The organism is Mammaliicoccus sp. P-M58 (genome assembly GCF_022386165.1).
Lineage (GTDB): Bacteria > Bacillota > Bacilli > Staphylococcales > Staphylococcaceae > Mammaliicoccus > Mammaliicoccus sciuri.
The window spans coordinates 230,686-277,200 of the sequence record NZ_JAJNJI010000003.1 but is presented as its reverse complement, the minus strand read 5'-3'; the positions used below and the strand labels follow the sequence as shown (position 1 = coordinate 277,200).

Genomic DNA, 46,515 nt, shown 5'->3' with positions numbered 1-46,515 from the left:
GATTGGTTAAGCCAATCACTCTGAAGTACTTTCAGTACTCAATTATTGGAATTAACGTTGACATATTGTCATTCAGTTTTCAATGTTCATTATAAAATAATTTGGAGCGGGTGATCGGAATCGAACCGACAACATCAGCTTGGAAGGCTGAGGTTTTACCACTAAACTACACCCGCTTAGCTATATTAAAATTGATGAATGGTGCGGCCGAGAGGACTTGAACCTCCACGGGATTTCTCCCACTAGGCCCTCAACCTAGCGCGTCTGCCATTCCGCCACGACCGCGCATGGTTTGCAGTACTCAATCAATTTGTTATTTAAGTGACTGTCATTAAGTATATTACATTAAGTTTACAAAGTCAATACAAATGATTAACTTTTTAATGTAATTTTACATTGAATAACTTGTCTTATTATTTGTTACGTTTCGTTCAAGCAACATTAACTATAATACGCCGGATCTATTACTTCGTCAATGCTTTTTCATTAAAAATTTAAATAAAAAGTACTACACTCGCATATTTTTAGTGTAGTACTTTCCCAATTATTCTTTATGTTATATTTTTTAACTTTCCACCACATCGTCCACATCTATATTTACGTGTATTAACACGTTTAATACGTTTGAATTCTGTTTTACATTGCCCACATTGATATAAATAGTTAGCACGTTCTTCATAACTTTGAACGGCTTTACAAAATCGTGGTGCCCCTACTTCGATACTTAAATCTTTAAATGCTTTGTCTTTATGCTGGTATCCTTTACCTTCTATATGTAAATGATAATGACAAAGTTCATGTTTAATAATATCTATAAGTGCTTCAACACCAAAATGTTCATATTGTTTCGGATTAATTTCTATATCATGACTATTTAATAAATACCTTCCACCAGTTGTTCTTAACCTTTTGTTAAATACTGCATTGTGTTTAAAAGGCTTATTAAAATATTCCATTGATATATTAGACACAAGTTCTTGAAGTGCCTTATTGTCCATTAGGGTCTATCATAGTTAATGATACTTTTTGTTTTTCTTGGTTTACATCTAATACCCAAACATCAACTATATCTCCTACACTTACAACATTCATAGGATGCTTAACATATCCTTTAGATAATTTAGAAATATGAACAAGACCATCTTGTTTGACACCTATATCTACGAACGCACCAAAGTCTACAACATTTCGTACTGTACCACTTAAAGCCATATTTGGTTTCAAGTCTTCCATAGAAAGAACATCTGATTTTAAAATTGGTGTTTCAAATTCATCCCTTGGGTCTCTTAAAGGTGCTATTAACGAAGCAATAATATCTTCTAGCGTTGGTATACCTATATTTAATGTTTCACTTGTATCTTGTATACCTAATTTATTCAGTTTTTCTTTTAATACTTCAGAACCAATATCTTCTTTTTGTAAACCAACATATTGAATCAGCGCATAAGCCCCTTCATAACTTTCAGGGTGAATAGCTGTTTTATCAAGTGGTTCGCTTCCATCTAGTATTCTTAAAAATCCAATACTTTGTTCAAATGTTTTATTACCTAATCTAGGAACTTTAGCTATTTCTGAATGATGTGTAATAACACCTTTTTCTTCTCTAAATTTAATAATGTTATTTGCAACTGTATTGCTAAGACCAGAAACATAACTTAGTAACGATGGAGATGCTGTATTCACATCAACACCAACTTGGTTAACGGCAGTTTCCACGACGAATTTTAAAGTTTCGTTTAATGCTTTTTGATTTACATCATGTTGATATTGACCAACACCGATTGATTTAGGATCTATTTTAACAAGTTCACTTAATGGATCTTGTACGCGTCTACCTATAGATACAGCACTTCTCTCTTCAACTTTAAAATCAGGAAATTCTTCTCTAGCAATATCTGAAGCTGAATAAACTGAAGCACCAGCCTCGTTGACGATAACAAATTGGCAAGTTAAGTTATGCTTTTTAATCATTTCAGCTACAAATTGTTCTGATTCTCTACTTGCTGTTCCGTTACCAATCGCAACTAATTCAATGTCATGTTTCTTTATCATATCTACAAATATCTTTTCCGCTTGATCAGTTTTAGAAACTGGTGGATGAGGATATATCACATTTTTATCAACAAATGAACCATATTCATTAATAACTGCTAACTTACAACCCGTTCTGTAAGCTGGATCTAGTCCTAGAATTTTTTTACCTTTTAATGGTGCTTGTAATAAGAGGTTTTTTAAATTCTCAGAGAAAATCTCTATTGCATGTTCTTCAGCTTTTTGTGTTAATTCACTTCTAATCTCTCTTTCAATAGAAGGTAAGATTAATCTTTTCAAGCTATCTTGAATAGCTTCTTTAATCACTTCAATATGTTTATGTTCTTTTTTAACAAATTGAGTCGTTAAATAACTTTCTAATGACGCTGTATCTATTTCAAATCCAACTTTTAATATACCTTCTGATTCTCCACGGTTAATTGCTAGTACTCTGTGAGGTACTATTTTCTTAATCGGTTCTTCATATGTATAGTACATTTCAAAGATATTTTTCTCATCTTCAGCTTTCTTTTTCTTCTCAGTCACTAATTTACCTTGTCTTTCAACACTGTTTAAAATGTATTTACGGTATTTAGGCTCATCTGAAATCATTTCAGCTATAATATCTTGTGCACCTTTAATGGCATCTTCATGCGATGTAACTTCTTCAGTAATATATTTAGAAGCTTCTTCTACTAAATCAATATTAGAAGTACCTTCAAGTATCCATTTAGCTAAAGGTTCTAACCCTTTACGTTTTGCTTCTGTAGCTCTTGTTTTTTTCTTTTTCTTAAATGGTCGATATAAATCTTCTATTCTTTGTAATTTAGTTTGTTTTAAAATATCATTCTTTAAGTCTTCTGTTAATAAACCTTGTTCATCAATTAATCTAATGACTTCTTCTTTTCTATTATGCAAGTTAAGTGCATATGTATATTCATTTTCAATTTGTTTAATTTCAACTTCATCAAGTCCACCAGTTAATTCTTTTCTATATCTTGCTATAAAAGGCACTGTATTCTTATCTTCTAGTAATTCTAGTACAGTTTTAATTTGTTTTTCTGTATAAGGATGATTTTTCTTTATGATTTCTATTAGTTCTTGATTCATAATTGCCTCCTAAAAATGGTTATATTCTATTTTAACATAAATAGAATATAACCATTTTTGATTTTAAAAAGAGACAGAAACATTTCAAATATTTCTGTCTCTCCTAATATATGAATTATTTCATTGCAGCTTCTTTTAATTTTTTTATTGCTGTTCTTTGAAGTCTTGAAACATGCATTTGACTGAGACCTATTTTTTCTCCGGTCTCTTTTTGACTTAAGCCCGTAATAAAGGTGTATTGAATTATTTCTCTTTCTCTATCCGTTAAAATAGGCAGAATTTTTTCTAATATCATTCTTTTTTCAGTTAAATCATAACCTTCTTCTGATTCTCCCATAATATCTAGCAATGTAACGGTAGATCCGTCTTTATCCGCTTCGATAGAATGGTCAACACTTAAGGCATTATAACTTTGACCCATTTCCATTGCTTCTAGAACATCTTCTTCGGTTACTTCTAGTCTATTTGCAATTTCAATAATTTTAGGTGACCTTCCTAATTCATTGGTCAATTCTTCATTTGCCTTTTTTATTTTAGGGCCAATTTCTTTAATTCGTCTAGGTACATGTACACTCCAAGTTTTATCTCTTAAATATCTCTTTATCTCACCAATTACAGTTGGAACTAAAAATGCTTCAAACTTTCTTTCAAATGAAACATCAAATCTTTTTATAGCACCTAATAAACCAACCATACCAACTTGAACAAGATCTTCATGATGTGCTTGGCCTTTAGAATATTTATATGCTAAAGATTCTACTAATTTTTGATAATGTAATACTAGCTTTTCTTGAGCTTCGCTATTATCATTTTCTTGGTAATCTGCTATCCAAGCATTAATGTCTTCTGGAGAAACTTCATTATAAACTTTGGACTCTTCCGTCATGTGTTTGCACCTGCTCTTTAGATAAATACTTTGTCATACTTATTGTAACACCAGCATCTTTTTGGACACTTACTTCATCCATTAATGATTCAATAAGAAATAGTCCTAATCCACCTTGTCTCAAGAAATTGATATTATCACTTTCTTGGTATGGTCCAAGCACTTTTTTAGCTTCTTCATAATTAAAGCTTTTACCTGAATCTGATACAATGATTTCTATTTTATCTTCAAACACAAGATAACCTATTAATATTTCGCCTTCAACTTTATCACTATATGCGTGTTTTACTGCATTAGTTACCGCTTCTGACACTGCAATTTTTGAATCTTCAATATCTTCATATGAAGCACCAGCTCTATTAAACACGCCAGATAATGTCAATCTGACTAGACCAACATATTCTGGAGCTGCTGGGAATCTCATCTCTATATAATCATAGTTAGATGTCATCACGTTATACCTCCGTTCCTTTGTTGACATGCATTAATTCTTTAAGACCCGTAATATCAAATAATCTCTCAATTCTATCAGATACACCAAGCACATATAGTGATTTATCATGTTCATTGAGTGATTTTAATGTGCCAACAAATAAACCTAAACCAGTAGAATCCATATAACTTACATTCTCCAAATTAACATGTATATCATGCGTTCCTTTTTGTCTAATCGGTTGTAATACGTCTTGAAGTTGAGGCGCAGTGTACACATCCAATTCTCCGCCAACTTTAATTTCATAGTAATTTTCATGTTCTGTAGTTTCAATGTTAAGATTCATTCCTTGTTACACCCCTAAATTTATTAGACTTTCATCATTTATTTTTACCCGTTTTTAAAATATTTAATCTTATTTAACACATCTTAAATATTTTTACCTTACAACTATTTAACACGTTTAACAATTAATATCGTTAAATCATCTCTTTTATTTGGATTCTGTAGTTTGACAAGTTCTTCATATAAAATTTGAACGATGTCTTGCGGATGAAGTTGTTTGTATTCATCAATCATACTTAATAAATCTGTCGTTTTGATAAATTCATTTTGTTGATTACGTAATTCCGTGACACCATCAGTAAAGACGATAATCATATCTTGTAATTCTATTTTTATTTCACTTTGTTTATAACGTGTATGTTTATTAACGCCGAGCACAATACCTCGTTCAGACATTTCTTCAAATTCTCCAGTCTGACTTCTATATATGTATCCAGGCTCATGTCCTGCAGAACTATAATAAAGCATGTTATTAATTTCTTCATATAGTCCATAGAACATTGTCACAAACATATTTTGATTAACGTTCTTTTCCACAACTCGATTCAAACGTTTTAAACCGTCACTCGGCAATTGCGAATGGCCGTATGAATCCATGCCAAATTTAATCATACTCATCGCTAATGCTGCAGGTATCCCTTTACCGATAACATCTGCTACTGCAAAACTCATAGTTCCGTCATTATGATCAATTAAATTAAAATAATCTCCACTCACTTTTTGTGCTGGAACAGAAATTGCCCCAATTTGAATACTATCAAATTGAGGGATTTGAGGCTTTAGCATCGTTTGTTGCAAACTAGACGCAACTTCCATTTCTTTATCATGAATTTTAATCTTATTTAATAACTTCTTATAATCACGGTATGTAAAGCCATAACCTATCATGACTTCTAAAAGAACATCAAATGAACGAATGATTTGTTCTTTAGTCAAGTCTTGTTCCTGATCCATAATATTTACATGTAATTGTACTATCTCCTCTGGTGAAACATTATCTTCTATGGCTTCAGTTGAAAATGTTTGGCATGATGATAAAATTTCATCATCATTTGTTTGAACATAATCAAGTAATAATTGAAGATACTGTTGTTTCTTTTGTTCTGACACGAAGTCACCTCGTTTCAAATATACTAAAAAAGCTTTAGGTTAATCCTAAAGCGGAAGACGTTTTAAAGTAATATTGATTCTTTTAAAACTATTTCATTATGTATTACCTAATGTATCAAATTTTTGTTGCAAAGTTAGATTGAGGCTGATGGCAATAGCGATATCAACCTCTTTCATCTTTGCATCAGATAAATATGTTAATTTTTCTTTTAAGCGTTTTTTATCAATTGTCCTGATTTGTTCAAGCAAAATTACGGAATCTCTGTCTAATTTATATTTCGCTGCCTCAATTTCTACATGAGTGGGAATTTTGGCTTTATTTATCTTACCAGTAATTGCTGCAACAATCACAGTCGGGCTGTATCGATTACCTGTATCATTCTGGATAATAACGACTGGTCTTGTCCCCCCTTGTTCAGAACCTGTAACTGGTGAAAGATCTGTGAGATATACATCTCCTCTTCTCATTTATTCACCTTGCTGAGAGGCTATATGCGATTCATTTGAATCACAAGCTTCACATTCACAATAGTATGCTTCAGATGCAAGGGAGAGATTTAAATCGGCCATTGAACGATAGCCTTCTTTCAGTGTTTGTTCTAAACTTTGTGTACGATTTTGCGTTAAAGATGTCATAACAAATACCTCCAGATAAAATAAATGTAAATTTTGTTGATTAAGTTATTAATATCATAACAAATGTAACTCTAATTGACTATGCTATTTTAATAATTCGTTCGTAATTTCAACATTTTCACCATCATGATAGATACGTGGTAATCTCTTTTTCAAGTTACAAAGTACTTCATAATTAATGGTATCTTGTGCTTCAGCAATTTTTTCTGCTGATTGTTCCGAATCAACATCATTATCCATGAGAATGACTTTGTCACCTGTTTGAACATCATCTGGCACTTTAATCATTGTTTGATCCATACATACTCTACCTATGACAGGACAATTCACACCATTTACATTCACGAGCGTATCTTGCATCTTTCTTAAGTAACCATCTGCATAACCTATTGGTAATGTAGCCACTTTAATACGTTCATCAGCAGTAAATGTTGCACCATAACTCACTGTTTCGCCTGGTTCTATATACTTTGTTTGAACGACTTCCGTTATTAATTGTGCAGAAGGTTTTAATTTTAAATTAGAAATTTCTTGAATATATTTTGATGGATAATATCCATATAATGAAATACCAAATCTAACAGCTGTGCAAATGGACGCATCATATCTTAAGGCTCCTGCTGAATTTTGAGCATGTATATATTCAGGTGTTTGAGAAGACTCTACAAATTCTTCAAATAATTCATATTGCTTTTTAGAGAAATCATTTGGTTCATCTGCAGAAGCAAAGTGCGTATACACACCTTCAAATATAAGGCGTTCATGCTGATCTATTTTATGAACGACATGTTGGTAAGTTTCAATATCCTTCAATCCAATTCTACCCATGCCTGTATCTATTTTTACGTGCATCCATAAAGGTTTATCAGAATCATCATCTATTGATTCTATTGCATCATCTAACCATTGTTCTGATGGAACGGTTAATGCAACTCTATGTTGAACAGCTTTATTAATATCTTTAGTATTAATAACGCCGAGTACTAATATTTTGGCTTTAATTCCATGCATTCTTAATTCAATTGCTTCATCTAATGTGGCAACTGCAAAGAAGTCTACACCTTCATTCATTAAATATGTTGCAATTGGTACACTTCCTAATCCGTACCCATTTGCTTTAACGACTGCCATAATTTTCTTATTTGGATGAAGTCTTCCTACTGCTTGATAATTTTCTAGTATTGCCTTTAAATCGACGTTGATATAAGTTGGCCTATAATATTTTTCGGACAACAGCAAGGCACCTCCTCTTATAATATTTGTATTTTATCATATAGAAATCAATCTTGCTTAATATTTTCTATAATCACAATGGCTTCTGCATAATGTTTCGTGTGTGTAATGGAAGGATGAACACGATAGCCTTCACAAATGATTTCTGGTTTCCCATTTTCATCTGGTAAACAATTAATCGAGTGAAAACCGTACTTTTTACCGATCCCTGTACCCATAGCTTTGCTAAATGCTTCCTTCACAGCAAATCTTCCGGAAATGAATTCGATTTTTCTCGATTCTAATTTAATTTTGTTAAAAATATTTAATTCATCTTTTGTTAAAATTTTATTGACCATTTCTGGTCGTTTCGTATACCAATCTTGTATACGTTCTATTTCGACTAAATCTATGCCGACACCTTGAATCATCGTTAACACCTTCATTTTCACTGATTAAAAATCATTTTTCAATTCTATTTTGTATCGCGTGTTTAATACGGTTTGCCTTATCTTTATTTAAATATTGAATCATACGATTTCCTCCAGCTGTAGACAACGTAATATTAGCCAGGTTATACTTTCTCATTATGAATCCTTCATATAAATCAACATTTTGAATTCTACCCATAGGTATCGTTGTCTCTCTAATCATAAAAATACCTGATTTAATGTTTATTTCATCGTCATTTATTTCATATCTGAAATTTCGATACATATAATAAGGCTGGATGATTAAACCATATATAGCTATTACTACGATAAGCGCTACTGGAATAAGAAGAAACCATTTTGAAGCTGTCGTCCACCATAGATTAAAAATAACTGCCATAACGATTAATATGATGATAAGTATTGAAATTGTAATGAGCGATTCAATACGTTCAACTACCATTCCTTTTTTATCCATTCTATATCTAGGAAGCATCTATGTGACCTCCTTTATCTTTATACCATTTATAAATATTTAACGTATCTTGTTTATTGATAAATCTTAATCCTTTAGACAACATACCATTTCCATATGCTATTTGAATTGAGAAATGTGCAATATCTTTACGTTTAATAATTGGATTTTCATGTAATTCAAAAGTTAAAATCTTATTTCTATTCGCCCAAATTGTTGTATATTCAAACGGTGTTGCATTCAATATGACAATTGAGTCGTCATAAATTTTATATCCAGATTTCAACGTAATAATACTTGCGTAAAATAGCATAACCACGAATATCACTAATCCTATAATCCAAGTATAAGACCATAAATATATTTGGATAGGAACCACAATTAATAATAAAATTATTGTCGGGATCAACACTCTTCTACGAATACCTTGTTTAGGTAATCCTTTCTTTACTGAATGAAACTGAAACTGTGGAATAATGTCTTCAAGCAATTGATAAGCTTCTTTTTTCTTCATAAATGGCAAGATTGTCACAGTACCTACATCAGTATCTTCTCCATTTTCAAAATGTCCATCTGAAGTAATAATCGCTGATATTTTTGTGTATCCGATCACTCTTCTAAATATAGATTCTTCTTCTTTTAACGCTTGTATTCTTCTGATTGGAACGGTACGCTTTTGAACAGTTAACAAACCATATTTAACAGTTAAAAGTTCCTCATCAAATGTTAATTGATATTTATAATTTTTAATAAATACAATGAGTGATCCAATAATATAACTCAATATGATAAATACAAGCACAATTGAAATGATTACAAATGTTAAGTTAACAACTTGATTAATTAGTGGGCTAATATAATCTTCGATATCGATTATTTGTGTTACAAATCCAAGTAATGAGCCAAGTGCCGCAAATACAATTAAAATACCACCACTTGTAAAACTCATTTTCAATAAATCTTTAGTTGATAATCTAAAGAACACGACTTCTTCTTTCTCATTAATAATATCTTGTTGATCAGAATCAGACGATGTTCCATATTCCTCGCTTGAATCATCTTCGCTTTGCTCTTTATTTTTAATAGCAAATTTTCTTTCTTTTAAATATTTCGAAAGGCTATCACTTTGTGACTTCGTAATCGTATCTAATTCTATACCATCACTTGGTGTTTTAATACTTAAACTCACACCACCTAACAACTGATGTACAATATTTTGAGAAGTATCAACAGACTGAATCCTTTCAATATTTAACTCTTTACGATTTTTTGAAAAGACACCCCAAGTCATAATTAATTGATCATTCTCAATCCAATAACGTGTATTGTAAATCTTAATTGCTTTAAAAATACTACTTATAAGTGAAAAACCTAAAATAACAATTGGAAATGTAAGTTCCCAAATATTATCTAGCCCACGTGTTATGACAATAAACACAGCTATTATTAATGGAAATACATTTTCTTTTAGACTGGCTAAAAAGCCACTAACATAAGATATTGGATGTAATTTTTGAGGATCAAACATCATCAGTCACCTCTTTAACCTTAGTCATGATATTTAATCTCGTTTGGTCAGCTATCTCTCGGTTGACCATTGGCAACACTTCTAAATTACCTGCTGTTACAACAACGACAAAATAAATATTAAACAATCTTGAAATTGGTCCGTGCTTTATCGTTACATATTGGATTCTGTCATAAGGTTGTACAAATCGTTTTTGATAATAAAGCCCACTTTGCACTTCAATATACCGTTCTCCAATTTCAAACGATGTTCTTCTAAGTCTTATGATCGGACTAATAAATCCTATCGCTATAATCAACAGCGCAATCGGTGTCACAATATAAATGAGAAATGTCCACCAATCATATTTATGCCATAAAAATACAAATACACTGTACAAAACTAAGATAACTATGACATTTACAATATGATTTACATACTCATATTTTATAGACTGTTTTGGCATTTTGTGTTCGAGTATTGGTTTATACATATAATCTCCTCTATCGTTCAATTTACGTGTATTATATCATAAAAAAAGTGTGCGTAACCTTAGAGATTACACACACTTCTTGTTTAGTTTTTATTTTGAATGCTCAGCAAATGTTCTACCTGAGAATTGTTTTTTTGAACGTTGTTTGTTTGGTTTATTGTTTTTACCTTTGTTACGGTCAAATTGATTGTTCTTATCATTTCCGCGACGTTTGTTATTTTTACCATCAAATCTAGTTCTAGATTTACCACGTGAGTTACCACCACGGTTACCTTGTTTGCCTCTATGATTAGATTTTTTAGATAATGGTTTTTCAAATGTTAATTGAACTTCTGCATCGTTGTTAGAAGTGATTAACTCTTGTAATAATGCAGCAACTAATTTTTGGTCACCATATTCTTTAATTAATGATTCAGCAATTTTTTCGATGCGACCTTCGATTGGACTTTCTACCCAACCTTTAACTTTAGCTTTAACATCTGATTCTTTAGCTTTCATAACTTCACCTGGTGTTGGAGGACGTAAAGCACTCATTTGACGTTTATTAGCTTTTTCAATTTGACGAATATAATCCATTTCAATTGGATTTACAAATGTAACGGCAACACCTTGTTTACCTGCTCTACCTGTACGTCCAATACGGTGAGTATAACTTTCAGTATCTTGAGGGATATCAAAATTATAAACATGACTTACGCCAGAAATATCTAATCCACGGGCTGCAACATCTGTAGCTACTAAAATATCGATTTGATCATTTTTGAATTTTTTCAATACTTCTAAACGTTTAGCTTGAGTAATATCTCCGTGTAAACCTTCAGCACGATATCCTTTAGTAATTAACGCACTTGTTAATTCATCAACACGACGTTTCGTACGACCGAATACAATCGCTAATTCAGGATTTTGAACGTCTAATAAATTCGTAAATGTCTCGAATTTTTCTAATTCTTTAACGATTGTGTAGAATTCATCAATTTGTGGATCTGACAATTCGTTAGACATTGTTTTAACGATTTGTGGACTCTTCATGAATTTTTGAACTAATTCTTGAATAGCTTTTGGCATTGTTGCTGAGAATAGTAATGTTTGACGATTTTCAGATGGAAGTTTAGACATTATAAATCTCATATCATCTATAAAGCCCATGTTCATCATTTCATCTGCTTCATCTAAGATCAATGTAGAAATTGATTCTGTTTTTAATGTTCTTCTATTTAAGTGGTCAATCACACGTCCTGGTGTACCTACTACGATTTGTGGACCTTTTTTAAGTGATTTGATTTGTCTGTCTATTGGCATACCACCGAATACAGTTACGACACTTACGTTTTGTCCTTTGCTGAAATTACGTAATTGCTCTGCCACTTGGTTTGCTAATTCACGTGTTGGTGCAAGAATCAATGCTTGTACACCTTGTTTATCTGCTACTTTATCAATTAATGGAATACCAAATGCACCAGTTTTTCCTGTTCCAGTTTGTGCTTGTCCTAGCACGTCCGTACCTTTTAATGTATGTGGAATACTTTCGATTTGTATTGGTGTTGGTTCAGTAAATCCCATTTTGTCCAAAGCATTTAAGGTAGCTTCAGAAATACCTAATTCTTTAAATTTTTGCAAAATAATTCTCCTTTTATATAGTTAATTCTTCTCGTCTTTTTTATTCAACTTCTATATACTACCACCCTTTTACCAATAGCGCAATGCGATTAAATCGTCGTTTACATTTAATTTTCATAAACAAAAACACAAAAAAACTGCACTAAAAAGGGATTTAGTACAGTTTTACTTCTTTATTTATTTTTAAATATAAATTTTTCAACTTCATAAAAAACTTTATAATTAACTTTTGATAAACAAATTTCATGCGGTCCTTTATCAATTTCAACTAAACGTGCATGCTTAATTCTCTTCACTAATGTTCTAGATTTTTCAATTGGAACAAGACCATCTATAGTGCCGTGAATGATTAATGTTTTAGCTGATATTTGTTCTGGAACATAAAGTGCACTTTGCTGTAATTTTTTAAAAGCTACAAATGATTTATAGTTTATTTTGACTGTGCGTCTCACCATGAAATCAAGAATTTTCAAATCTGCATATCTCATATTATTGATAAATATATATGGTGATTTCACCAAGTATTGTATATTGATATTTTCAAAAGCTGGGGCAATTAACACTAATTGATCAGGTTGTTTAATTTTAGCTAACAAACCTGCAATAATGCCACCCATTGAAAATCCTATAACAATGACTTTATCTGATTTCTTCCTTAATGTCTCATATGATTGTTTCGCTCTTTCAAACCACATATCTTCATTTGTATCTTTAATCAATAAATTCAAGCCATGTCCTGGGTATTCCGGTGCTTCAAGTATAAAATCATAGCGACTACTCAAATATTCAATTAATGGTAATAACTCATAACGACCACCTGTATAACCATGTAAAAACAAGATACCTACTTTCATGTAAGTGCGTTAATAATCGTTTCGAGTGACATACCTCTAGAACCTTTAAACAAAGTGATAGAGTCTTCATTTAATTGATTTTTTAAATAGTCTGTGATTTCTTCTTTATCCTCAAAGTGATAAGTTTCAGTTATATATGCTTTCGCAATATTTGATATATGAGCCGCTTCTTCACCATATGTAATTAACGTTTGTATAGCTTTATGTTCTAAATAATAGCCAACTTGCTCATGCATCTCTTTACTCATTTCGCCTAATTCTAATACATCCGCAAGAATAAGTGTCTTATCCGTTTGTTCCATATTATGCAGTGTATCTATTGCTGCTTTCATACTCGTTGGACTTGCATTATATGCATCATTAATGAGTAAACCATATTGTTCAGTTTCAATTCTTTGCATACGCATATCGGTTAATACAAGATCATCTAATGAACTTTGAATAACGTCTTCCGTTACACCTAAATGTTTAGCAACTTGTATTGCATATGTTGCATTTTTAACATTGTGTTCACCTAATATATTTAAATGATAAATGAAATGACTATTATTCAAATGAAAGTTTATACCGTGACTTGATGATTGATTCGTTTTGATGATGACATCATTATCATTCGCTATCCCTACAGATAGTTTGTCATGTTGCAATTTAGATACGAAAGGTTTAAGTAATGGCTCATCTCCATCGTAAATAAATAGTCCATTCTCTTTAAGACCTTCTGTAATTTCAAATTTGGCTTTTGCAATACCTTCTCTAGAACCTAAATCTTGCATATGAGACTCACCAATATTCGTGATAATCGCAACATCAGGTTCTGCTAAATGAGTTAATTCACTAATTTCACCAAATCCACTCATACCCATTTCTAGAATGGATACTTCAGTATCTTCATCTAAGTCTAGTATCGTCAATGGGCAACCAATCTCATTATTATAATTTCCTTGTGTTTTCTTAACTTTAAATGATTTATTCAATACACATTCAACCATATCTTTAGTTGTCGTTTTCCCATTTGAACCGGTAATCGCAACAACTTTAGGGTTTACATATTTTAAATATGCTTTAGCTAAATTTTGTAATGCTGCTAATGTATTATCAACAAAAATAATGGGTCCTTCTGGCGGATTCGGAACATCTTTTTGCCAAAATGATGCACCTGCACCATCATCAAGTGTTTGACGTACAAATTTATGACCATCTACATTTTCACCTTTAAATGGTATAAACAAATTTGATTCAGCAATTTTTCTTGAGTCTATACATGTACCTTGAACAACGACATCAAGATATTCACCTTGAATGTCACAATCAATCCATTCTTTTATTTTACGTAAATTAATATTCATTCTATTTACCCTCAGTCAATTTTATATTTGATATTCTTCTTGTTATCGTATCGTTCAATAGCAAGTTCAATTAACTTAGTTATAAGTTCTGTATAGCTTAAGTTCATGTTCTCCCATAATAATGGATACATGCTATATTGTGTAAATCCTGGCATTGCATTTGTTTCATTAATATAAATTGTATTGTCTTCTGTTAAGAAGAAGTCTGCTCTTACTAATCCAGAACAATCTGTTGCTTTAAAAGCTTCAATAGCCATATTTCTTAAAGTTGTTGCTATTTCTTCATCTACATCAGCAGGTATTTGAAGTTTAACTTTGCCATCTTTATATTTAGATTTATAATCATAAAATTGTACATCTTTAACAACTTCACCTGGTAAAGTTGTTTCTGGATAATCATTACCTAATACAGCTACTTCAATTTCTCTTGCATCAACACCTTGTTCGATAACAAGTTTACGGTCAAATTGAAATGCTTCTTCAATACCAGAAATTAATTCTTCTTTATTAGTACATTTACTAATACCAACACTTGATCCTAAATTTGCTGGTTTAACGAAAACAGGATATTCAAGTTTATTTTGAATAAGCTCCACTATATTATGTTCATATTTCTCGTATTCACTCTTTAAGAAACTTACATATGGTAATTGAGGTAATCCTCTGTGAGCGAATAAATGTTTCATAACTAATTTATCCATTGAACTTGATGCTGCAAGCACACCATTACCAACATAAGGAATATCCAATACTTCAAATAAGCCTTGAATTGTACCGTCTTCTCCGTTAGGGCCGTGTAATAAAGGAAATACTGCACTATATGCGTTTCCATCATTACTCGCTTCTAATAATTTAGATATTGGTGTTAATGTTTCACTTGTTAATTTTAATTGTTCAACATCTTCGATTTTTCCATCAATAGATTGGTCTCTTTTAATCCAATTCCCATCATTTGTAATATAAATGATATCAATTATGTATTTAGATAGATCAACTGCATTGATCACATTTTGAGCCGTTAAAATTGATACATCGTGCTCTGCACTTTTCCCACCATATATAATGCAAATATTTTTTTTAGACATATATAAGCCTCCAAGTAGATTATTAGCCTATATTTTATCATGTTTTTAGCTATTGTTGCACGTATCAACATGACTATTTTAAAAATAACGCTTTTCTGAATAGCAAAATTGTATCACTTTATGTACAATCAAGTTATAATGAAAATTATGAAATTTAGTGTTAATTAAAGGAGTCTTTTAATGGAAACTTCTACTCGTACATTAAATAAATCGTTTCTAGAAAGAATAGATTGGCGATTAATCACGATTATTCTTATCCTATTTGGAACGAGTTGTTTAATAATCAATTCTGCAATGTCTGGCGGACAATATGAAACAAACTTTTTACTTAAACAAGTCTTGTACTATGTGCTTGGTTTTATTTTAGCCATTGCCTTAATGTTCATATCTCCAAAGACACTAAGAAAATATGTTTGGATTATATACATAATTGGAAACTTATCGTTAGTTGGACTATTAATCCTGCCTGAATCTAGCTTTACACCTATTATTAATGGTGCTAAAAGTTGGTATAGACTAGGACCTATCAGTATCCAACCATCTGAGTTTATGAAAATCATTTTAATTATTGCGCTAGCTAATGTTATCTATCAACATAATAGATTTACTTACAATAAATCATTATCAAGAGACTTTAATTTATTACTAAAAATTGGTTTAACTTCTTTAGTACCAATGTTATTAATACTTTTGCAAAATGATTTAGGAACAACACTTGTATTAATTGCGATTATACTTGGTATCGTTGTTGTTTCTGGCGTAACATGGAGAATACTCGCACCAGCATTCATCGCCTTATTCGGACTTGGTTCAAGTATCATTTTATTAATGATTTTTAAACCAAGTGTGATTGAGAAAGTTTCGGGTATTAAGACGTATCAATTAGGACGTATCAATTCTTGGCTAGATCCATATGCATATAGCTCAGGTGATGGATACCATTTAACAGAATCTTTAAAAGCAATTGGTTCTGGTCAAATATTTGGTAAAGGCTTAAATAACGGTGAAGTTTATATTCCTGAGAACCATACCGATTTTATATTTTCAATCATTGGTGAAGAATTTGGATTTATCGGAACTATGGCAGTACTAATTATTTTCTTAGCTTTATTCATACACTTAATTAGAATGGCTACTACGACAAGTCATCCGTTTAATGTTGTATTTATAATCGGATATTTATCATTCGTACTATTCCACGTTGTACAAAATATCGGTATGACAATTCAACTGCTACCTATCACGGGTATCCCATTACCATTTATAAGTTATGGTGGATCAGCTTTATGGTCATTAATGGCAGGTGTCGGTATATTACTATCCATCTATTACCACGAAAAAGATAAATTCACAGAATCTGGTCAAAAAGCCGACATATAAAAAAACCGCATCCTCAAATCGAGGATGCGGTTTTTTAGTTCACCTATTTATTTCAACTTGTTAGTTGCGACATTCGGCAAACTACGCATTATTTCTATTCGTGACTTAGTTTCTGTTATGTTTACGCCTAATGATGATAAAAGTTTGACCACATTCTTTACCTTTGACTTAGGTTGATTCATGGGTACCACCTCTTATTCAATTTAATTACCTTAAGTTCATTCTACTCTAAATTAAGTAGTTTGACTATAGTTCATTCGGCCTATATTGTTATTTTTTTGTTTAATTTGTTATTTTTTTATAATAATTATATGAATGATTTCTTAAACAACTTCATATCCAGCATCGAAAATAGCATTTTCGATATTATCGATACTAGCAGGATCTTCATAAATGACACGTACTTGATTATCATCAGGACTAGCGAAAACTTCTTTAACACCGATTAATTGACCAACTGATTCCTCAACTGCTTGTTTGCAATGCCCACAAGACATACCTTCAACATTAATAATTTGTTCTTTCATTTATAACACTCCTATATATTTAAATGATATTTTAATTGATGCCTTTTCATAATCATTATATGCATATGTTTTAGAAGGGTCAAATACAACCTTTTCAATTTTAATTTAAATGTATTATACTAGTTTAAAGATAAAGAAACGGAGGCATTGGTATGAACTACTTCTCATATTTTTCATTTGATTTTTCCATCATAGTATCAGTGCTACTTATTACAGCATTTATTCTGAATGTTGTGTTTGGATTTATTATCATATTCTTAGAACCAAGAGAAGCTGGTGCGATTTGGGCTTGGTTGTTAGTGCTTTTATTTGTTCCAATATTAGGATTTATACTTTACCTACTATTCGGGAGACAAATTCAAAGAAAGAGTATTTTCAACTTAGATGAACAAGATAAAATAGGTCTTGAACACATCATTAATGAGCAAATCAAAGCAATTGATGAAAATAATTTCGAAATTGATAAGCCTGAGATATCTAATTATAAGCATCTTATTCATATGTTGCTTTACAATAACTCAGCCTTCTTAACAACTGATAACAAAGTTGAAATGTTTACAGATGGACATGATAAATTCGATGCACTTATTGAAGATATTAGAAAAGCTGAGTCATATATCCATATTCAATATTATATCTTTAAGAAGGATAACTTAGGTAAAAAGATTTTATTTGAACTTGAAAAGAAACTTCAAGAAGGTTTAGAAGTTAAAATGTTATATGACGACATGGGATCTCGTAAATTAAATTTATCTTCATTCAAGAAATTTAGAGCACAAGGTGGAGAAGTTGCAAGTTTCTTCCCTTCTAAACTCCCACTCATTAACTTTAGAATGAACAACCGTAACCATAGAAAGATTGTTGTTATTGATGGAAAAGTTGGTTACGTAGGTGGCTTTAATGTCGGAGATGAATATTTAGGTTTAGATAAAAAATTTGGTTATTGGCGAGATACGCACTTAAGATTAGAAGGTGACTCAGTCAATGCGTTACAGCTTAGGTTTATGTTGGACTGGAACTCTCAATCTACGCGTGACAAGATGCGCTATGAATCTAAATACTTCCCTGATGTTGAGTCTGGTGGAAAAGTTGGTATTCAAATTGCATCAAGTGGTCCTGATGAAGAATGGGAACAAATTAAATATGGTTATTTAAAAATGATATCAGAAGCTAAAAAACATATTTACATACAAACACCTTATTTCATTCCAGATTTATCATTTTTAGACGCCATTAAGATTGCTGCCCTTTCAGGAGTAGATGTAAATGTAATGATTCCTAATAAGCCCGATCACCCATTTGTTTATTGGGCAACATTTGCCAATGTCGGCGAATTAATAAAAGCTGGCGTCAATGTTCATATTTATGAAAAAGGCTTTATACACACGAAGATGGTAGCCATAGACGATGAAGTTGTAAGTATTGGTACAGCAAACATGGATAATAGAAGCTTTGTTTTAAACTTCGAAGTTAATGCCTTTATTTACGACGATGAAATCGCTAAAAATTCACGCTTAGCTTATGAGAATGATATGACGCATTCCTCATTATTAACAGTTGAAAGATATGAAAACAGAAGCACGTGGATTAAATTAAAAGAAGGTATAGCAAGATTGCTATCACCATTATTGTAAATACTCAGCGGGTAGAAGAGACGATTGAAACTTTTCTACCTGTTTTTTTAAGGAGAAAGATATGAATAAAGAACAGATTATAAACGAAGCAGAATCATATGTTAGCACATTACACAAAAACGATACGACTGGTCATGACTTTGAGCATATTTTAAGAGTTAGACATCATGCTCTAGATATTGCGCAATTTGAGGAAGTGGATTTATTTGTAGTTGAATTAGCAAGTTTACTACACGATGCTGTCGATAAGAAATTATTTAAAGATGGTGACACAGCTTGGCAACAACTTTATCAATGGATGAAAGACACGGAGATAAGCGAACCGATTCAAACAGAGATTATCCATATTCTAAAGTATGTTAGTTATAATGGCGGTAAAAATGAAGGTAAACTTACAAGCTTAGCAGGAAAGATCGTCCAAGATGCAGATCGAATTGATGCAATTGGCGCTATAGGAATAGCTAGAACATTTCAATATGCTGGTCATTTTAAAGAACCTATGCATATCTCCACTCAACAACCGCGTAATTTAAACGATTTACAAGAGGATCAATATCATGATGAACCGAATACAGCAATTAATCATTTTTACGAGAAATTATTATTATTAAAAGATTTAATGAATACTAAACGAGGCAAACAAATCGCTGAAGAACGCCATCAATTTATGGAAAACTTTTTAAAACAATTTTATAAAGAATGGGATGTAACTAAAAAAACAAACTAATCACGATGATTAGTTTGTTTTTTTCATTTTATTTCTTTTTCTTCTTATTAGATACGAGTTTAGCTGGTTTCTTCTCTTTGTTAGCTTCTTGTTGATTTTTCTCATGTGCTTCAATGATTGGTTTCATTTCTTCTTCTACTTTGTTGTTATAGAAGACGTTACCTAACCATGTTTGAACAACTAAGAATGCACCACCGACTGCCCAGTATAAACCTAATGCAGATGCTGAAATGTATGACATCCAAATAATCATAATTGGAGAGATAAACATCATCATCCTCATCATATTTTTCTGTTCATCTGGAACATTCGCATACTTCATAGAAACAAATGCTTGTAATGCATAAATGATACCTGCAATGATTGTAATAATTAAATCAGGTTCAGTTAAATTAAACCATAAGAAATTCGGATATTCTGTAATTCCGCCTTCAGTAGGATATTTTAATACATAGAATAATCCCATGACGATTGGCATTTGTATAACGATTGGTAAACAACCCATGTTCATTGGATTAATACCATGTTTTTTGTATAATGCCATCATTTCTTGATTGGCTGCCATTTTTTCTTCTTGAGTACGAGCACGTTTAACTTTTTCTTGAATTGCTTCCATTTCAGGTTTAGCAAGTTTCATTTTTTCACGCATTAACTTTTGATTCTTATACGTCTTCATCATAAATGGGAATAACGCAAAACGAACAATTAATGTTATAACGATAATAGCTAGACCATAATCGTGATTCAAGTTTGTACCAAGCCAATGAATAACACTATCCATCGGTTTTACGAATGTATTATAAAAGAATCCATCCCTATTCTCAGGTTTAGAATAATCACAACCAGCTAGCACAACCATTACACCAAATAATAATGGCCATAAAGCTTTTTTCTTCATTTTTCCACCTCTATTGATATACTCACATAAAACTCATTCTATCATAGAATAGCGACAACATAAATCAATATATTAATTTTATCAAATATTTTTATACTGTTTATGAAAGCCCTTCACAGTTTGTTCAATATTTTGACTTTTCGTTATAGCAGAAATAACACTTACGCCATTTGCGCCCGCTTTAATGAGCGGTTGCACATCAACTTCAGTTATGCCACCGATTGCAACGATAGGAATATCTTTATTGATTTTTCTCATCTTCTCAATCAGTTGATATCCACCTTCTTCTCCTGCATCAGCTTTAGAATTTGTAGAATGTATAGGTCCCGTTCCAATATAATCGACTTCAGATATTTCAGAGTGATCATATTCAATTTTATTTGCAACACTCAAACCAATTATTTTATCTTTAAACTTATCTTTAAACTCAGATACATTTCGGTCATCTTGTCCAACATGAATACCATCTGCATTTAATTTAATTGCTAAATCTACATCATCATTGACGATAAATGGAACTTGATATTGTTTACACAACTCAAATAATGATTGCGCAAGTGCTTCTTTTTCTGATCCTTTTTTACTCTTCTCACCTTTTTCACGAAATTGAAACATCGTGATGCCTGCTTTTAAAGCTTCTTCAACAACACTTATAAGATTACCATCAGCAATATCTTGACTACCTGCTATAAAATATACTTTCAAAGTTTTTGGATCAAACATTTATTTCACTTCTTTCACGATCTTTTTCTCATTAACAAGTTCTTCAGTTATTACATTAAGTTGATCTATAAACGAAAATTGGAATGTACCAGGTAAATGTGCACCAGGTTGTTGATATGCCAACTCACTTGCGATATTGTATGTTGATAATGCTTCTTCTAATACATCAATAGTAATTGTTTTTTCATGAGATAAGAATGCAGCTATTACGCCACCTAATAAACAACCTCCACCAGTCACTTTTGTTAACATCTCACTACCATTGTGCAATTCGATGATTTTATTATTACACGCGATGACATCGACTTTTCCAGTTATGATAATTGGTAATTTTAATTGTTGATGCGCTTTTTTCGCAATTTTAATAGCATCAAGCGTAGCATCACTATCCGTACCTTTCATAATTGTGTCTTCCTCAATAAGTGCTAAAATTTCTGATGCATTACCTCTAATAATATCGACAACTTCATCATTTAATAATGTCGTACAAAAAGTCTTTCTTAATTGTGATGCACCAACTGCAACTGGATCAAGAACTACTGGAACACCATTTCCATGCATAATTTCAGCATATTTCTTCATATCATAGGCTTTATCAGTCGTAATCGTCCCTATATTAAGAAGAAATGCGCCAGCTGCTTTTGAGAATTCTTCTGCTTCTTCAGGTTCTTCACTCATTGCAGGACTTGCACCTAATGAAATTAAACCATTAGCTGTAAAGTTTTTAACGACATCATTTGTATAACAAACGATTAATGGACTATTTTCTCTAATATTTGTTAATTTACTCATAATCTAATCCCTCTATCTTTTGGTATGCAAAGTGGTTTACTGGACCTCTACCTTTGCCTATTTCAGGTGTATATTGAATAGCTAACGTAATAAATCGTTTAGCTACTTCTACCGCTTCCTCAATTGAATGACCTTTAGCTAACTCTGCTGTTATCACTGCACTAAATGTACAACCTGTTCCATGTGTATGTTTCGTACTAAATCTTTCACTTTTCCAGCTTTTCACGCCATTCTCAGTAAATAAATAGTCGATTGCATCACCTTCCAGATGTCCACCTTTTATAACAACACCTTTAGATCCAATTTCATTTAAGAAAAATGCACCAGCTTTATTAATTTCTTCTTCAGTTTGAATTTTAAATCCAGTAATATCTTCTGCTTCTGGAATATTAGGTGTAACAACTGTAGCTAATGGTAGTAATATTTCTTTAAGTTTCCCTTTCCCTTCATCATCCATTAGCGCATCACCACTTTTAGCAACCATTACTGGGTCAATAACATATGGCTTACCTGATTGTTCAATAAATGGTTTAATCGTTTGCATCATTTCTTCTGATGCAATCATGCCTGTTTTAATAGCATGTGGTACCTCGTCATCAAAAACACTTTTTAATTGGCTTTCAATAACTTCAACAGGTAAATGGTAAACATCTTGTACACCTAAACTATTTTGTGAAACGATACTTGTAGCAACTGCCATTCCATAAACGCCTGATGCATGAAATGATTTTAAGTCCGCCATAATACCCGCTCCACCACTTGGGTCCGTTCCAGCAATTGTTAATGCTATATTCGGTTTTTTCATTGTAATCCACCTCAAATTTATATTTATAATTCTATTATTCATAACTTCATAAAAAATGACCTCTTTCATAAGAAAGAGGTCAATTAATAGTTGTAAAAACGTTCATCGACCACTTTCCTACGTTGGCATTATCCAAATCAGGTGTTAAGGGACTGAATTAATTCATCTCAGCCAAATGGCGCCCCTAGCAGTCACTCATATATTCAGTTTACTTAAGATTATCAAATAGACGTATTGTGGTCAAATTAAAAAATCGCCTAGGATATTTCCTAGACGATTGGATTAATTAATTTATAACCACTTTAGATTAAAGTGTATGGCTTACCACCATCCGTTAGCTTGACGGAAAGCAATAGCAGCTGATTCTGAACCGTAACGACTTTTAGCGTAGTTTAACATACCTTTAGTTTGTGTAGATACTGATCCAGTACCCCAAGATTCTTTAGTTTGACCAAGACCTTGGTAACCATTTGGACTTACTGCATTTGGATTACCACTTGATTCTGGTAATACAATCGCATTCCACATAGCTTCTGAACCACCAGCAGCTAAGAATTGAGCTTTAGTAGATCCACCAGTGCTAGCTGTTGAAGTTTGAGTAGTTCTAACTTTTTGAGCTGGTGCTTGGTATGATTGTTGAGCTGGCGCTTTATATGTTTGTTGAGCTGGCGCTTTGTATGATTGAACAGGCGCTTGGTAGCTTTGTTGTTGAGCTGGAGCTGCAACTTGTTCTTGTGTTTGTTGAACTGGCGCTTGTTGTGCTACAGGCGCTTTAGCTGGCTCAGCTGATTGAGCTGGAGCTTGTAATGATAAAGTTTGTCCAACAATGATTAGATCTGAAGATAAGTTGTTCCATGCTTTTAATTGAGATACAGTTACATCGTATTTAGATGCAATTTTACCTAAAGTATCTCCTGATACTACAGTGTATTCTGTAGTTGATTCTGAACTTTTCTCGTTAACCTTGATTACTTGGTTAGGGAAGATTAAGTTAGATTTTAAACCATTTTCTGCTTTGATAGCACTTACTGAAGTACCGTATTGTTGTGAAATACTACCTAAAGTATCACCAGATTTTACTGTATGTGTTGCTGCATCGGCTGTAGCTGTTACCCCTGTAGTAACTGCAACTGCCGCAGTTGAAACTGCTAATAATTTTTTCATGATTGAATGTTTCCTCCTGTAAGGTTTTCACTTTTTATATGATTTTTACTGTTTAAACTATACCACTTATTTTTATGTCATAGGTTACAGGTATATGAAAAAATTACAGCTAATATTACAGTTAGATTACGCTAATTTTCAGACAATATTCTGAATATTAACGAACAAAATACCTAAACAAAGGGATTTATAAAGATTGAACAAAATTAATTATCAGACAATTTGTCATATTCATGTAATTTTTTAAACAATTACTTGTAATTATGTATACTTGCTGCCCTACAGCAAGACAGCAAGTCTCGGAATTTAGAATCAAGAATATTTATTTTCGGAAGTATTTCTATAAACAGTTTTATTGAAGTTTAATGCTATGAGGTTGTTGTTTTTGATGCATTCGGATCAAGGGTTTGTTGTTTAGCTTCATCAATAACGTCAACGACATTATGATAATCTCTATATAACTTATCATCTAAATTGTTTGCACCATTCTCTTTAGCTAATGCTTCAGCTCGTAATTTTTCTTTTGCTACTTTAGATGAAAGGTCACTAGCATAACTTTCAGCACTTTCACTAATTAATTCACTCATTTCCTCTTTCGTTTGAGGAATCGTTGATTTACTTGATGCAGGCATATTTAAGAATTTGATCGTTTCACAAATAATTTCTGTTATATAATGTTTCTTATCATCTTTAACATATGCTCTTGATTGAATTTGTCCAGTTAATGCAACAAGTTGCCCTTTCTTTGTATACTCATGAATATTATTTGCAAGTTTACCAAATGCTTTACATACAATAAAATCAACAGCAATCGTGCCATCTTTAGTCTTATATCCACGTTCAACAGCTAAACAAAATGTAGAAATGATGATTTCACCTTTCTTATAATATGCAGGGTCCTTAGTTAAACGTCCAACTAATACAGATTTATTTAACATATTCTCACCTCCTTATACTTATAATATAATGAGTCAATTTTTTCAGTCAAAGTCCGATAAATCATAAAATAAACACTTATTCTTCACTTTATTTTATGATTATTGTTATTTCATGCAAAAGTGCTTTATAATAGATAACAAAGTTAAACATTCGTAGATTTAACGATAAGGGGGATGTTTATGAAAACATTTAAAGCCGTACGCTTTCAAATTGTAGACGATGAACAAATTACAGAATATGAATTATTAGATGGTATCATTATTAATAAAGAAAATAGTGGTACAGGATGGCTACTAGAGATCTTAATTTCAGATATCCATTATGAACAAATGAAAGAATATCACGATAACCAAACCTTACTTGATACACGTGTCGTAATAACTAGACCGTCAAACGACCCAGCATTATTTGATGCAACCATCAAATACATTGAACAACTAGAAGATAAAATATCAGTCGTATTTGAATGTCATATCTATACATTACGACAAGTATATGCAGAACGATTACTAGAGCAACTCATAGATGAAGGCTTATCAGGAGATGAGCTTAAAACTTCATTTAATAGATTGATGCAATCTAAACCGAAATTAAAAGACGAAAAAAGCAATATATAAATAAAAATCTAGGACAGTTTGTGGTCCTAGATTTTTTATTACATGTATATTTAGGTGTTTTACTTCCATTATTCTGAATTCTGCTAATTAGAACTCTGTAACTACCACTATTCTGAATTCTGCTAATTAGATGGGCGCTCATTTACGGACATTTCTCGGAATTCTGTCCCTAACAAAATCAAATCATATATTAGCCGAAAAAAAAGAGAAAACAGCTGCCTGTTTTCTCTTTTTTATTTATTGATCTACAATAGCAAAGCTAATTTCACAACTACATGCAACTTCTCCATCTACTGTTGCTTTTGCTGTTCCTTTTCCTATTGGACCTTTTATTTTGTTTATTTCTACTTCAAGTCTTAAAGTGTCACCTGGTGTAACTTGTTTTTTGAATCGACATTTATCAATTCCTGCAAACATTGCTAGTTTACCTTGGTTTTCTTCTAAGCGTAACATTGCAACTGCACCTGTTTGTGCTAATGCTTCTACAATTAATACGCCTGGCATTACGGCATAATCAGGAAAATGTCCTTGGAAAAATGGTTCGTTACCTGCTACTTGTTTAATACCTACACAACGTTTACCGTCTTCTAATTCTACTATTCTATCTAATAATAAAAATGGGTAACGGTGAGGTATAATTTTTTTAATTTCGTTAAAGTCATAAATAGTTTCCATTATGAGCTCCTTCCAGTTAAATCAAAGATGTGTTGCCAAGTTTCGGGATTAAACACCCCAAATGGATTATGAAGTATACCGTATCCAATCATAGTTCCAACAATAAATAATAAAATCATTAATACTAATAATATAAGTAATTTAATCCATAATGGAATGACACGATGCTCTACTTCCACTCCTTGAATTGTTTCTACTCTATTTCTTTGAAGTTTCTCTTTAACAGATTGATAAGTTGACTTTCTTTTTTTATCGTCAGATCTTGATGATTGTGTTTCAGCCATACTAAACCCTCGCTTTATCGTTTAACTTGCCATTATCATTGATGCGTTCAACGTCTGCACCTAATGCTTTAAGTTTACCATGAAAATCAACATAACCTCTATCTAAATGTTTAAGTTCTGTTACGTTTGTATATCCATCAGACACAAGTCCAGCAAGAATCAATGATGCACCTGCTCTTAAGTCTGTAGCTTTTACATCTGCACCTTGTAATTTACTGTTACCAGTAATCATTGCACTTCTACCATTAATGAAAATATCTGCATTCATACGTTTGAATTCTTCTACATGCATAAATCTATTTTCAAATACTGTTTCAGTTACTTTACTCGTACCATTTGCTGTTAATAATAAAGCCATTATTTGAGATTGCATGTCTGTAGGGAATCCTGGATGTGGCATTGTTTTAACATCAATTGCTTTAATTTCACCAGGTACTTGAATATTTAATCCATCTTCGATATCAGTAATTTGAACACCAGCTTCTTCTAATTTAGACACTAAGCTTGTCATATGTTCTCTAATTGCACCAATAACATTTACATTTCCTCTAGTAATCGCTGCTGCAATCATAAATGTACCAGCTTCAATTCTATCTGGAATAATAGCATGTTCTGCACCGTGTAATTGATTAACACCAGTAATTCTAATTGTATCTGTGCCAGCACCGTGTACTTGTGCACCCATTTCATTTAGATAGTTAGCTAAATCTACAATTTCTGGTTCTCTTGCAACGTTTTGAATTTCAGTTTTTCCTTCTGCAAGTACTGCTGCCATCATAATATTTTGAGTAGCGCCTACACTTGGGAAATCTAAATAAATTTTAGCTCCTTTTAAGCCATTAGGTGTTGTTGCTTCAATAAATCCGTTATGTAGTTCAATTTCTGCACCTAAAGCTTCGAATCCTTTTAAATGTTGCTCAATCGGTCTTGAACCAATTGCGCAACCACCAGGTAAAGCGACCCTAGCATGACCTTCTCTAGCTAATAAAGGACCCATAACTAAGATACTTGCTCTCATCTTACTTACATATTCATATGGAGCTTCGATTTTTAGTGTATTTGATGCATCTATTTTTACAGTGTTATGATCTGCATCATATTCTATATCTGCATTTAAATGCGTAAGTACTGTGTTAATTGTATCTACATCACTTAATTTAGGTACATTCGTTAATACACTTTGACCAACACTTGGTAAAAGTGTAGCTGTTAATATTGGTAATACTGCGTTTTTTGCCCCTTCGACTACAACTGTGCCATTAAGACTTGCTCCGCCTTTCACGACGATTTTATCCATATAATTATCCTCCAAAAAACTTCACTTTTATTTATTTTACAAATGTATATATTTATTTAATACACATTTTTCTTGATTCATAAACATCACCAAAATATTATACTACTTTTTTGTTCTTTTTTCATATATTTATGTAATTTTTTCTTATTATTAGAATAGCAATCTTAATTGTAGCGAATATTGGAGTATATCTAAAATAAAACGACTTACAGCCGTACCTAATAGTATAGATAAAATGATAAGAAATGTTTGTGCTTGCGCAATATGATTTTTCTTAAAAATTTGTTCTAATCGTACGCCTTGGAGTGCCCAGAATGCCAAGCATACACAAATGACATGTAGTAAAAGTCCGATAATACCTAATTGACCATAATATTCCATATTAACAACTCCTTCTAAAAAATATAAGGGAGCGGGACAGAAATCTAATTTAGATAAAAAGATTTCGTCGTCCCGCCCCGGCAAGGATGACTAGAGTTGAAAAAAGCTTGGTACAAGCGCATTTTCAATTCAGACATCTACTGCCAAGATACTAAAAGAGTCTGAGACATTACATTATGTCCCAGACTCTTTTATTTTATCTAAATTTAGCCACTTCAATTCGATTAATTGCACGATGAAGTGCACGTTCAGCACGTCTAAAGTCTACTTCATCACGATTCATTTTCAATCGTTCTTCAGCACGTTCTTTAGAATTAATCGCACGGTCTTTATCTATTTCATCGGCAGTTTCAGCCGCTTGAACTAGAACTGTAACTTTATTAGTTCTTACTTCAACAAATCCTTCGGAAACAGCTAAATACTCCGTACCACTTGCTTTGTTTACTTTAACGTATCCTGTTTTCAAAGCTGCAACAGTTGGAATATGTCCAGCCATTACACCCATTTCACCAGTTTCAGTATGTAAAACAACAAGTTCTACTTCTTTTGCTGAGTAAACAGATCCATTAGGAGTGACAACATCTAAGGTAAATGTATTCATTTTCCATTCCTCCTAATTATTATTAGACCTCTACACCCATGTTTTTAGCATTTTCAAGAACTGCTTCAATACCACCGACTAAACGGAAAGCATCTTCTGGGATATGGTCATATTGTCCTTCTAGAATAGCTTTGAAATCTTGTACAGTTTGACTAACTGGTACGTATGAACCTTTTTGACCAGTAAATTGTTCAGCTACATGGAAGTTTTGTGATAAGAAGAATTGAATACGACGAGCACGTTCAACTGTTTTCTTATCTTCATCAGATAATTCATCCATACCAAGTATGGCAATGATATCTTGTAACTCTCTATATTTTTGTAATGTTTGTTGTACACGACGCGCAACATCATAGTGTTCATCTCCAACAATTTCTGGAGTTAAGGCACGTGATGTTGAAGCTAATGGGTCAACGGCTGGATAAATACCCATTTCCGTTAATTTACGTTCCAAGTTAGTAGTAGCATCTAAGTGAGCGAAAGCTGTTGCTGGCGCTGGGTCAGTATAGTCATCGGCAGGTACGAATACTGCTTGGATAGATGTAACTGATCCTTTATTTGTAGATGTAATACGTTCTTGTAATTGTCCCATTTCAGTAGCAAGTGTTGGTTGGTAACCAACGGCAGATGGCATACGGCCTAATAATGCTGATACCTCTGAACCTGCTTGTGTAAAACGGAAGATGTTATCGATGAACAATAACACGTCTTGTCCTTGTTCATCACGGAAGTATTCTGCCATTGTTAAACCAGAAAGTGCAACTCTAGCACGCGCACCAGGTGGCTCGTTCATTTGACCGAATACCATCGCTGTTTTCTTAATAACACCTGAATCACTCATTTCATAGTATAAGTCATTTCCTTCACGTGTACGTTCACCTACACCTGCGAATACTGAAATACCACCATGTTCTTGTGCGATGTTATTGATTAATTCTTGAATAAGTACTGTTTTACCTACTCCGGCACCACCGAATAAACCGATTTTACCACCTTTAATGTAAGGTGCTAATAAGTCTACTACTTTAATACCAGTTTCAAGAATTTCTACTTTAGTAGATAAATCTTCGAATTTAGGTGCTAAACGGTGAATTGGATCACGACGAACGCTATCATCAATTTCTTCACCTAAATCAATTTTTTCGCCTAATACATTGAAAACACGACCTAATGTAGCATCACCAACAGGTACTGAAATAGGTCTTCCTGTATCAGTAACTTCTTGTCCACGTTTAACACCATCAGTTGATGCCATTGCTATAGAACGTACAACATCATCACCAAGGTGTAATGCAACTTCTAATGCTAAATCAAAGCTTGATCCATCTGGACGTTCAACTTTAAGTGTTAAAGCATTATTAAGTTCTGGCAATTCACCGTGTGGGAAGCGTACATCAATAACTGGCCCTGTAATTTGCGTTACTCGGCCTAATCCCATGTAAATTCCTCCTAATCATTATTCGAGTGCAGCTGCTCCGCCTACAATCTCAGTAATTTGTTGAGTAATTGCAGCTTGACGAGCTCTGTTATATTGTAATGATAAATCATCAATTAATTCTGAAGCGTTATCTGTCGCATTCTTCATAGCTGTCATTCTTGAAGCATGTTCACTAGCTTTTCCATCTAGTAATGCACCATATATTAAACTAATCGCATACTGCGGTAAGATAACTTTTAAAATCGTTTCTTTATCTGGTTCAAATTCATAACCAGCCATCATACTAGAACCTTTTCCAGTATCTTCATCAGATAATGGTAAGATTTTTTTAGATTTAACTTGTTGTTCAAGCACACTTACGAAATGACTGTAGTAAATTGTTAACTCATCATAAAATTCTTCATTAAACAAGTCTACAGCTTTTTCAGTTAAAGCTTGTACATTTTTAAATGTTGGTTGGTCAGGTAAACCTACATACTCTTCAATGATGTTATATCCTCTAGCTTTGAAGAAGTCTCGGCCTACTCGTCCGACAACAATAATGCCGTATTCGTCACTATTGTTGTTATGTTTTTCTTTAATATCGTTAACGACATTTTTCAAAATGTTAGCACTATATGGTCCTGCAAGTCCTTTATCACAAGTAATAACTAAGTAACCAGAACGTTTTACAGGTCTTGTTTTAAGCATTGGATGATTAACATCTGTACTCTTAGAAGCAATAGCTGTTACAGCATCTTGAATCTTATCCATATATGGTTGAAATGCTTTCGTATTCTCTTCTGCTTTACGCAATTTAGAGTTTGAAACCATATTCATTGCTTTTGTAATTTGACTAGTCTTTTGAGTAGAAGTAATTCTACCTTTGATTTCTCTTAGTGAAGCCACAATTTCACCACCTTTTATTTAAAGCTTAATATTACTCTACATGAGATTTATTAAATACTTTTTTGAATGCATCGATTGCTGAAACAAATTTATCATCAGATGGTAATTGTTTTGTTTCACGAATTTCTTTAAAGAGATCACTTGCATTTGCATCAATCCAATTTAAGAATTCATCTTCGAATCGCGTAATATCTTCAACTGGAATATCATCTAAATGACCTTTAGTTAAAGCATATAAAATAACAACTTGACGATCTACAGTCAATGGTTTGTTTTGATCTTGTTTAAGTACTTCTACTGTACGTTTACCACGTTCTAATTTAGCTTTCGTAGCTTGGTCTAAATCTGAACCAAATTGAGCAAATGATTCTAACTCACGGTATGATGCTAAATCTAGACGTAAAGTACCTGCTACTTTTTTCATCGCTTTAATTTGAGCTGAACCACCAACACGTGATACAGATAAACCAGCGTTGATTGCAGGTCTTACACCAGAGAAGAATAAATCTGATTGTAAGAATATTTGTCCGTCAGTAATTGAGATAACGTTTGTTGGAACGTATGCTGAGATATCCCCCGCTTGAGTTTCAACAAATGGTAATGCAGTAATAGATCCGCCACCTAAGTCATCATTTAATTTAGCAGCACGTTCTAATAAACGACTGTGTAAGTAGAATACGTCACCTGGGTATGCTTCACGACCTGGCGGACGACGAAGTAATAATGATAACTCACGGTAAGCTGCTGCTTGTTTTGTTAAATCATCATAAACGATTAATACATGTTTACCGTTAAACATGAATTCTTCTGCCATACTTACACCCGCATAAGGTGCAATGTATAATAATGGCGCTGGTTGAGCTGCTGACGCAGATACAACGATTGTATAATCTAAAGCACCATGTCTACGTAAAGTTTCTACCGCTGTACGAACTGTAGATTCTTTTTGACCAATCGCAACGTAGATACAAATCATATCTTCGTCTTTTTGGTTAAGAATTGTATCAATCGCAACTGTTGTTTTACCAGTTTGACGGTCACCGATGATTAACTCACGTTGTCCACGTCCAATAGGTACTAATGCATCAATCGCTTTAATACCAGTTTGTAATGGTTCATCAACTGATTTACGATCCATAACACCTGTTGCAGGTGATTCTACAGGACGAGTCTTAGATGTATTGATTGGACCTTGTCCATCCAATGGTTGACCTAATGGATTTACAACACGACCAATTAATTCTTCTCCTACAGGTACTTCCATAATACGACCAGTTCTTTTAACTTCGTCGCCTTCTTTAATACCTTCTGCAGGTCCTAAAATTACGATACCTACATTATTTTCTTCTAAGTTTTGTGCTAACCCTAAAACGCCAGTATGGAACTCTAATAGTTCGCCAGCCATAACGTCATTTAAACCATGAGCTAATGCAATACCATCGCCGACTTGGATAACTGTACCAACATCGGTAACTGACATTTCTGACTCATAGTTTTCAATTTGAGAGCGTAATAAAGCACTGATTTCTTCAGCTTTAATGGCCATCTATGTCACTCCTTAATATTATTTCATTTGTTGAAATGATTTTGCTAATTGATTTAAGTCATTCTGAATGGAACCATCGTATACTTTTGTACCTATGGAAACACGAATACCACCAATTAATGAATCATTAACTTGATTTTCTAAAATAAGTTTTTTCAAACCTGTTCTTTTAATAAATGCTTTACCAATTTCGTCTAATTCTTCATTAGATAATGGATACACAGATTCAACTTTCATTAAATCTTGGCTATGTACCTGATTGTATATTTTGCTAAAATCTTTATGAATTTCTGGAATTAGTGACAATTTACTGTTATTAGCAAGTAGGTATAATGTGTTTAACAAAGGTTTAGAAGCACCTTTAAATACATTGTCAACAAATTGTTGTCTGTCGTTTTTTGCTAATTTAGGATTGTTATCAATTGCTTTTAAATCACTAATTTGTTCTTTAACACTTTCTGCTACTTGAGTAAGTTCATCTAAGACGCTGTCTGTTAAATCTTGCGCTTTAGCTACATCATATAAGGCTTGGGCATATTTCTGACTAATATTCGCCATTATTTATCCCCTGCCTCTTTAATGTATTTTTCAACAAGGTCTTTTTGATCTTGTTCAGAGATTTCTTTATTGATTACTTTAGAAGCAATTAATACAGAAAGTTCTGAAACTCTATTATTAATATCTGCAATAGCTCTTTGTTTCTCTTGTTGAATTTCTGCTTGAGCTGATTGTACTAAGCCATTTGCTTTAACATTTGCATCATTAATAATTTGCTCTTGTTGTACTTTAGCTTGATGTTTTGCATCATCAAGAATTGTTTGTACTTCTTCTTGAGTTTTTCTTAATAGATTTCTATTTTCTTCTTCTAATTTCTTAGCGTTTACTTTTGCTTCATGAGCATCATCTATATCTTTATTAATAGCGTTCTCACGCTCATCCATAATTGATTTTAATGGTCCCCAAGCAAACTTTTTTAATAAGGCAAGCAGGATAATAAATGTGATCAATGTAAATAAGACTGTTCCCCATTCGACACCGCCACCTGCTGCTCCTAAAACTAATACGTTTTGATCCACTGCCAACTACACTCCTTTCACTGCAATTAAAGATGAATAACATCTCATAAATGAATGGCGAAATCCTTTTTAGATAGACTCCGCCTGTTCTAAAAATATTTTAGCTTATCGATTCATTACCATGAATGCTACTACTACTGCAATGATAGGAAGGGCTTCAACTAAACCAACACCGATAAACATGATTGTCATTAATGGACCACGTGCTTCTGGTTGACGTGCAACACCTTCTACTGTTCTTGATACGATAAGACCGTTACCGATACCTGCTCCTAATGCTGCTAAACCAATCGCGATTGCTGCTGCTAATACACCTAAACTCATTATAATTTTCCTCCTAGAAATAAAAATATTAATTGTTTTTTTAAATTATATATTAATGATCGTCTGCCACTTTATGGGACATATAAACCATTGATAACATTACGAATATGTAAGCCTGAATTGAACCAATGAATATTGAGAATCCTTGCCATACTATCGCTGGTAAAACTGCTCCGAACGCGCCTAAAACGCCTCCAGCTGCTAATGTTGCTAATAATCCAAGTAATACTTCACCTGCGAATATATTACCGTATAAACGTAAACCAAGCGTTAATGTTGAAGCAAATTCTTCAACAATTTTGAATGGCACCATAAATGCTACTGGTTGTACAAATGATTTCAAGTACGCGCCAGTACCACGCATTTTAACACCATAGTAATGTGTTAAAAGAACCATCAATGTTGCTAACGTTAATGTAACTGTTGGATCTGCTGTAGGTGATTTCCACCATAATGTATGTCCTACAACAATTGAGAACGGTAAACCTAACATATTTGATACAAATATGAAGAATATAAGTGTAACCGCCAAGAAGTGAAATCTTCCTCCGTCTTTCCATGCCATATTGCTTTGGATAATACCTTTTACAAAGTCAAATACCCATTCAATAAAGTTCTGTTTACCAGTAGGTCTAATTTTTAGATTCCTTGTACAGACGACAGCTATTACAAATACGATAACTGCAGAAACTAACAACATTAACATACTTGAAAGATTGAATACTAAATCAAATCCTCCCAAATTGATGGACCACATAGGTGATTCGTGTTCCATATCTTCACCTCTTTTCACAATTTTAATTATTTAATCGAGACTTTTCAGTGATTTAAACATAATTAATACATACGCTATCATCAAACCAAATAAAATCCCGATAATATCAACGATTAGTGGATATTTAAGCCAAAAACAGCAAGCAACGATTGTCACAAGATATCTGACCCAGTTTCCTGTTGATAATTGTAATGATTCAGCATTTTTAGCTCGATTGAGGTAAACTTCCCATGAAAACAAGTTAACAGCTGATGCTATTGTTCCAATAATAAGTCCTAAAATGAACTCATGTTTCAAGAAGAAATACACTACAACTAGAATAATAATAAAGAAAATAAAATACTGTAAATAAGACTTAAAAAAGCCCTTTATATCAAACATTCAGCTGAAACTCCTTAGATAAGTGGCATATCTTTGAAAACCGTTTCATCACACAATTTTCATGATAATATAGTGGACTTATAGTGTCAATGCTATGACAAAAATAGAAAACAAATTTTTGTCATTTTTTTGTCACAGAATTGACACAAACCACCACTTTAATTATTTTGTTCTAAATGGTTCCGGTGCTTCTTTTAGAATATCAAAATAATATTTAATATTTTCACATATTCTCTTAGAAGCGAGACCATCCCCATAAGGGTTTTGAGCGATACTCATTTTTTCATATAATGATTGATCATTTAGTAAAGCTTTAGTTTCGTTATAGATGTTCTCTTCTTCGACACCTACAAGTTTCAATGTTCCAGCTTCAACGCCTTCAGGTCTCTCAGTCGTATCTCTTAAGACAAGTACTGGTTTACCTAATGAAGGTGCTTCCTCTTGAACACCACCTGAATCTGTTAAGATCAAGTGAGAATTAGCTGCAAAGTTATGGAAATCTATGACTTCTAAAGGTTCAATCAATTCTATACGATCATGATTACTCAATATTTGGTTAGCAATTTCTCTAACCTTAGGATTTTTGTGCATTGGATATACGACAACAACATCTTCATGCTCCTCAACAATTTGTCTCACAGCTTTAAAAATGTTCTCCATCGGTTTACCAATGTTTTCACGTCTATGCGCAGTTAATAGCACGATGCGTTTACCTTCGTGACGTTTAATAATTTCACTTTCATAATCGTCAGTTACAGTAGTTGATAACGCATCTATAGCTGTATTACCTGTCACAACAATAGATTCGTCTTTTTTATTTTCTTGAAGTAAATTATGTTTAGACTGATCAGTTGGTGAGAAGTGTAAATCAGCAAGGACCCCCGTCATTTGTCGATTCATTTCTTCTGGGAATGGAGAATATTTATTCCAAGTTCTTAACCCTGCTTCTACATGACCGATTGCAACTTCATTGTAGAATGCTGCTAAACTGCCTGCAAAAGTAGTTGTTGTATCTCCATGTACCAATATCATATCTGGCTTAGCTTCTTGAATAACACTTTCAAGACCACCTAGTACTCTTGATGTTACTTCTGAAAGTGTTTGCCCTTGTTTCATAATATTCAAATCATAATCTGGTGTAATATCAAATGTTTCTAGAACTGAATCTAGCATTTCTCTATGTTGTGCTGTTACAACAACAATTGGTTGTAACTCCGGATCATTTTTTAATTCTAAAACTAAAGGTGCCATTTTAATAGCTTCAGGTCGCGTACCAAATATCGTCATAATTTTCTTCATTGTAATAAAATCCTCCTATTATCTATTTAGTGCCAAATAATCGATCACCTGCATCACCTAAACCAGGTGTAATGTATGCATGGTCATCTAATTTTTCGTCTAATGCAGCAATATAAATATCTACGTCTTCATGTGCTTCTTGTAATGCTTTAACCCCTTCAGGTGCAGCAATTAAGCCCATAAAACGTATTTTATTTGCTCCACGATTCTTTAATGATTGAATCGCTTCGATTGCTGATGCACCTGTAGCAAGCATAGGATCTACTACAATAATTTCTCTTTCTTCAATATCTTGTGGTAATTTCACAAAATATTCTACCGCTTCTAAAGTTTCTGGATCACGATATAACCCTACATGCCCTACTCTAGCAGCTGGAACGAGTTTCATAATACCATCTGTCATTCCAAGGCCAGCACGTAAAATAGGAATAAGTGCTAATTTCTTACCAGATAATCTTTGAGCATTCATTTTAGTCACGGGTGTTTCGATTTCAACATCTTGTGTTTCAAAATCTCTCGTAACTTCATACGCCATAAGCATACCGACTTCATCGACAAGCTCTCTAAACTCTTTAGTGCCAGTTTTACGATCACGAATATAACTCAACTTATGCTGAATTAATGGATGATCAAAAACGTGTACTTTACCCATAAGTCTAGCCTCCAATAAATATTTATTTGTTGTAAAGTGGAAACTTAGAAGTTAGTGATAATACGCGTTCATGTGCTTCTTTTAACGTTTGTTCATCTTCTGGATTTTTAAGCACAAGTGCTATTATTCTACCTACTTCTTCAATTGCTTCCTCATCAAATCCACGAGATGTAACTGCTGGTGTACCTAAACGAATACCACTTGTTACGAAAGGTTTTTCTTGATCAAATGGAATTGTGTTCTTGTTACATGTAATACCAACTTCATCTAAAGCATTCTCAGCTAATTTACCAGTAATGCCAAGAGAACCTTTAACATCTACACAGATAAGGTGATTATCAGTACCGCCTGATACAATTCTTAAACCTTCGTCTTCTAGAGTTGCTGCTAATTTCTGAGCATTCTTAATTACTTGTTTTTGATATTCCTTAAATTCTGGTTGTAATGCTTCACCAAATGAAACTGCCTTACCAGCGATAACATGCATTAATGGACCACCTTGAATACCAGGGAAAATTGTTTTATCAATTTCTTTAGCATATTCTTCTTTACAGAAAATCATACCGCCTCTCGGTCCTCTTAATGTTTTGTGTGTTGTCGTTGTTACAAAGTCAGCATAATCAACAGGGTTCTGATGTAAACCTGCTGCTACTAAACCAGCGATATGAGCCATATCAACCATTAATTTAGCGCCAACTTCATCTGCTATTTCTTTGAATTTCTTAAAATCAATTTGTCTTGGATAAGCTGAAGCACCTGCTACGATTAATTTAGGTTGCGCTTCTTTTGCAACTCTCAAGATTTCTTCATAGTCAATTTGTTCATTTTCTTCAGAAACACCATACTCTACAAAGTTATATAACTTACCACTGAAGTTAACTTTTGCTCCATGAGTTAAATGTCCACCATGACTTAAGTTCATTCCAAGTACAGTATCACCCGGTTCTAAAGCTACAAAATATACAGCCATATTTGCTTGTGATCCTGAATGAGGTTGTACATTTACGTGTTCTCCACCGAAAAGTTGTTTAGCTCTATCTCGCGCTAAATCTTCAACGATATCAACGTATTCACAGCCACCATAATAACGACGACCTGGGTAACCTTCTGCATATTTGTTAGTTAATACAGAACCTTGTGCTTCCATTACTGTTTCAGAAACAAAGTTCTCTGATGCTATAAGTTCGATATTATTATTTTGTCTATCAAACTCTTTTTCCATTGCTTTGAAAAGTTCTTCGTCTTGCTTTTTAATTAATGACATGTACAATCCCTCACTTTTAAGAATTTAATACTTTGCTCTTTCGCCGCCTATTAATTTAGGACGACTCTTAGCTATTGTAACAATAGCTTCTCCAATGCGCTTAGCTTCAATTGATACAGGTACTGCGACGTGCTTTAAATGCATACCAATTAGCGTTTGACCAATATCAATACCTTTATCGCATTGAATATGTTCAACAACTATTGGGTCTGTCATATGTTGGTATGCATAAGTTGACAAACTACCTCCAGCATTGGCTTGTGGCACAACAGAAACTTCAGTCATTGTATAAGGATCAAATATTTCTCGCTCGATTGTTATTGCACGGTTAATATGTTCGCAACCTTGAAACGCAAAGTGAACACCTGTCTCTTTATGTATAAAATCAAGACTTTCATAAATAACCTTAGCGACATCAATCGAACCATCTGAACCTATATTTGAACCTTTAACTTCTGATGTTGAACACCCAATGATGCATAGTTCTTGATTGTTAAAGAAATCAATAGACTTCAGTTCATTCAACAATTGTTTTAAATCTTCTTTCATGAACAACCGCCTTCAATCTTGTCTATACGTCTTTGGTGCCTACCGCCTTCGAACTCATTTGTCAACCAAGTCTTGACGATGAGAAGTGCTAAACCTTCACCTATAACACGTTGGCCCATTGCTAATACATTAGAATCGTTATGTTGTCTCGTCACTTCAGCAGTAAAAACATCATGCACAAGTGCACAACGAATCCCCTTTACTTTATTTGAAGCGATAGACATACCAATTCCAGTTCCACAAATCAAAATTCCTTTATCAAACGTTCCATCAGCAACACTTTCAGATACTGGTCTTGCATAATCTGGATAATCTACCGACTCACCTTTATGTGTACCAAAATCTTTATATTCAATGTTCATTTCATCAAGTAATTGTTTGATTGCTTCTTTGTATTCATAGCCACCATGGTCTGCTGCAATAGCTACTTTCATCTTCCCACCTCCCAATTTGTTTATACTATAATATTATAACTTATTTTTTATGTCTGTTATAGCAATTCTGCAAATTATTTGAATTCTTAATTACTTTGTAATAAATCTTCAATTAGTGCTCTCAATTCTTCGTAAGTATTTTGATAAATGATTTGGGACTGTCCAAAGGGATCTGAGACATCTCCTTTTTCGCCTCTTACGTATTGTTTTATTGAATGAATGTTGTGATGTGTATATTGCGATTCTAGAATCATTTTATGAGATTCTGTCATAGTTAAGATAATATCAGCATCTAAATCTTGCTCAGAAAATTGTTTAGCAGTATCAGGTATCGGCAAATCATTTTTAAAGATGATATCCATTGATTGTGGAGATATTGGTGTACCATCAAAAGCTGAAATCCCTCTAGATTGAATATTATATTCAGGTTTAATATCTTTGGCTATCGCTTCAGCCAATGGACTTCTACAAGTATTTCCTGTACATACAAAAACTATTTTCACAATTCATCTTCTCCTTTAATATTGTGACCACTCGCTTTATCAATTCTGTTCATTAATGCGATGGTATCGTCATTTCTTTCGTAGCCACTTATATAAATTTCATCAATATTTGTAAGCTGATCTGCTATTCGCAAAGCATCATACAAATCGTGATGCGCACCTTTAATATCTGAAACATCTCTACCAAGCGGTATAAAAGTCATTTGTTCTGAGATTAATGGCTCAATACTTTTAGGACCTATTACTGCTATCTTTTTAGAAATATCATCAGACAAACTCATTTGTTTTGTAATACCACCTTCTATTAATGTTACAGGTTGCGTGGGTGCATAATGTTTATATTTCATACCTGGCGCAATTGGTTTTTCCAGATCTAACTTTTCGTTAATAATACTGTTTGGCAACACTTTATTAATCATCTCTATTGTTATTGAACCAGGTCGTGCAATTTTAAATGGATAACTCGTACAATCTATTACAGTACTTTCTATACCTTCATCAATATCTTCTGCTTGAATGATGCCATATATTCTTCCATCCAAGTCATGTTTAACATGTTCAAATTTAGTTGGTGAAGGTCGTCCACTTATATTTGCACTTGGTGCTGCAATCGGTAAATTGGTTAATTGTAGAACTGCTCTACCGACATGATGACTTGGCATGCGAACAGCTACAGACTGCAATCCACCCGTAACACGATCACTTAAAATTCCTGACTTATAAGGCACAATAAAAGAAATGGGTCCTGGCCAAAAAGCATCCATTAAAATTTCAGTTTCTTTAGATATATTTTGGGTGAAGTCATTTAATTGAGATTTATCATGTATATGTACAATAAGCGGATTATCAGACGGTCTACCTTTTGCTACATATATTTCTTTAACTGCTTCTTCATCTTTTGCATTAGCACCTAATCCATATACCGTTTCAGTTGGTAAAGCAATCAATTTATTTTGATGATATCCTGCAATAATCTCATCGATTTGTGGATAACTTTGTAAGTTATGAACATACTTACGCACATCCCAAACATTTGTTTCCAATGCATTTCTTCCCTTCTTTAAAGCATTTATTGTATTAAAACAAAAGTTATCCACACAACGTGGATAACTCCCGTTAAATGTGCATAACTTCTATTGATTATTCCAATTAAATTGTATCATACGATTGTTTTGATTTATATCTTGAATGATTTTTACATCTTCAACATTCAAATGGTTTTCAATAAAGTCTTTTAATAGCTCACCTTGCAAATGGCCAATTTCAAAAATGACGATTCCATTATCCAACATAACGTGTTCTAAATTTAGAATAATATCTTTATATATCGCCAAGCCATCATCTTCAGCAAATAAAGCCAAATGTGGTTCATAATTTAAGACAGTATCAGACATTTCTTTTTGTTCTTCATTCGAAATATAAGGTGGATTTGAGACGAGTACATCCACTTTAATATTTTCATTAATCAATGGTTCTAAAGATTTACCCTTTAGAAATTCTATCGGTGCTTCAAGTGTTGATGCATTTGTTTTGGCAATTGATAGTGCTTCTTCACTAATATCAGTCGCGATAACAGATAAATCAGGTCGCTCTTTTTTCAGCGTGATCGCAATAGCACCTGTACCTGTTCCTATGTCACATACGACTACTTGCTTGTTCTGAATCATTTGTAATGTTTGATAGACAAGTTCTTCTGTTTCTGGTCTAGGTATTAATACATGTTGGTTCACTTTGAACTTTCTACCATAAAATTCTGCGAAACCTGCAATATATTGTACGGGCTCACCTTCATACATACGTTCTCTACTATTTAAATAAGCATCCAAAATATTAGAAGGTACATCTTGATTTAAATTCATGGCAATTTGCGTTCTAGACATACCCGAAATATCCTCTAATAACCAATCAGCACGAGAGGTTTCAAACCCTCGTGCTGATAATCCATCATAAGTTTCATTTAGTAACTGTTGAAAATTATAATTGGCCATTATTCAATTCTTCCAATTTTTCCGTTTGTTCATGCAACGTTAATGCATCGATAATTTCGTCAACTTTACCTTCCATAATTTGATCTAACTTCTGTAAAGTTAATCCTATACGATGGTCAGTTACTCTGTTTTGAGGATAGTTATACGTTCTAATTCTTTCTGAACGATCTCCTGTACCAACAGCTGACTTTCTTTTTTCAGCATATTTAGCATTTTCTTCTTGAACCATCATATCGTAAACTCTGGCTTTCAATACTTTAAATGCTTTTTCACGGTTCTTAATTTGAGATTTTTCAGATGATGTCGCAACAATACCAGTTGGTAAATGTGTAATACGTACAGCTGAGTCTGTAGTATTGACGTGCTGACCACCGGACCCACTAGAACGGTATGTTTCGATTTTTAAATCTTCAGATCTAATATCAATTTCAACATCTTCAGCTTCAGGTAATACTGCAACTGTTGCTGTAGAAGTATGAATACGTCCACCTGATTCAGTTTCTGGTACACGTTGTACACGGTGTGCGCCATTTTCATATTTAAGTTTACTGAATGCACCGTTTCCTTGAATAGAAAAGCTGACTTCTTTATAGCCACCATGGTCACTAATATTCTCTTCAACAACGTCAATTTTGTAGCCATGTGCTTCAGCAAATCTTGAATACATTCTGAATAAATCGCCTGCGAAAATAGCCGCTTCATCTCCACCTGCTGCGCCACGAATTTCCATAATAACGTTCTTATCATCGTTAGGGTCTTTAGGAATAAGTAGGAATTTTAATTCAGATTCTAATTCAGGTACACGTTTAGTAAGACTATTAATTTCTTCTTTCAACATATCTTGTTCTTCTTTATCTGTTGTTTCGTTTAACATTAATTTAGCATCTTCAATATCACCTTTAACAGATTTATAAGTTCTATATACATCAACTGTCTTTTGTAAGTCAGATTGTTCTTTTGAATATTTTCTTAGCTTGTCTGTATCCGAAACGACATCTGGATCACTAAGTAATTCATTTAATTGTTCATATCTATTTTCAACAATTTCTAATTGATCAAACATTTATATCACTCCTTATTTCAGTTCTAATTATATGATGATCTCTACATCTTGGTTCATAACTTTCGTCTGCCCCAACTAATATAATCGGGTCATCAATATGTGCTGGTTCACCATTTATAAGTCTTTGCGTTCGACTTGATGGAGATCCACATACTGCACATACCGCTTGTAATTTCGTAACAATTTCCGCAACTGCCATCATTTCAGGCATTGGTTCGAATGGCACACCTTTAAAGTCCATATCTAATCCAGCTACAACAACTCGATAGCCTTCTTCTGCTAACTTTTGTGCTACGCTTACGATTTCATTATCAAAAAATTGGACTTCATCTATTCCAATAATATCGATGCCTTGTAAATCATATTTTAATATTTGACTAGAATGTTCTATGCTGATTGCATCAAGTTGATTTCCATTATGAGATACTACAGCTTCTTCACTATATCGATTATCAATAGATGGCTTAAATACTTTTACATTTTGTTTCGCATATAAACCTCTTCTCAGACGTCTTATAAGCTCTTCTGACTTACCACTAAACATACTTCCGCAAATACATTCTATCCATCCGGAATGGTAATTTTCGTACATATTACTTATCCACCTTTTTCAACATAATCGCTTAATTATATCATATTATTTTTACTTATTTATTAATTTTTACAAAAAAAAGCACCCTTTATAAAAGGATGCTTGATTCGCTTCATAATTAGTTGTTTGATTTGAAACCAAATTTTTTGTTGAAGCGTTCCACACGACCATCCGCAGATGCGAATTTTTGACGTCCTGTATAGAATGGATGTGAATCTGAAGAGATATCTAAACGGATAACTGGGTATTCGTTTCCATCTTCCCATTCCATAGTTTCATTTGAAGTACGTGTTGAACCACTTAAGAATTTGAAGTCTGTAGTTGTATCTAAAAAGATAACTTTATTATACTCTGGATGAATTCCTTGTTTCATTTTTTTCAGCTCCTTTGCCCTGAACCATCTGGAACAGAGTTTATTTGTGACTTATTCACTCAATACTTACATATTATATATGTTGAAGAATTAAAATGCAACCTTAAATTTATATAATCGGTTTACCAGTCTTGGCACTATCGACCATAGATTTTCTTAAAACTTCAAAGAATTCTTCGTTAGAATTCGTGCGTTTTAACTTTCTAATAAATCTTTCAGAGAAATCATTTGAATCAGTAAATAAATTACGTAACTGCCAAATCATTTCAAGTTCTTCTTTATCTAATAGCAATTCTTCTTTACGTGTTGAACTTCTTCTAATATCAATTGCAGGGAACACTCTCTTCTCAGACAATTTACGATCTAAATGAAGTTCCATATTACCTGTACCTTTAAATTCTTCATAAATCATATCGTCCATACGAGAACCTGTTTCAACTAATGCAGTCGCTAAAATTGTTAAACTGCCACCCGCTTCAATATTTCTAGCAGCTCCGAAGAAATGTTTAGGTCTATGAAGGGACGCTGGATCTAAACCACCAGATAATGTTCTACCACTTGGTGGCACAACTAAGTTATATGCTCTTGCTAATCTTGTTAATGAATCCATTAATATAATTACGTCTTCACCAATTTCAACAAGACGTTTAGCTCTTTCTAGTAATAATTCAGCCACTTTAACATGATGTTCTGGCGGCTCATCGAATGTTGAGTTAACAACTTCAGCTTGTTCAACAGAACGTTCAATATCCGTTACTTCTTCTGGACGTTCCCCAATTAATAATACAAATAATTTCGCTTTTGGTTGGTTAATTGCGATAGCATTAGCAATTTCTTTAAGTAATGATGTCTTACCAGCTTTAGGTGGCGCTACAATCATTCCACGTTGTCCTAGACCTATTGGCGTAATTAAATCCATAATTCTAGTTGAATAATTTTTACTTGTAGTTTCTAATTGGATACGTTGTTGTGGGTATAGAGGGGTTAACGCTTGAAAGTGTGGTCTTTTTTTAACTTCTTCTGCATTTTGATCATTTACAAAGTCAACTTGTAACAATCCGTAATACTTTTCGTTTTCTTTAGGTTTTCTAACTTTACCAGTTACTTTGTCACCTTTTTTAATCTCAAAGCGTCTAATTTGGCTAGCAGATATATAAATATCTTTTTCGCCTTTAGAATAGTTAACGGTACGTAAAAAGCCATAACCATCAGGTTGAATATCATCTAAGATACCTTCCATATAATAGTTGCCGTCTTTTTCCATTTGAGCTTCCATGATTGCTAAGACAAGTTCTTTTTTATTTAATTTACTATAATTTGTTATTCTCAGTTCTTTTGCCTTTGATGTTAATTCTTTAGTTGTATAGTTCTTGTATAATTCGTGAAACGATTCATACTGAGGACTTGTTCTAACTCTTTCAGCCATTTTTATGACACCCATTTCTTAAAAATCTCATTCATTTTTATCAGATTTATAATCTGCCTTTAAACTATAGCATTTTTTTATGAAGATGACAAAATAAGTTATATATAAATTATGTTAAAATATTTCACTTTTTTAAACAATAATAACCATCATACAAAAAGACTGAAACACCGAAATGTTCCAGTCTCAAAAATATATTATATTTTGTAATTTTACTATTCTTTAAAATAACCAGGAATTGCTTTAATTTCTAAGAATTCTTCAATTCCATAGTCGCCCCATTCTCTACCAATACCTGATTGTTTATAACCACCGAATGGTAAATTAGGTTTTCTACCTGCATCATTAATTTCCACAGTACCTGCTTCTAATGCTTTAGCAACTTCTCTTACACGTTCTAAATCTTTACCATATACATATGCTGCTAAACCATAAATTGTATCATTAGCAATTTCAATTGCTTCATCTAAGTCTTTATAAGTAATAATTGTACCTACTGGACCGAATATTTCTTCTTGAGCAATTGTCATATCATTTGTTACATCAGTAAATAATGTTGGTTTAACGAAGTAACCTTTTTCAAGGCCGTCTGGTTTACCAACACCACCATGTAATAATGTTGCACCTTCATCGATACCTTTTTGAATATAGCTTTGAACTGTATCAAATTGTTTTTTAGATACAACTGGACCAGCATCTTGGCCAGCTTCTCTAGGATTACCAACTTTAACATTTTCAATTGCTTTTTTAGCTGCTGCGATAAATTCATCTTTAATACTTTCTGGTACTAATGTACGTGTACCTGCAGTACAAACTTGACCAGTATTTTGTACGAATTTAGCAACTGCACCTTTAGCTGCTTCTTCGATATCAACGTCATCTAAGACTACTAATGGTGATTTACCACCTAGCTCTAATGATACTTT

The 46,515-nt window shown here is 33.0% G+C and carries 55 protein-coding genes, 2 tRNA genes and 1 riboswitch (1 of these 58 only partly in view); of the genes, 4 read left to right on the top strand and 53 right to left on the bottom strand.

Annotated features, from left to right (window positions below):
• Positions 1-102: 102 nt before the first annotated feature.
• The 19 genes from LQ694_RS05215 to LQ694_RS05125 form a co-directional block, all read right to left on the bottom strand.
• Positions 103-176, bottom strand: a tRNA-Gly gene (locus LQ694_RS05215).
• A gap of 23 nt (positions 177-199) precedes the next feature.
• Positions 200-285 (bottom strand) — tRNA-Leu (locus tag LQ694_RS05210).
• Positions 286-551: 266 nt separating this feature from the next.
• Positions 552-998: a SprT family protein gene (locus tag LQ694_RS05205; RefSeq protein ID WP_096792047.1), complete on the bottom strand. Its 447-nt coding sequence runs from the start codon at positions 996-998 to the stop codon at positions 552-554.
• Positions 988-3,141, bottom strand: coding sequence for a Tex family protein (locus LQ694_RS05200; protein ID WP_196968412.1), 2,154 nt, complete (start codon positions 3,139-3,141; stop codon positions 988-990). The genes LQ694_RS05205 and LQ694_RS05200 overlap by 11 nt, the downstream gene beginning before the upstream one ends.
• Before the next feature lie 115 nt (positions 3,142-3,256).
• Entirely contained in the window at positions 3,257-4,027 is a 771-nt protein-coding gene (gene sigB, locus LQ694_RS05195; protein ID WP_037589755.1) for an RNA polymerase sigma factor SigB, read from the bottom strand.
• A complete protein-coding gene (rsbW, locus tag LQ694_RS05190; RefSeq protein ID WP_025904514.1) occupies positions 4,002-4,478 on the bottom strand; it encodes an anti-sigma B factor RsbW in 477 nt (158 codons plus the stop codon). The genes sigB and rsbW overlap by 26 nt, the downstream gene beginning before the upstream one ends.
• 4 nt (positions 4,479-4,482) lie before the next feature.
• A complete protein-coding gene (locus tag LQ694_RS05185; RefSeq protein ID WP_025904513.1) occupies positions 4,483-4,806 on the bottom strand; it encodes an anti-sigma factor antagonist in 324 nt (107 codons plus the stop codon).
• Between the two features lie 104 nt (positions 4,807-4,910).
• On the bottom strand, positions 4,911-5,915 hold the full coding sequence (locus LQ694_RS05180) for a PP2C family protein-serine/threonine phosphatase (protein ID WP_048540866.1): 1,005 nt from the start codon (positions 5,913-5,915) through the stop codon (positions 4,911-4,913).
• Positions 5,916-6,011: 96 nt separating this feature from the next.
• A complete protein-coding gene (locus LQ694_RS05175) occupies positions 6,012-6,383 on the bottom strand; it encodes a type II toxin-antitoxin system PemK/MazF family toxin (RefSeq protein WP_239771831.1) in 372 nt (123 codons plus the stop codon).
• The gene (gene mazE / locus LQ694_RS05170; protein ID WP_025904510.1) at positions 6,384-6,551 is read right to left on the bottom strand and encodes a type II toxin-antitoxin system antitoxin MazE; all 168 of its coding nucleotides are present in this window, start codon (positions 6,549-6,551) and stop codon (positions 6,384-6,386) included.
• A gap of 84 nt (positions 6,552-6,635) precedes the next feature.
• Positions 6,636-7,784 (bottom strand): alanine racemase, encoded by a 1,149-nt coding sequence (gene alr / locus LQ694_RS05165; RefSeq protein WP_096792044.1) that lies wholly within the window; start codon positions 7,782-7,784, stop codon positions 6,636-6,638.
• 47 nt (positions 7,785-7,831) lie between these two features.
• Positions 7,832-8,194, bottom strand: coding sequence for a holo-ACP synthase (gene acpS, locus LQ694_RS05160; protein ID WP_058591084.1), 363 nt, complete (start codon positions 8,192-8,194; stop codon positions 7,832-7,834).
• 31 nt (positions 8,195-8,225) lie between these two features.
• Positions 8,226-8,690 carry a PH domain-containing protein gene (locus LQ694_RS05155; RefSeq protein WP_218697259.1) on the bottom strand — a complete coding sequence of 155 codons (465 nt, stop codon included), beginning with the start codon at positions 8,688-8,690 and terminating at the stop codon, positions 8,226-8,228.
• Positions 8,680-10,200, bottom strand: a complete 1,521-nt coding sequence (locus tag LQ694_RS05150; protein WP_058612363.1) for a PH domain-containing protein — start codon at positions 10,198-10,200, stop codon at positions 8,680-8,682. Before LQ694_RS05150 ends, LQ694_RS05155 begins: the two co-directional genes overlap by 11 nt.
• A complete protein-coding gene (locus LQ694_RS05145) occupies positions 10,190-10,669 on the bottom strand; it encodes a PH domain-containing protein (protein ID WP_058612364.1) in 480 nt (159 codons plus the stop codon). Before LQ694_RS05145 ends, LQ694_RS05150 begins: the two co-directional genes overlap by 11 nt.
• A 90-nt stretch (positions 10,670-10,759) precedes the next feature.
• Positions 10,760-12,289, bottom strand: a complete 1,530-nt coding sequence (cshA, locus tag LQ694_RS05140; protein WP_058612365.1) for a degradosome RNA helicase CshA — start codon at positions 12,287-12,289, stop codon at positions 10,760-10,762.
• Positions 12,290-12,462: 173 nt separating this feature from the next.
• Positions 12,463-13,143 carry an alpha/beta hydrolase gene (locus LQ694_RS05135; RefSeq protein WP_218697255.1) on the bottom strand — a complete coding sequence of 227 codons (681 nt, stop codon included), beginning with the start codon at positions 13,141-13,143 and terminating at the stop codon, positions 12,463-12,465.
• The gene (locus LQ694_RS05130; protein ID WP_058612367.1) at positions 13,140-14,489 is read right to left on the bottom strand and encodes a UDP-N-acetylmuramoyl-tripeptide--D-alanyl-D-alanine ligase; all 1,350 of its coding nucleotides are present in this window, start codon (positions 14,487-14,489) and stop codon (positions 13,140-13,142) included. Before LQ694_RS05130 ends, LQ694_RS05135 begins: the two co-directional genes overlap by 4 nt.
• Before the next feature lie 11 nt (positions 14,490-14,500).
• Entirely contained in the window at positions 14,501-15,574 is a 1,074-nt protein-coding gene (locus tag LQ694_RS05125; RefSeq protein WP_096792043.1) for a D-alanine--D-alanine ligase, read from the bottom strand.
• A 180-nt stretch (positions 15,575-15,754) separates the two neighbouring features.
• Here LQ694_RS05125 and LQ694_RS05120 point away from each other — a divergent pair, with 180 nt between their 5' ends.
• Positions 15,755-16,954 (top strand): FtsW/RodA/SpoVE family cell cycle protein, encoded by a 1,200-nt coding sequence (locus LQ694_RS05120; protein WP_065381657.1) that lies wholly within the window; start codon positions 15,755-15,757, stop codon positions 16,952-16,954.
• Between the two features lie 47 nt (positions 16,955-17,001).
• Here LQ694_RS05120 and LQ694_RS05115 read toward each other — a convergent pair whose 3' ends face one another.
• Positions 17,002-17,136, bottom strand: coding sequence for an Lmo0850 family protein (locus LQ694_RS05115; protein WP_224658879.1), 135 nt, complete (start codon positions 17,134-17,136; stop codon positions 17,002-17,004).
• Between the two features lie 141 nt (positions 17,137-17,277).
• Positions 17,278-17,481 (bottom strand): copper ion binding protein, encoded by a 204-nt coding sequence (locus LQ694_RS05110; RefSeq protein ID WP_218697253.1) that lies wholly within the window; start codon positions 17,479-17,481, stop codon positions 17,278-17,280.
• Between the two features lie 152 nt (positions 17,482-17,633).
• Here LQ694_RS05110 and cls point away from each other — a divergent pair, with 152 nt between their 5' ends.
• Together cls and LQ694_RS05100 are read left to right on the top strand one after the other, a co-directional pair.
• A complete protein-coding gene (cls, locus tag LQ694_RS05105) occupies positions 17,634-19,115 on the top strand; it encodes a cardiolipin synthase (protein WP_058612371.1) in 1,482 nt (493 codons plus the stop codon).
• 61 nt (positions 19,116-19,176) lie between these two features.
• Entirely contained in the window at positions 19,177-19,842 is a 666-nt protein-coding gene (locus LQ694_RS05100) for an HD domain-containing protein (RefSeq protein WP_070373318.1), read from the top strand.
• A gap of 28 nt (positions 19,843-19,870) precedes the next feature.
• Here LQ694_RS05100 and yidC read toward each other — a convergent pair whose 3' ends face one another.
• From yidC to LQ694_RS05070, 6 genes are all read right to left on the bottom strand, one after another.
• Positions 19,871-20,740 (bottom strand): membrane protein insertase YidC, encoded by an 870-nt coding sequence (yidC, locus tag LQ694_RS05095; RefSeq protein WP_048540893.1) that lies wholly within the window; start codon positions 20,738-20,740, stop codon positions 19,871-19,873.
• An 81-nt stretch (positions 20,741-20,821) separates the two neighbouring features.
• A complete protein-coding gene (gene thiE / locus LQ694_RS05090) occupies positions 20,822-21,463 on the bottom strand; it encodes a thiamine phosphate synthase (RefSeq protein ID WP_070373319.1) in 642 nt (213 codons plus the stop codon).
• A complete protein-coding gene (gene thiM / locus LQ694_RS05085; protein ID WP_058612374.1) occupies positions 21,464-22,255 on the bottom strand; it encodes a hydroxyethylthiazole kinase in 792 nt (263 codons plus the stop codon).
• Entirely contained in the window at positions 22,248-23,060 is an 813-nt protein-coding gene (gene thiD / locus LQ694_RS05080; RefSeq protein WP_058612375.1) for a bifunctional hydroxymethylpyrimidine kinase/phosphomethylpyrimidine kinase, read from the bottom strand. The genes thiM and thiD overlap by 8 nt, the downstream gene beginning before the upstream one ends.
• 97 nt (positions 23,061-23,157) lie before the next feature.
• A riboswitch (TPP riboswitch) is annotated at positions 23,158-23,256 on the bottom strand.
• A 125-nt stretch (positions 23,257-23,381) separates the two neighbouring features.
• Positions 23,382-24,224: a LysM peptidoglycan-binding domain-containing protein gene (locus tag LQ694_RS15625; RefSeq protein WP_096792041.1), complete on the bottom strand. Its 843-nt coding sequence runs from the start codon at positions 24,222-24,224 to the stop codon at positions 23,382-23,384.
• Positions 24,225-24,592: 368 nt separating this feature from the next.
• A complete protein-coding gene (locus tag LQ694_RS05070) occupies positions 24,593-25,162 on the bottom strand; it encodes a single-stranded DNA-binding protein (RefSeq protein WP_218697251.1) in 570 nt (189 codons plus the stop codon).
• Between the two features lie 180 nt (positions 25,163-25,342).
• Here LQ694_RS05070 and LQ694_RS05065 point away from each other — a divergent pair, with 180 nt between their 5' ends.
• Positions 25,343-25,780 (top strand): YwpF-like family protein, encoded by a 438-nt coding sequence (locus LQ694_RS05065; RefSeq protein WP_025904490.1) that lies wholly within the window; start codon positions 25,343-25,345, stop codon positions 25,778-25,780.
• 237 nt (positions 25,781-26,017) lie between these two features.
• On the opposite strand, the gene fabZ is transcribed toward LQ694_RS05065, so the two are convergent.
• The 26 genes from fabZ to LQ694_RS04935 all read right to left on the bottom strand — a co-directional run.
• A complete protein-coding gene (gene fabZ, locus LQ694_RS05060) occupies positions 26,018-26,455 on the bottom strand; it encodes a 3-hydroxyacyl-ACP dehydratase FabZ (RefSeq protein ID WP_025904489.1) in 438 nt (145 codons plus the stop codon).
• The gene (locus tag LQ694_RS05055; protein ID WP_053076874.1) at positions 26,455-26,739 is read right to left on the bottom strand and encodes a DNA-directed RNA polymerase subunit beta; all 285 of its coding nucleotides are present in this window, start codon (positions 26,737-26,739) and stop codon (positions 26,455-26,457) included. Before LQ694_RS05055 ends, fabZ begins: the two co-directional genes overlap by 1 nt.
• 1 nt (position 26,740) lies before the next feature.
• The gene (gene murA, locus LQ694_RS05050; protein WP_058591095.1) at positions 26,741-28,036 is read right to left on the bottom strand and encodes a UDP-N-acetylglucosamine 1-carboxyvinyltransferase; all 1,296 of its coding nucleotides are present in this window, start codon (positions 28,034-28,036) and stop codon (positions 26,741-26,743) included.
• Between the two features lie 150 nt (positions 28,037-28,186).
• Complete coding sequence (locus tag LQ694_RS05045; protein ID WP_048540909.1) at positions 28,187-28,417, bottom strand: DUF1146 family protein; 231 nt, start codon at positions 28,415-28,417, stop codon at positions 28,187-28,189.
• A gap of 196 nt (positions 28,418-28,613) precedes the next feature.
• Positions 28,614-29,018 (bottom strand): F0F1 ATP synthase subunit epsilon, encoded by a 405-nt coding sequence (locus tag LQ694_RS05040; protein ID WP_025904485.1) that lies wholly within the window; start codon positions 29,016-29,018, stop codon positions 28,614-28,616.
• Positions 29,019-29,040: 22 nt separating this feature from the next.
• Positions 29,041-30,456: a F0F1 ATP synthase subunit beta gene (gene atpD / locus LQ694_RS05035; RefSeq protein WP_048540911.1), complete on the bottom strand. Its 1,416-nt coding sequence runs from the start codon at positions 30,454-30,456 to the stop codon at positions 29,041-29,043.
• 18 nt (positions 30,457-30,474) lie between these two features.
• Entirely contained in the window at positions 30,475-31,344 is an 870-nt protein-coding gene (atpG, locus tag LQ694_RS05030; RefSeq protein ID WP_048540913.1) for an ATP synthase F1 subunit gamma, read from the bottom strand.
• 31 nt (positions 31,345-31,375) lie between these two features.
• Positions 31,376-32,890, bottom strand: a complete 1,515-nt coding sequence (gene atpA / locus LQ694_RS05025) for a F0F1 ATP synthase subunit alpha (protein WP_025904482.1) — start codon at positions 32,888-32,890, stop codon at positions 31,376-31,378.
• Positions 32,891-32,908: 18 nt separating this feature from the next.
• Entirely contained in the window at positions 32,909-33,448 is a 540-nt protein-coding gene (locus LQ694_RS05020) for a F0F1 ATP synthase subunit delta (RefSeq protein WP_058612664.1), read from the bottom strand.
• Entirely contained in the window at positions 33,448-33,972 is a 525-nt protein-coding gene (locus LQ694_RS05015) for a F0F1 ATP synthase subunit B (RefSeq protein WP_048540915.1), read from the bottom strand. Before LQ694_RS05015 ends, LQ694_RS05020 begins: the two co-directional genes overlap by 1 nt.
• Positions 33,973-34,071: 99 nt before the next feature.
• Entirely contained in the window at positions 34,072-34,290 is a 219-nt protein-coding gene (atpE, locus tag LQ694_RS05010) for a F0F1 ATP synthase subunit C (protein WP_016998905.1), read from the bottom strand.
• A gap of 52 nt (positions 34,291-34,342) precedes the next feature.
• Positions 34,343-35,065 carry a F0F1 ATP synthase subunit A gene (gene atpB / locus LQ694_RS05005; RefSeq protein ID WP_025904479.1) on the bottom strand — a complete coding sequence of 241 codons (723 nt, stop codon included), beginning with the start codon at positions 35,063-35,065 and terminating at the stop codon, positions 34,343-34,345.
• Between the two features lie 30 nt (positions 35,066-35,095).
• Positions 35,096-35,446, bottom strand: a complete 351-nt coding sequence (locus tag LQ694_RS05000; protein WP_058612666.1) for an ATP synthase subunit I — start codon at positions 35,444-35,446, stop codon at positions 35,096-35,098.
• Positions 35,447-35,608: 162 nt separating this feature from the next.
• Positions 35,609-36,745, bottom strand: a complete 1,137-nt coding sequence (gene wecB, locus LQ694_RS04995) for a non-hydrolyzing UDP-N-acetylglucosamine 2-epimerase (protein WP_096792038.1) — start codon at positions 36,743-36,745, stop codon at positions 35,609-35,611.
• A gap of 22 nt (positions 36,746-36,767) precedes the next feature.
• Complete coding sequence (gene upp, locus LQ694_RS04990; protein ID WP_025904476.1) at positions 36,768-37,397, bottom strand: uracil phosphoribosyltransferase; 630 nt, start codon at positions 37,395-37,397, stop codon at positions 36,768-36,770.
• 22 nt (positions 37,398-37,419) lie between these two features.
• Positions 37,420-38,661 carry a serine hydroxymethyltransferase gene (gene glyA, locus LQ694_RS04985; protein ID WP_058612668.1) on the bottom strand — a complete coding sequence of 414 codons (1,242 nt, stop codon included), beginning with the start codon at positions 38,659-38,661 and terminating at the stop codon, positions 37,420-37,422.
• Between the two features lie 24 nt (positions 38,662-38,685).
• Positions 38,686-39,210: a TIGR01440 family protein gene (locus LQ694_RS04980; protein ID WP_231493103.1), complete on the bottom strand. Its 525-nt coding sequence runs from the start codon at positions 39,208-39,210 to the stop codon at positions 38,686-38,688.
• Complete coding sequence (gene rpiB / locus LQ694_RS04975) at positions 39,207-39,644, bottom strand: ribose 5-phosphate isomerase B (RefSeq protein ID WP_065381664.1); 438 nt, start codon at positions 39,642-39,644, stop codon at positions 39,207-39,209. Before rpiB ends, LQ694_RS04980 begins: the two co-directional genes overlap by 4 nt.
• 86 nt (positions 39,645-39,730) lie before the next feature.
• Complete coding sequence (locus LQ694_RS04970) at positions 39,731-40,147, bottom strand: low molecular weight protein arginine phosphatase (protein ID WP_058612671.1); 417 nt, start codon at positions 40,145-40,147, stop codon at positions 39,731-39,733.
• On the bottom strand, positions 40,144-41,190 hold the full coding sequence (locus tag LQ694_RS04965) for an L-threonylcarbamoyladenylate synthase (RefSeq protein WP_065381666.1): 1,047 nt from the start codon (positions 41,188-41,190) through the stop codon (positions 40,144-40,146). Before LQ694_RS04965 ends, LQ694_RS04970 begins: the two co-directional genes overlap by 4 nt.
• A 90-nt stretch (positions 41,191-41,280) precedes the next feature.
• Positions 41,281-42,135, bottom strand: a complete 855-nt coding sequence (prmC, locus tag LQ694_RS04960; RefSeq protein ID WP_058612673.1) for a peptide chain release factor N(5)-glutamine methyltransferase — start codon at positions 42,133-42,135, stop codon at positions 41,281-41,283.
• Positions 42,122-43,198, bottom strand: coding sequence for a peptide chain release factor 1 (gene prfA, locus LQ694_RS04955; protein ID WP_048540928.1), 1,077 nt, complete (start codon positions 43,196-43,198; stop codon positions 42,122-42,124). The genes prmC and prfA overlap by 14 nt, the downstream gene beginning before the upstream one ends.
• Positions 43,191-43,790 carry a thymidine kinase gene (locus tag LQ694_RS04950; RefSeq protein ID WP_025904468.1) on the bottom strand — a complete coding sequence of 200 codons (600 nt, stop codon included), beginning with the start codon at positions 43,788-43,790 and terminating at the stop codon, positions 43,191-43,193. The genes prfA and LQ694_RS04950 overlap by 8 nt, the downstream gene beginning before the upstream one ends.
• Before the next feature lie 118 nt (positions 43,791-43,908).
• Positions 43,909-44,163, bottom strand: coding sequence for a type B 50S ribosomal protein L31 (locus tag LQ694_RS04945; RefSeq protein WP_025904467.1), 255 nt, complete (start codon positions 44,161-44,163; stop codon positions 43,909-43,911).
• A 109-nt stretch (positions 44,164-44,272) separates the two neighbouring features.
• A complete protein-coding gene (gene rho, locus LQ694_RS04940) occupies positions 44,273-45,589 on the bottom strand; it encodes a transcription termination factor Rho (RefSeq protein ID WP_048540930.1) in 1,317 nt (438 codons plus the stop codon).
• Between the two features lie 215 nt (positions 45,590-45,804).
• Positions 45,805-46,515: the 3' end of an aldehyde dehydrogenase family protein gene (locus LQ694_RS04935; protein WP_065381667.1), read on the bottom strand. It continues 720 nt past the right edge of the window; only the last 711 of its 1,431 coding nucleotides appear in the window; its start codon lies off the right edge, out of view; it ends in the stop codon at positions 45,805-45,807.

Coding starts and splice junctions, on each gene's coding strand:
- LQ694_RS05205 (WP_096792047.1), bottom strand. CDS start 998: ATGGACAATAAGGCACTTCAAGAACTTGTGTCTAATATATCAATGGAA.
- LQ694_RS05200 (WP_196968412.1), bottom strand. CDS start 3,141: ATGAATCAAGAACTAATAGAAATCATAAAGAAAAATCATCCTTATACA.
- sigB (WP_037589755.1), bottom strand. CDS start 4,027: ATGACGGAAGAGTCCAAAGTTTATAATGAAGTTTCTCCAGAAGACATT.
- rsbW (WP_025904514.1), bottom strand. CDS start 4,478: ATGACATCTAACTATGATTATATAGAGATGAGATTCCCAGCAGCTCCA.
- LQ694_RS05185 (WP_025904513.1), bottom strand. CDS start 4,806: ATGAATCTTAACATTGAAACTACAGAACATGAAAATTACTATGAAATT.
- LQ694_RS05175 (WP_239771831.1), bottom strand. CDS start 6,383: ATGAGAAGAGGAGATGTATATCTCACAGATCTTTCACCAGTTACAGGT.
- mazE (WP_025904510.1), bottom strand. CDS start 6,551: ATGACATCTTTAACGCAAAATCGTACACAAAGTTTAGAACAAACACTG.
- acpS (WP_058591084.1), bottom strand. CDS start 8,194: ATGATTCAAGGTGTCGGCATAGATTTAGTCGAAATAGAACGTATACAA.
- LQ694_RS05155 (WP_218697259.1), bottom strand. CDS start 8,690: ATGCTTCCTAGATATAGAATGGATAAAAAAGGAATGGTAGTTGAACGT.
- LQ694_RS05150 (WP_058612363.1), bottom strand. CDS start 10,200: ATGATGTTTGATCCTCAAAAATTACATCCAATATCTTATGTTAGTGGC.
- LQ694_RS05145 (WP_058612364.1), bottom strand. CDS start 10,669: ATGTATAAACCAATACTCGAACACAAAATGCCAAAACAGTCTATAAAA.
- LQ694_RS05135 (WP_218697255.1), bottom strand. CDS start 13,143: ATGAAAGTAGGTATCTTGTTTTTACATGGTTATACAGGTGGTCGTTAT.
- LQ694_RS05130 (WP_058612367.1), bottom strand. CDS start 14,489: ATGAATATTAATTTACGTAAAATAAAAGAATGGATTGATTGTGACATT.
- LQ694_RS05125 (WP_096792043.1), bottom strand. CDS start 15,574: ATGTCTAAAAAAAATATTTGCATTATATATGGTGGGAAAAGTGCAGAG.
- LQ694_RS05120 (WP_065381657.1), top strand. CDS start 15,755: ATGGAAACTTCTACTCGTACATTAAATAAATCGTTTCTAGAAAGAATA.
- LQ694_RS05115 (WP_224658879.1), bottom strand. CDS start 17,136: ATGAATCAACCTAAGTCAAAGGTAAAGAATGTGGTCAAACTTTTATCA.
- LQ694_RS05110 (WP_218697253.1), bottom strand. CDS start 17,481: ATGAAAGAACAAATTATTAATGTTGAAGGTATGTCTTGTGGGCATTGC.
- cls (WP_058612371.1), top strand. CDS start 17,634: ATGAACTACTTCTCATATTTTTCATTTGATTTTTCCATCATAGTATCA.
- LQ694_RS05100 (WP_070373318.1), top strand. CDS start 19,177: ATGAATAAAGAACAGATTATAAACGAAGCAGAATCATATGTTAGCACA.
- yidC (WP_048540893.1), bottom strand. CDS start 20,740: ATGAAGAAAAAAGCTTTATGGCCATTATTATTTGGTGTAATGGTTGTG.
- thiE (WP_070373319.1), bottom strand. CDS start 21,463: ATGTTTGATCCAAAAACTTTGAAAGTATATTTTATAGCAGGTAGTCAA.
- thiM (WP_058612374.1), bottom strand. CDS start 22,255: ATGAGTAAATTAACAAATATTAGAGAAAATAGTCCATTAATCGTTTGT.
- thiD (WP_058612375.1), bottom strand. CDS start 23,060: ATGAAAAAACCGAATATAGCATTAACAATTGCTGGAACGGACCCAAGT.
- LQ694_RS15625 (WP_096792041.1), bottom strand. CDS start 24,224: ATGAAAAAATTATTAGCAGTTTCAACTGCGGCAGTTGCAGTTACTACA.
- LQ694_RS05070 (WP_218697251.1), bottom strand. CDS start 25,162: ATGTTAAATAAATCTGTATTAGTTGGACGTTTAACTAAGGACCCTGCA.
- LQ694_RS05065 (WP_025904490.1), top strand. CDS start 25,343: ATGAAAACATTTAAAGCCGTACGCTTTCAAATTGTAGACGATGAACAA.
- fabZ (WP_025904489.1), bottom strand. CDS start 26,455: ATGGAAACTATTTATGACTTTAACGAAATTAAAAAAATTATACCTCAC.
- LQ694_RS05055 (WP_053076874.1), bottom strand. CDS start 26,739: ATGGCTGAAACACAATCATCAAGATCTGACGATAAAAAAAGAAAGTCA.
- murA (WP_058591095.1), bottom strand. CDS start 28,036: ATGGATAAAATCGTCGTGAAAGGCGGAGCAAGTCTTAATGGCACAGTT.
- LQ694_RS05045 (WP_048540909.1), bottom strand. CDS start 28,417: ATGGAATATTATGGTCAATTAGGTATTATCGGACTTTTACTACATGTC.
- LQ694_RS05040 (WP_025904485.1), bottom strand. CDS start 29,018: ATGAATACATTTACCTTAGATGTTGTCACTCCTAATGGATCTGTTTAC.
- atpD (WP_048540911.1), bottom strand. CDS start 30,456: ATGGGATTAGGCCGAGTAACGCAAATTACAGGGCCAGTTATTGATGTA.
- atpA (WP_025904482.1), bottom strand. CDS start 32,890: ATGGCCATTAAAGCTGAAGAAATCAGTGCTTTATTACGCTCTCAAATT.
- LQ694_RS05020 (WP_058612664.1), bottom strand. CDS start 33,448: ATGGCGAATATTAGTCAGAAATATGCCCAAGCCTTATATGATGTAGCT.
- atpE (WP_016998905.1), bottom strand. CDS start 34,290: ATGAGTTTAGGTGTATTAGCAGCAGCAATCGCGATTGGTTTAGCAGCA.
- atpB (WP_025904479.1), bottom strand. CDS start 35,065: ATGGAACACGAATCACCTATGTGGTCCATCAATTTGGGAGGATTTGAT.
- LQ694_RS05000 (WP_058612666.1), bottom strand. CDS start 35,446: ATGTTTGATATAAAGGGCTTTTTTAAGTCTTATTTACAGTATTTTATT.
- wecB (WP_096792038.1), bottom strand. CDS start 36,745: ATGAAGAAAATTATGACGATATTTGGTACGCGACCTGAAGCTATTAAA.
- upp (WP_025904476.1), bottom strand. CDS start 37,397: ATGGGTAAAGTACACGTTTTTGATCATCCATTAATTCAGCATAAGTTG.
- glyA (WP_058612668.1), bottom strand. CDS start 38,661: ATGTCATTAATTAAAAAGCAAGACGAAGAACTTTTCAAAGCAATGGAA.
- LQ694_RS04980 (WP_231493103.1), bottom strand. CDS start 39,210: ATGAAAGAAGATTTAAAACAATTGTTGAATGAACTGAAGTCTATTGAT.
- rpiB (WP_065381664.1), bottom strand. CDS start 39,644: ATGAAAGTAGCTATTGCAGCAGACCATGGTGGCTATGAATACAAAGAA.
- prmC (WP_058612673.1), bottom strand. CDS start 42,135: ATGGCCAATTATAATTTTCAACAGTTACTAAATGAAACTTATGATGGA.
- prfA (WP_048540928.1), bottom strand. CDS start 43,198: ATGTTTGATCAATTAGAAATTGTTGAAAATAGATATGAACAATTAAAT.
- LQ694_RS04950 (WP_025904468.1), bottom strand. CDS start 43,790: ATGTACGAAAATTACCATTCCGGATGGATAGAATGTATTTGCGGAAGT.
- LQ694_RS04945 (WP_025904467.1), bottom strand. CDS start 44,163: ATGAAACAAGGAATTCATCCAGAGTATAATAAAGTTATCTTTTTAGAT.
- rho (WP_048540930.1), bottom strand. CDS start 45,589: ATGGCTGAAAGAGTTAGAACAAGTCCTCAGTATGAATCGTTTCACGAA.